Raw genomic sequence first — 57,671 nt, 5'->3', positions numbered from 1 at the left:
CGGGTTCTGGTAAATCGTATGCCGTCGTTAACAATTATATCAAGCAACAAATTGAAAAAGGTTTTTCGATGTATATCTACGATTTCAAGTTTGACGACCTTTCTACTATTGCTTATAATCATTTATTGAAACATCAGAATAAGTACGAAATAAAACCAAAGTTCTACGTCATCAACTTTGACGATCCACGCAAGAGCCATCGTTGCAATCCGCTCAATCCAGATTTTATGACTGACATATCCGATGCTTACGAAGCCGCTTACACGATTATGTTGAACCTCAACAGAAGCTGGATACAAAAACAAGGAGATTTCTTTGTCGAATCTCCAATTATTCTTTTAGCGGCTATCATCTGGTTTTTAAAAATTTACGAGAATGGTAAGTATTGCACCTTTCCACACGCCATTGAATTGCTGAATAAAAAGTATTCGGATGTATTTACCATTTTAACTTCGTATCCTGATTTGGAAAACTATCTTTCACCATTTATGGATGCTTGGCAAGGCGGAGCACAAGACCAGTTGCAGGGACAAATTGCATCGGCTAAAATCCCTTTGTCACGAATGATATCACCGCAGTTGTATTGGGTTATGACAGGCGATGATTTTTCATTGGACATCAACAACCCGAACGAGCCGAAGATTTTGTGCGTGGGTAACAATCCCGACCGTCAAAATATCTACTCCGCAGCTTTGGGCTTGTACAACTCCCGAATTGTCAAGCTCATCAATAAGAAAGGACAATTAAAGAGTTCGGTTATTATAGATGAGTTGCCCACGATTTATTTTAGAGGGTTGGACAATCTTATCGCAACGGCGAGAAGTAATAAGGTGGCTGTGTGCTTGGGCTTTCAGGACTTTTCGCAGTTGATACGTGATTACGGCGATAAAGAAGCTAAAGTTATTCAAAACACCGTAGGTAATGTATTCAGTGGACAGGTTGTAGGAGAAACGGCAAAAAGCCTTTCGGAACGTTTTGGAAAAGTATTACAGAAACGTCAAAGTATGACGATAAACCGTAATGATAAATCAACTTCTATTTCTACACAATTAGACAGCCTTATTCCGGCTTCCAAAATTTCAACCTTAACGCAGGGTATGTTTGTCGGTTCTGTATCGGATAATTTTGACGAGCGTATCGAACAAAAGATATTTCACGCAGAAATCGTGGTCGATAATGAAAAGGTAGCCGCCGAAACAAAAGCCTATCAAAAGATACCGCAAATCCTATCCTTTGTAGATGAGCAAGGCGAGGATAAAATGAAGCAGGAAATTGAAAGCAATTACCGTCAGATAAAATCAGATATTCTGCATATCGTCGAAAGTGAAATGGAACGGATTAAGAATGACCCGAACTTACAGCATTTGATACAGCAAGAGTAATAAAGGTACAAGTGGAAATTTTTAGTATAGACTAAAAAATATTGGCGATACTTCTTCTTAAATTTAGTATGGAGTGTCGCCAATATTGTTTTGAACAGTATGTAAAACAAATATTCAGAATGAAAAAGGATATTATATAAAATAGTAATTATTCAAAACAATGCAATGCCATTGCATTACTTTTTTACTAACTTTGCAAAAGAATATGAAAGTCTTTTTTTCCATATTGGCAATTTATATGATGGCGGTATTTTTAATGCCTTGTACCGATATGTATGAAAAGGAGAGTTTTCAAAACCATAACCATTCAGAAGAATTAGCCCATAAAGCAAGCCACGACCATCAGGAAAAACCTGATATGTGCAGTCCGTTTTGTTTATGCGGTTGTTGTGGAATGGTGTCGGGCATAGTGCTTCAATGGAATGTATATAACTTAGTTAAGAAGACCTTTGACTTGTCTAAGGCCAAAGTTTACTATAAATCTATCTTTATATCCCTCTATCTGGGAGAAATTTGGCAACCGCCAAAGATTAATGCATAATTTTTAATGTTTTAATGATTACAGCTTAATGCTAACAGCGTTAGCTTGGTTTTTAGGGTATTTATATTCCCTAAAAACATAATCATTATGATTTTATCATTATTTATCCATCATTAATCATCACAAAAAGTGTTAAATAACATTATAAAATTCTCTATAAAGAATAAGTTCATTATAGGATTAATGACCTTATTACTCATCATTTGGGGGGTATGGAGTGCCACGAAAATCCCCATTGATGCCCAACCTGACATTACAAACAATCAGGTTCAGATTATTACCCTGTCACCAACATTAGCAGGACAGGAGGTGGAGCAACTGGTTACATTTCCTGTAGAGCAAAGTATCGTCAATCTTCCCAAAGTAGAAGAAATAAGAAGTGTTTCGAGGTTTGGACTATCTGTTGTAACCGTAGTGTTTCAAGACAATGTCGATATTTATTTTGCAAGACAGTTGGTAAGCCAACAGCTGAAAGAAGCACAAGACCAGATACCTGATGGAGTTGGAACGCCTGAACTTGCTCCTGTCAGTACAGGTCTTGGCGAAGTGTACCAATACATTCTCCATCCCAAACAAGGAAGCGAAGATAAATATTCTGCAATGGATTTACGGACAATGCAGGATTGGATTGTCGCCAGACAACTTTACGGTACTCCGGGAATTGCAGAAGTTAATAGTTTCGGCGGTCTGCTCAAACAATACGAGGTATCCGTTGACCCTAACCGCATCAAAGCGATGGACGTCAGTATCTCCGATATTTTTACTGCACTCGAAAACAACAACCAAAATACCGGAGGCGCTTATATTGATAAGAAACCCAATGCATACTTCATTCGGGGAATTGGTTTAGTCACTTCACTGGAAGATGTAGGTAATATTGTTGTTAAAAATACGGAAAGTGTTCCGGTATTCATCAAAGATGTAGCAAAAGTACAATTTGGTCACGCTACCCGATACGGAGCAATGACCTATAACGGCGAAGTAGATGCTGTGGGAGGTATTGTAATGATGCTCAAGGGAGAAAACACTGCTACGGTCGTAAAAAACATCAAAGAAAAAATACCGGTTATCCAACAATCTCTACCCGATGATGTGGTCATAGAACCTTATTTGGATAGAATGAACCTGGTAGATAGAGCGATAAGTACTGTCGAAAAAAACCTAATTGAAGGTGCATTAATCGTAATATTTGTATTGATTATCTTCTTAGGGAATTTCAGGGCAGGTTTAATCGTCGCATCAGCTATACCGTTATCAATGCTTTTTGCATTGGGAATGATGAGGTTATTTGGCGTAAGTGCCAACCTGATGAGTTTGGGAGCTATTGATTTCGGATTGATAGTGGACGGTTCGCTGATCGTTGTTGAAGCCACAATGCACCATTTGGGCTTACGGAAATCCACTCAAAAACTTACGCAGGCAGAAATGGACGAGGAGGTGTATGAATCTGCAAGAAAAATCCGTACGAGTGCAGCATTTGGAGAAATCATTATCCTCATTGTTTATATTCCTATCCTTACTTTGGTCGGCATAGAAGGAAAAATGTTTACGCCAATGGCGCAGACCGTAAGTTTCGCCATTTTGGGAGCTTTGATTTTGTCCTTTACCTATATCCCGATGATGAGTGCCTTGTGTCTGTCTAAAAAACCGATTACCAAAAGGAATTTTTCAGACAAAATGATGGACTATCTTCAAGGGGTTTATAAGCCTTTGTTAGAAAAAGCCATTCGGATAAAATATGTGATTATTGCGGTTGCCGTCGGACTTTTTACCATTAGTATATTCCTTTTTTCACGGATGGGCGGAGAGTTCCTGCCAACATTGGGCGAGGGCGATTTTGCTTTCCATTGTATTTTGCCGCAAGGAACATCCTTAAGCCAAAGTCTGGAAACCTCAATGCAGGCATCTAAGATAATCAAGGAGTTTGACGAAGTAAAAATGGTTGTAGGAAAAACGGGGGCTGCCGAAGTACCGACAGACCCGATGCCGCCCGAAGCGACCGACCTGATGATTATTCTTAAACCACAGGACGAATGGAAAACAAAGAAATCGTATGACGAACTTTCCAATGAAATGATGGAGAAACTCGAAGTTATTCCCGGTGTATTCTTTGAAGCCAACCAGCCGATACAGATGAGGTTTAATGAACTGATGACGGGTATCAGGCAAGATGTAGCTGTGAAAATATTCGGAGAGAACCTCGACAGTTTGTTGATTTATGCCAATAAAGCCAATGCCATTATTCAAACGGTAGAGGGTGCAACCGCTCCGCAGGTAGAACGGATAGCAGGTCTTCCACAGATTAATATCGAATACGACCGTACCCGAATAGCCAACTATGGCTTGAATGTACAGGAGATAAACGATATTGTCAGTACTGCGTTTGCAGGTAAATCAGCAGGCGTGGTTTATGAAAATGAGCGTAGATTTGATTTGGTGGTACGGCTTGATGAAGAACACCGCAGTTCTATTGAGGATGTGAGCAATCTGTTTATTCCACTTCCAAACGGAGAGCAGGTTCCACTTTCGCAGGTTGCCAACATTGACTATAAATTAGGTCCTGCACAAATCAGCCGTGAAGGAGGAAAACGAAGGATATATGTCGGATTTAATGTACAAGGGCGGGATGTAGCAAGTGTTGTAGAAGAAATTCAGGATAAGTTGGCTGAACAGGTTAAGCTACCGACAGGATATTATTTTACCTATGGCGGTCAGTTTGAGAACCTCCAAAAAGCTACTGACAGATTACTGATTGCAGTACCTATCGCCCTGCTTTTGATTTTTATCTTATTGTACTTCACGTTTCATTCGTTCAAGGAAGCCGTTTTGGTCTATACAGCTATCCCGATGAGTGCCATTGGAGGTGTGTTTGCCCTATTGTTGAGGGATATGCCATTCAGCATATCAGCAGGTGTAGGGTTTATCGCTTTGTTTGGTGTTGCTGTTCTGAACGGGATTGTACTGATTTCCACATTCAACAGATTGGAAAAAGAGGGTTGGAACGAGATTATCCCGAGAATTATCGAGGGGGCTAAAACAAGACTAAGACCCGTATTAATGACAGCGTCGGTAGCAAGTTTAGGTTTCTTACCGATGGCATTGAGTACAAGTGCGGGTGCAGAAGTACAAAAACCGTTGGCAACGGTCGTTATCGGCGGATTGATGTCAGCAACGGCATTGACGTTATTCGTACTGCCTTTACTATACCTCGTATTTATGAGAAATCATAAGCCTACAAAAAATAATAAAATGAAAGCCATAACACCTATATTGTTACTGTTTACGTTCTTAGGCTTTTCTCAAACCAGTAATGCACAAAATCCTGTAAACGTAGATAGAGCTATCGAAATAGCTATGGAAAATAACCCTCAGCTCCGTTCCAAAAAATTGGAGATTCAATCTACCCAAAGTTTGAGTAAGACAGCATATGAGCTACCGAAAACCGATTTAAATTTCCAATATGGGAATACAGATGGATTTGAGTACAATGACGGTTTCCAAATTTCGCAGACTATACCCTTTCCAACACTTTTTGGGGTAAAGAAAAACCTTGTCAAAGAGCAAGTCAAAGGGCAGGAATGGTCAAAGGCTCTGACAGAAAATGAGCTAAGAAAGCAGGTAAGAACATATTATTATCAGTTAGCGTATCTGGAACATAATGCTTCGGTATTGAAGTATTTGGATAGTATTTATGCAGACTTTATCCGTGTGGCGGAGCTGCGTTATAAAACAGGAGATATAGGGCGGATAGAAGTCAGTACGGCTGTTACCAAAAAGGGGGAAATCAATATATTGCTCCAGCAAAATGAGGTCTTCAGGCAAAATGCCTATCAGAATCTTAAAAACCTGATGCAGACAAAGGAAGATTTTGCCATTGAACCCAAATCAGACTATGAACCATTACTTTTGACTTCTTTCATAGACAGTTCAGCTATTGAAAACCACCCAAGCATCCAGCTATTGTATCAGGAGGCTAAAATCGCTGAACAGAACAAGAAGTTGGAACGGGCAAACAGCCTGCCTGATTTTACGTTCGGTTATAATAATATATCGCTGATAGGAATGCATAGTAGAAACGGCGTGGAACAATTTTACGGCAGAGGACAGCGGTTCAGTTTTGTTGATGTAGGCATAACCATTCCACTCTTTACTACGACCAGAGCGAAAATCCGTTCCCTTGATTATCAAAAACAATCATTGGAACTGAATGCCCAATGGCAACAACAGCAGCTAAAAACGGAGTTGGCAAATGCCCTGAAACAATATGAACAGAATGTTTCACAGTTTACCTATTTCAAGGAGCAGGCACTTCCGAATGCTGATGAAATCATCAATGCGGCAAAGTTAGGGTACAGTACCGGAGATATTTCTTATGTGGAGTACCTCTTTGCCTTGCAGACAACAACCGATATTCAGCTTAATTATCTAAAGAGCATACAGCAAATCAATGAGGCTGTAACGCTTATTCATTCATTAATCAGCAAATAATACAAAATATGAAACGTATCATCAATAATATAGTTTTCAGCGTTTTTCTCCTCGTAGCAATCTTTGCTTTGAACGCCTGTACAAATAAACATACGGAGGACGACGGACATAATCACGGTAGCGAAGCAGCAGCAACAACGGACGAACACGAAGAAGAAAACGTTGCGGTACTGACCGATGAACAGATAAAAGCTGTAGGTATCGAAATCGGGATGATTGAACAGAAACAATTGTCCGCAACATTGAAAGCCAACGGTGGATTGAGAGTACCCAACAGCAACAAGGCAAATGCAACTTCAATGTTTGGCGGCGTTATCAAATCCCTCAATGTGGAGATAGGCGATTTCGTAAAAAAAGGTCAGGTCATCGCCACTATTTCCAATCCGGAATTCATACAATTACAGGAAGAATACCTAAGCATCAATAGCAGGATAGAATTTGCAGAGCAGGAAGTTGCAAGACAAAGAGAGCTGAACGAGGGAAATGCAGGTGCAAAGAAAAACCTGCAAAGTGCCACATCTGAATTGAACACGTTGAGAACACGAAAAGCATCGTTACAACAACAAATCCAAATGATGGGCATTAATCCGGCTTCCCTGTCAAATTCCAGCCTTAAATCCTCGTTGGTCGTTACAAGTCCGATAGGCGGTACGGTAAGTAACGTTTTTGCCAAAATCGGAAGCTATGTAGATGTGTCTTCGCCTATTGCCGAAATAATAGAGAACACAGCATTGCACTTGGACTTACAGGTTTATGAAAAAGATATTCCCCTAATCAAAATAGGTCAGAAAATAGATTTTGTCGTAACCAACAACCCCAATAAGACCCATTCTGCCGAAGTTTATAGTATAGGTTCATCTTTTAGCGGAGAGAGCAAAACCATTGCCGTTCACAGCAGAATTACCGGAGATAAAACAGGATTGATTGACGGAATGAGCATAACCGGAAATGTAAGTTTAGATGATGTATTAAGTACGGCTGTACCCAACGAAGCGGTTGTCAATGCAGACGGGAAATATTACATCTTTTTGGTCAAGGAGCAGGAAGAAGAACCGCACGACCATAAAGAAGATGAGGCTCACGACCACGGTTCGGAAAATGGAACTCAATTTACAAGAATGGAGGTCGTTAAAGGTGCTTCTCAATTGGGTTACACGGCGATAACGCCTGTAAATGAAATTCCACACGGTACACATATCGTGATAAAAGGTGCGTTTTTTGTGAATGCAAAAATGAATGATACCGGAGAACACGGTCACGCTCACTAAAATGGTATATAATGAAAAAAAGCATTGAACAAAAGCTGTTGTCAAAGAACACCAATCCGACCAGTATGCGGATATTGGTATATGATTTCTTGGAGCAACAGCAGACAGCGATGTCCTTATCTGAAATCGAAAGTCATTTCTATAAAGCAGACAGGGTTACGATTTACAGGACTTTGAAAACTTTCGAGGAAAAAGGCATTGTACACAGTATTCAGGAGAACACTACCGTTAAGTATATTTTGTGTCACGATGGGTGTGATGAAGAAACACACAAAGATTGGCACTTACATTTCTATTGTAAAATCTGTAAACAGACAACCTGTAAGGAGGATTTTATAATACCGCAGAATGGAAACCAAAATTACCGTATTGACGAAATAAAACTATTTGGTAAAGGTATTTGCGAGAACTGTTTAAAGGAGAGTTTGCAATAGCATTGCAGGCTCTTCCTGTGTATCTTTGTCATAAATATAAATGTGTTATGGATAACTATCTTAAAGAAACAAAAATCCTTGACTACTCAAACGTTTCTATACAAGAGCTATTGGAACAAAGAGGGTGGAAAGATTTGGGCAATGTTTCAAGAGTTAAAGCCATTTACAATTTTGTCAGGGATGAAATAAAATTTGGCTACAATGTTTCGGACGATATACCTGCATCAGAAATATTGCAGGATGGCTATGGACAGTGCAATACCAAAGCGACTTTGCTAATGACGTTATTAAGAGCAACGGGAATACCTAACCGCATTCACGGTTTTACCATTGACAAAGCCTTGCAAAAAGGAGCTATTACGGGTATTTGGTACAAACTTTCGCCTCAAAACATCTTACATAGCTGGGTAGAAGTATGGGTAAATGAACAGTGGTATTTTTTAGAAGGTGTGATTTTGGATAAACCCTATCTCACCAAATTGCAGGAGCAGAACAGCGATTGCAAAACCACATTTTGTGGTTTCGGGGTTTATACCGATAATTTTGAGAACCCACCGATTGAATGGAACCTCAACAATACGTTTATTCAGGGTAAGGGCATCAATCAGGACTTTGGCGTTTTTGATACACCCGATGAATTTTATTCTAAGCATCAGCAAAAGCTAAATGCGTTAAAGCGATTTGTTTTTCAGTATATCGTGAGGTATATAATGAATAATAACGTAGAAATAATAAGAAATAAAAGTGTAACGAACCTAAAAAATTAAAGGCTATGACAAATACAGACAAAAATCATAAGCATACGTATGATGCACAAGGCAAAATGACTTGTTGCACGCTGGAAGAAAAAATTTACACCGAAGCAGGTGCAAAAGAGCTGGTAAATGAAAAGCATCAACACGACCACGGCGATGATGAAGGACACGACCACAGTCATAGTGAGAGTAGTCCAATTAAAATGTTTTTGCCGAGTATAATATCATTGGTATTGTTGCTTGCTGCCATAGCATTTGATCATTGGCTTCCACAGCAATGGTTTACGGGTTGGGTAAGGATTATTTGGTATGTGGTTGCGTATGCTCCCGTTGGGTTTCCTGTATTGACAGATGCCGTGAAAAGCATCAGAAAAGGGGAAATCTTTTCAGAGTTCTTTTTAATGGGCATTGCCACCATCGGGGCATTTGCCATTGGCGAATATCCCGAGGGCGTTGCCGTGATGTTGTTTTATGCTGTTGGAGAAGTTTTTCAGACAATGGCGGTTTCCAGAGCCAAAGCAAATATCAAATCATTGCTCGACCAAAGACCTGATGAGGTAACGGTTTTAAGAAACGACCAACCCCTAACTGTAAAGGCGGAAACCGTGAATATCGGCGAAATAATACAGTTGAAACCGGGAGAAAAATTAGGTTTGGACGGAGAATTATTGTCTGAAACGGCATCGTTCAACACCTCAGCACTCACAGGCGAAAGCAAACCCGACACCAAAGCCAAAGGCGAAACGGTTTTGGCAGGTATGATAAACCTTAATACCGTTGCACAAGTGCAGGTCACAACCGCATATATGGATAGTAAGTTGAGTAAAATTTTGGAATTGGTACAAAATGCTACTTCACAAAAAGCACCAACGGAATTATTTATCCGCAAGTTTGCGAAAATATATACCCCTATAGTGGTACTGTTAGCGGTCGCTATCTGTGTGCTGCCTTACTTTTTCGTAGCTGATTATGAGTTTAGGGATTGGTTGTACAGGGCTTTGGTATTCTTAGTTATTTCTTGTCCTTGTGCCTTAGTAATCAGTATTCCATTGGGTTATTTCGGTGGCATTGGAGCAGCGAGCAAAAACGGAATACTGTTCAAAGGAAGTAACTTTTTAGATAGCCTTTCCAATATCCAAAATGTGGTAATGGATAAAACGGGTACAATGACAGAGGGTGTTTTCAAGGTTCAAGAAGTGGTATTTGACAAAGCGTTCATTCAAGATGAAATTTTGCAATTGGTCAATGTATTGGAAAGCCACAGTACGCACCCCGTAGCGACAGCTATTCACGAATACGTGGGGGAACTGGATAATACAATCCGCTTAGAAAATACAGAGGAAATTGCTGGACACGGGCTGAAATCAACCGTAAATGGTAAAGACTTGTTGGTTGGAAATTTCAAGCTGATGAACAAGTTTGGAATACAATACGACTTAGATCCGAACAGCATCGTTTATACGACCATTGCCGTTGCTTACGATAACAAATTTGTCGGTTACATTACGATTGCCGACAGTATCAAAGAAGATGCAGAGAAAACCATCCGTTTATTGCATAAACTCAATGTGAAAGCAACTATGCTTAGCGGAGATAAAAGTACAGTGGTAAAGTATGTAGCGGAGCAGTTGGGGATAGATAATGCTTTTGGGGATTTATTGCCCGAAGATAAAGTAAACAGGGTTAAAGAAATTAAAGCCAAAGACGAAAGCGTTGCTTTCGTCGGCGACGGCGTGAACGATGCTCCCGTTGTGGCGTTGAGCGACGTAGGTATCGCAATGGGCGGTTTGGGAAGCGATGCCACTATTGAAACGGCAGATGTGGTCATACAAGACGATAAGCCGAGCAAAATCCCAATGGCAATCAATATTGGAAAAAAGACAAAGAAAATCGTTTGGCAAAATATCACATTGGCATTTGTGGTAAAAGGAATTGTATTGGTGCTTGGTGCAGGTGGATTGGCTACAATGTGGGAAGCCGTTTTTGCTGATGTGGGCGTGGCGTTATTGGCTATTCTTAATGCGGTACGAATACAGCGGATGAAATTTTAAAGGACGTCAATTTATAAGTATTGAAAAGAAAACAGAAAATACGCAAAAAGAAATATATAAAGGTATTCAACCGAAGCGACTTAATGTCTTTGGACATCAGTGACGACAACCTTGTTGATGTAAGAACCATTTATATAGGTTGAAGCATGCTTCTGAAAACCCCGTAACCGGGCGTATGGGTGTATTCGATATTATTGAGTGAAAGATTTAAAAGAACACTAGCAGGAAATGTAACTGACACTATAATGCTCATGGAATAAAAATAAATGGCGGATAAGAGAAACTTATCTGCCATTTATTTCAAAAAAAACGAACCGGTTTGAAAAATATCATTATCTTTGCAATAGTTTTTTTGTTTTTTACATGTTAAAAAGGATAAACATATTAATGATTATATGCTTATTGGGCTTTTTTATAATCCCAATGCAATCCTATGCGTGTAAATCGCATTCCAAAGAAATTGTTATCAAGGAGAAGTCATGTTGCAGTGCCAACAAGCAGCATCATTCAGAAGATCAATGTGAGAAAGACTGCTGTAAGTCTAAGGATGACACGAGCAATGAATGCTCTGGAAATTGTGGACCTACGTCCTGCCACAGCTCTTCTAATAGTTTTTCTGCAACACCCCCATTTTTTAGGAACGTTCAAAATCCTGTTTTTTCTAAAAGTAAAAAATCATACCCTTTATACAAAGAACCCTTTTATTCTACAGGGGAATCTTCCATTTGGCAACCGCCTAAAATAAGTTAAATTAGTACTGTATAGCCATAGGTGTGCGAAATCGGTTGATTTTGCACCTATCCGCAATACATGTTTTATTAAAAGCCAGATCTGGCTTTTGATTATTTACCATTTTTAATACTTAATAAGGTTCCAAATGAAATCAATATCAAAAATATTGATGGTAATCACCGTATTACTATCCGCAGCAAACAGCTTTGCGCAAAACCAGAACGAGCAACATCACAACCATGGTGGAACAGCTCAAGCAAAGAATATTCCGTCACAAAATTTATCACAATTACATGCCGTATTTGACAAGTATTTTTCCATAAAAGATGCTTTGATAAACGCAGATGTAAATATAGCATCTTCAAATGCTACTGAATTAGCCACAGTTATTAAAACAGTGGATATGGGTGAACTTTCTCCCAAAGAGCATACCGTATGGATGAAGGTCATGAAGGAACTGTCTTTAAACACAGAAAACATCTCGAAATCGAAAGACGTCGTAAAGCAACGGAGGGCATTTGCCCTACTTTCTAAGAATGTCTATGAATTGGCAAACGCATCAAAGCAAAAAACAACTATGTACTACCAAAACTGCCCGATGTACAACGATGGCAAAGGTGCAACTTGGTTAAGTAAAAGTACGGATATCAAAAACCCGTATTACGGTTCAAAAATGCTGACCTGCGGTAGTACTATTGAAAAATTAAATTAGTCAGCCATTATGAGATGTCTATTGATTGGGATCGTTACTTCTATTGTAGTCATATTTAGTTCATGCAACAATAACCCTACACTAAAGGTGCAAGACAATACATATACTTCAAAAAGCTCAAATACAAATACCCGTGACCACAATGCCTTTGAAATGGGCGATGTAGTTCCGTCGGAAGAGGTATGCATGGTCAACAATGCATACATGGGCAAAAAACAATTTGAGGTAAATTTTGAAGGAAAAATATATTACGGATGTTGCCAGATGTGTAAAGAACGTATTCCAAAAGATCCTTCTACACGCGTTGCCATAGATCCATTTTCCAAAAAGCAGATAGATAAAGCGACTGCTATAATAGCAATTACGGGCAACAACGGGGAAGTATCATATTTTGAAAATAATACTACATATACAAATTACATAAATCAATTTTAATTATTAAAAACAGAAATCATGACAATGAAACATTTATTTGTAGGCTTACTAGCCTCATCCGTATTGACCTTGGCAGCATGCAATGGCGCTTCTGAAAAAAAATCAGAAAGCGACGTCCATACTGAAACAACGGTATCCAACGAAAGCAACGCTGCAAGCGACCAGGGAACTTTTTCGGAACTTTTTTCCCATTACCAGCACCTGACTTTTGCTTTGTCTTCCGATAATGATAAAGAAGCCGCAAATGCAGCTAAAGGCATGCTGGAAGCACTCCCCAAGATTAATACCGAGGGCTTTAGTGCAGAACAGAAAAGCACCTTCGATGACATCGCTGCTGATATTCAGGAACATTCGGAGCACATAGGTGATAACATAGGCAATATCGCTCATCAAAGAGAACATTTAGTGATCTTGAGCAAGGATTTTTATGATATAACAAAAGAATTCGGCACCGAAAAGCCCATGTACAAGATTTTTTGCTCGATGTACGATGACAACAAAGGAGCATATTGGTTAAGCGATAGCAAAGAGGTCAAAAACCCTTACTATGGTGAAGATATGCTAACATGTGGTGAAGTTCAGGAAGAACTGAAGTAAAAACGCTGATTAAGATTTGAAATTCAAATATCAGGTACCGGTCGATTTCTGTAGGCTGGTATCTGATATTAAAATGTAAACAATGTATATGTTATGCTTAAAAAAATTATCAAATATTTTTTGGAGAACCGAGTAATAACACTGTTATTACTTGTGGTTGTCCTTATATGGGGGCTGATTACAGCGCCCTTTAATTGGCATCAAAATGCGTTGCCGAGCGATCCTGTGCCGGTCGATGCGATTCCGAACATTGGGGAGAACCAGCAAATTGTGGCGACCGAATGGATGGGGAGGTCTCCCAAAGATATACAGGAACAGATTACCTATCCACTCACGACCTCCTTACTGGGCATCCCCGGCGTAAAAACAATCCGGAGCAGTTCGATGTTCGGCATGTCCTTCCTCTATGTCATTTTTGAAGAGGATGTTGAGTTTTATTGGAGCCGTTCCCGTATTCTGGAAAAACTGAATTCATTGCCTGCCGGCACATTACCATCCGATGTAACGCCCACGCTCGGGCCGGATGCCACTGCTTTGGGGCAGGTCTTTTGGTATACACTGGAGGGACGCAATCCCGAAACCGGAAAACCTACAGGAGGCTGGGACCCCGATGAGCTGCGCACGATTCAGGATTTCTATGCCAAATATAATTTGGCAGCATCAGAGGGGGTTTCCGAAGTGGCTTCCATCGGAGGTTTCGTAAAAGAATACCAAGTCGATATCAATCCAGATGCGATGCGCGCATACAATGTATCCGTAATGGATATCATGTCGGCTATCCAAAACAGCAACCTGGATATCGGTGCAGAGACGATCGAAATAAACAAAGCGGAATATCTGGTGCGTGGATTGGGCTACCTTAAAAGTGTCCAGGATCTGGAAGATGCCGTAGTGGCTGTGCGCAATAATGTTCCCGTAAAGATAAAAGACGTTGGGTTTGTCAATTTGGGACCCTCCACACGACGCGGTGGATTGGATAAGGAAGGCGTGGAAGCAGTTGGCGGTGTGGTAGTTGCCCGGCATGGAACCAACCCCATGGAAGTCATCAATAATGTCAAGGCGAAGATCAAAGACATGGAGGCGGGTTTCCCTCAAAAAACATTAGAGGATGGGACTATTTCAAAAGTCACCGTCGTTCCGTTTTACGACCGGTCGGGCTTGATTCAGGAAACCATCGGGACGCTGGAAAATGCTTTAGCACACGAAATCCTGATTTGTATTATCGTTGTGATCGTGCTGGTGATCAACCTGCGAGCATCGATTCTTATATCCAGTATCTTGCCCATTGGCGTATTGGCGACCTTCATCATCATGAAACAAATGGGGGTCGAGGCGAATATCGTTGCCCTTTCGGGAATTGCCATTGCCATCGGGGTTATGGTGGATGTGGGGATCGTCTTCATTGAAAGCATACTGCGCCATATGGATGAAGAAAAAGCCAAGGGTGTTGAGAGTCGGGGGAAAGCCTTTGTAAACCTGATTTCCCGTGCCGTGGCAGAAGTTTCAGGTGCTTTGTCAACGGCGATGCTCACCACCATCATCAGTTTTCTACCTGTTTTCATGATGGAAGCACAGGAAGGGAAACTGTTCGGTCCCTTGGCTTATACCAAAACCTTTGCTTTGGTTTCAGCGTTTGTGTTGGGCATTATTATCTTGCCAACACTGGCTTATTATATATTTTCAATCCGTATCAATGGGAGTAAAGTTCGCCGGATAGCCAACTACGTTTTGGTAGTTGCCGGTATCGCTCTTTGGATCTATACAGGTGTTTTTGTCGCGTTCGCATTGACTTTGATCGGAGTCAACAACCTGTTTACACCAAGATGGAAAGGAGAAAAAATTGCCAACTACGTTAATGTAGCTATCACACTTTTTGTAGCGATGTATTACCTGACGGTTGAGTGGCTGCCACTCGGCACGCAGGCAAGCACCACACTTAACTTTGTGTTCGTATTCTTTGCCATTGGTTCCATCCTGGGAATGTTATGGGCATTGGTGATCTATTATGAACAGATCCTGCGTTGGTCACTTTCCAACCGGTGGAAATTCATGGCCATCCCTATCATTACTTTATTATTCGGAATGTTAGCATGGATGGGCGTAGAGAAGAGTTTTGGTTTTGTTGCAAATGGCTTCGAAAAGACAGGTTGGAAATCATTTCGGGAGACTGCCTTCTGGCAAAAATCCACCGAAACATTTCCCGGTATCGGGGAGGAATTTATGCCAAGCCTCAATGAAGGTTCTTTCCTTTTGATGCCCACCAGTATGCCGCATACTGGGATTGAACAAAACCTGCAATTGATCAGAACACTTGATAAACGTATTCAAAACATACCGGAAGTCGAACTTATCGTAGGAAAATGGGGCCGTGTGAATTCTGCACTTGATCCGGCTCCTACACAGATGTTTGAAAATACGATCAATTATATCCCGGAATTTTATCTGGATGAAGACGGGCATCGTGAAAGGTTCAAGGTAAACAGTTCCGGAGAATTCGTGTTGAAAGGTGACAAGACCTATGCTGTTTCCGATGGTTTCCGTTCCATACCACGGGACAGTCTGATTGAAGATAAAAGCGGAAAATTTTTCCGCAGATGGCGTCCTGAAATTAAAAAGGCCGACGATATATGGCAAGAGATCGTCAATGTTTCTCATCTGCCCGGATTGACTTCCGCTCCTAAGTTGCAACCGATAGAAGCGAGAATGGTAATGCTTTCTACGGGAATGAGGGCTCCGATGGGGCTAAAGGTTTCGGGTCCGGATCTGGAGTCGATTGAAATCGGTGGCAAGGCCTTGGAAGCAGCCTTAAAGGATGTTCCATCTGTTATGCCATCGACCGTTTTCTACGACAGGGCTGTTGGCGCACCCTATATCGAAATCCATCTGAACCGGGATAGAATGGCCAGATACGGTATTACCGTTGCCGAGCTTCAGGAAGTAATCAGTGCGGCAGTCGGCGGTATGACGTTGACCACTACAGTCGAAGGCCGGGAACGATTTCCCGTTCGCCTGCGCTACCCACGAGAATTACGGGATGACCCGGATGCGTTGCGAAAAATAATCATTCCGACAGCTACAGGAGCTCAGATTCCATTGGGGGATGTGGTGGATGTTGAATATGCCAAGGGCGCTCAGATGATCCAAAGTGAAAATACCTTTTTGTTGGGTTATGTAATCTTTGATAAAAAAAGTGGCATAGCGGAAGTCGACGTAGTATACGAAGCGGATCAACTCCTAAAGGAAAAAATAGCGTCTGGAGAACTGGATTTACCCAACGGGGTGACGTATAAGTTTGCCGGAAATTATGAACAGCAAGAACGTGCCGCAAAAAGGCTAATGCTTATTATACCACTGAGTTTGTTAGCCATTTTAGTAATTCTCTACTTTCAGTTCCGAACGGTTACAGCATCGTTAATTCATTTTTCCGGTGTTTTTGTAGCTCTTGCAGGAGGTTTTATTTTGTTGTGGCTTTACGGACAGCCTTGGTTTATGGATTTCTCTGTCGGAGGGACAAATATGAGGGATCTGTTCCAGATGCACAGCATCAATCTCAGCATTGCCGTTTGGGTAGGATTTATCGCCCTATTCGGACTGGCGACGAGTGATGGTGTATTAATGGGAACATACATCCACGATACATTTGAAGCACGGAACCCCAGAACAAAAGATGAAATACGGGAAGCAGTCATATACGCAGGCTTAAAGCGTGTCAGACCGGCAGCGATGACCACTGCTACAGCACTGATCGCCTTACTGCCTGTCCTGACCTCTACCGGTAAAGGTGCGGAAATCATGATACCAATGGCCATCCCGACTTTCGGCGGCATGCTGATCCAATCCATGACCATGTTTGTGGTTCCAGTATTCCAGTGCTGGTGGAGGGAATCTGCCACTAAAAAAGAAAATAGAAAAAATAATAAAAATATAGCGAATGAAAACGAATAAGATAAATCGGTATATAACCGTGGCTGTATTAACAAGCTTAAGCATTTTTTCGCAAGCTTTAGCCCAAGACTACCCCACCGATTCGCTGTCCTATTATATACAAGTCGCAATCGAAAATAATCCGGGTGTAAAATCACAAAAGTATGCGCATGAGGCATACCTTGAAAAAATTCCGCAAGCCGGAGCATACCAAGACCCCGAATTGTCCATGAAAGCATATACGATGCCTATGGAAATTATAGGAGGGCGTTCTATTGGAAATGTGAGCTTGATGCAAATGTTTCCATGGTTCGGCACGAGAAAAGCAGCTCGCACAGAGGCTACACATATGGCCAATATGCAAGATCAACAGTATCGGGAAGCCATAAATAATCTAATCCTTCAGGTCAGCACACAGTGGTACACGATGCAAAAATTGAACGAGCAACTCAAGAATAATCAGGAAAACCAAGTGTTTCTAAAACAATTGGAACAATTGGCAATACGGAAATTCTCTGCGCCCTCAAGCACCTCACAATCAAGTGTAGCACCCGTCGTAAGCAGTAATACGCCTTCCTCACCAACCAGATCTAGTGCTTCATCGGGTATGGGAGGGATGAGTATGGGAGGAGGCAATTCAGCTCCTGCTACTAATCAGAATATGAGTATGCCGTCCGGTGGTGGCATGGGAGCAATGGAAGGTGGCTCCGGATCGGGTATGTCAGAGGTGCTTCGTATCCAATTGGAAATTGTCGAAATTGAAAATAACATTGAAAGTTTACATGCTCAGATTAAAGCCGAAAAAGCAAAATTCAATGCATTGTTGAATCGAGAAGCAACTGAAAAGGTCATGCTGGGACAAGAGATCCACAAGCTGAATTTTTTATATAGCGAGGAAGAGGCACTAAGGGTTATTGAGACAAACAACCCCATGCTTGAAATGATTGCCGAAGAAGGCTTGGCATTTAAGGCAAAAGCGGAAATGGATCGGAAAATGAGTTATCCCATGATTGGTATCGGTGTGGAATACATGGTTGTGGGAAGGACGAATAATTCAATGCTGGCCATGGACGGGATGAACGGTAAGGATATGGTTATGCCTATGGTTTCAGTGAGCCTGCCGCTCTTCCGTAAAAAATACAATGCCCAGCAAAACGAAAGCAGGCTATGGCGAAAATCAAGCGAAGAGAACTTTAAAAACACCTTCAACACTTTGAAAAGCGAGTTTTACAGTCTCAAAAGCCAACTGGATGATGCTCAGCGTGCCATCAAGCTGTACGAAGAACAAACTACGCTCGCCCAAACGACATATAACCTGATCGTAAAAGAGTTCGTTACAGGCAAAAGTGACTTGACCAACGTTATTCAGGTGCAGCGGCAATTATTGGATTATCAGCTTAGGAAAGCTGAGGCCCTTGCCAACTATAATACGATGGTTGTGTCGATAAAAAAATTATTAGCAGACCATAAATAATGAAATTATTTTAAAATTCTTAGCAATGAATAAACTGAAAAATATTTTTAGAAATAAGGCGGTAACTTACGGGCTTATATTATTGTCCGGACTACTGCTTGGCTGGGCGATATTTGGCGGGAACTCGTCCCATGATCACAGTCATGACCTTGAAATGGAAGTGACCGAGGACGGAGAAACCGTATGGACTTGCTCCATGCACCCCCAGATCAGAATGGATAAACCGGGAAAATGCCCGATATGTGCAATGGATCTAATTCCCTTGAAATCATCCGGAGGAGGTGATGGCGTAATTGACGATGACGCCATCCAGATGTCAGAAGAAGCCATAGCATTGGCGAATATCCAGACTTCGGTTGTCGGCCACCAAGACGCTGTTAAAGATGTCCAACTGTATGGGACTATTCAGGTGGACGAACGTTTACAACAATCCCAAACATCGCATGTCAATGGTCGTATTGAAAATCTTTATGTAACCTTTACCGGCGAATCTGTAAGGGAAGGTCAGCTGATAGCCAAAATCTATTCGCCTGATTTATTGACGGCCCAGCAAGAATTGCTCGAAGCTGCAAAATTGCAGAATATGCAGCCCCTCCTGTTGGATGCCGCGAAAGAGAAACTAAGTTTATGGAAGGTGTCAGAGGATCAGATAAGCAAAATATTGGCATCCAACGAAGTTTCACCCTACGTCAATATATATGCGAATACGAGTGGTGTTGTCATAGCAAAAAATGTAAATCCGGGCGATTATATCGGTCAAGGTAGCGTCTTGTACACCATTTCAAACCTATCCAAGTTATGGGCAGTTTTTGATGCGTATGAAACAGATTTGCCATTTCTAAAGGTGGGAGATCAGCTGGAATATACATTACGGAGTTTGCCCGGAAAAGTCTATAAAGGGCGGATTGCCTTTATTAACCCTATCCTTGATGCCAATTCAAGAACGGCAAAAATCAGGGTCGAAGCCGATAACCGGGATCGCAATCTCAAACCTGAAATGTATGCAACAGCAAGGATCACTGCTCCTTTAAAGGGCTACAACGATGAGTTGGTCATTCCCAAGTCGGCGGTTTTATGGACAGGGAAGCGCTCCATAGTTTACGTAAAACAGCCAAATACATCCACGCCTGCTTTTAAACTTCGGGAGATCGTCTTGGGCCCCTCATTGGGCGACCAATATGTTGTTATGTCGGGGCTGGAAAATGGCGAGGAAATCGTGACCAAGGGAGCTTTCACCGTTGATGCAAGTGCCCAGCTGGAAGGTAAAATCAGTATGATGAATAACGATGGCGCAGCATCGGCTGCCGGACATCAGCATGGCGATGCTCAAACCAATGTCAATAAGACCCATGATATGTTGAAAGTATCAGGAAATTGTGAAATGTGCAAAAGCCGGATTGAGAAAGCGGCGAAAAGTGTCAAGGGAGTGATTTCCGCAAACTGGGATGTTAATGCCAAAGTTATCCATTTGGATTTCGATTCAAAAGTAACCTCAAAAAGTGCCATAAGCAAAGCTATTGCTAATGTTGGTCACGATACAGAGCTGGACAAGGCTCCCAAGGCGGTTTATGACGACTTACCGAGTTGCTGTCTCTATGACCGGGGATAATGGTACTTGATTAATATTAGATCATGAAAAAAAACGGAAAACGAACGAAAGCATACAAAGTAATTTTAACAGTTCTGTTAAGTGTGTTTGTGTTAATGCAATTTATAACCCCCAAAAGGAACCTATCGCCGGTTCCTGCGGGTCAGGTTTTCGTTGATTCATTTAAGGTCGATGCAAAAGTTAATGCAATCCTGTCGGTATCATGCTATGACTGCCATAGCAACAATACCCAATACCCTTGGTACACCAATGTTCAGCCTTTGGGTTGGTTCATGGCAGATCATATAACCGAAGGAAAAGAGAAATTGAACTTTGATGATTTGCCAAATTATAGCCCGAGAAGGATAAACTCAAAGTTCGCGCAGATTGTTGAGCAGATCGAGAAAGGTAAAATGCCGTTGAGGTCATATATGTGGATGCACAATGGTGCACGATTAAACAAAGAGGAGCAACAACTGTTGATTAATTACTTTGATAAGCAATTAAATATAAAATAGTTATGAAAACGCCATCACACCAGCCGGAGAATCATGAGAGCATGAACAACGGATCAACAACTCCAAAAATAGAACATAAGAATTCACATCATTCAGGGAGCTATAAAAAACTTTTATGGATGATGCTTATTTCTTTTGTACTCATGTTTTTCCTTATGTACGCGATGATAGATCAGTTGACAAACATGGTTTTTAATATCAATCAATTTTACATGGCAGGACTAATGGCTTCTCCGATGCTTATTGTGGAGTTGGTTTTGATGGCTAAGATGTATCCTGACAAGAAGCTTAATTCAATTCTAATTTTAGTAGGATTCGGCACCGCATTAGCATTCTTTGTCAGTATAAGAAAACAAACCGCTGTGGGGGATATACAGTTTCTTAAATCAATGATCCCACATCATGCTGGAGCTATTTTAATGGTCGAAGAAAGCAAACTGGAAGATCCGGAAGTAAAAAAACTGGCAGAAGAAATAATTTCTGCTCAAAATCGAGAGATTGAATTCATGAAAGCTAAAATTAAACAGCTGGAAAACAACGAATATCAAAAAGATGGAGCTTTGAAATAAAGCAATCGATATCCATTATAATCAAAAATTTTCAGCAATTTAAAATACTAACTCAAAAGAGAAGAGAAATGAAGAAAATAGCAGTAATAGGATATGGAGTCATCGGCAAAAGGATAGCCGATGCTATAGTAAAACAAAATGATATGACCTTAGTAGGGGTATGCGATGTCGTTAGTGATTGGCGAATTCAAAATGCTGTAAACAAAGGCTATGCTATTTATGCATCGACACCAGAAGCCGAAAAAGAAATGAACGCCTGCGGAATTTCAGTAAAAGGTAGAATTGCTGAACTTCTCACCAAAGTAGATTTGGTGGTAGATTGCACCCCTAAAAAGGTGGCAGCCAAAAATGTGCAGGCCTATAAGGAAAGAGGAATAAAGTTTATCGTTCAGGGTGGTGAAAAGCATGAAGTAACCCGACATTCTTTCAGTGCCGAAAATAATTACCAATCGGCATTAAATTTAGATGCTACGAGGGTGGTTTCCTGTAATACCACCTCGATCTTAAGAACACTCACCGCCTTAAAGAAAGCGGGTTTACTTGATTATGCCAGAGGAACACTCTTAAGACGAGCCACCGATCCTTGGGAAAGTCATTTGGGCGGTATCATGAACACTATGGTACCCGAAAGAGAAATTCCTAGTCATCAGGGACCGGATGCACAAAGTGTAGATCCTGACCTGAATGTTATTACCTCAGCTATAAAGGTTCCGCAAACCCTTAGCCATCTGCACTACTGGAACATAAAAATGACCAAAGCAGCTTGCAAAGAAGAGGTTTTGGAAGCTTTTAGAACATCATCTCGAATTAGACTGATTCAATACGATCAGGGATTGGTTTCAAACAACACGATAAAAGAGATGTTCCTGGATATGGGAAGACCTTGGGGCGATATGTATGAGGTCGCCCTCTGGGAAGATATGCTGAAGGTGCAGGGTGATGAACTTTTTTATGCCTATGTGGTAGATAATCAGGCTATCGTAATTCCTGAAACCATTGATGCGATAAGAGCACTGACAGGGATTGAACCCAGTGCTGAACAGTCGATTATCAGGACAAACAAAAGCCTTGGAATTAATTAAAGAACAGGTATTATGGACATGTATAAAAATATTGTTGGTCATTTAGGCGACAACGCCTCTTATTATTTAGATCATATTAGTAAAAAGATTACGAAGGATAAATTGCATTTACCTGATAATAGTTCCATTGATAAGGTATTTGTGAATAGTAACCGTAACTTACAGGTATTACGAAGTCTCTCTCAACTTTATAACCACGGAAATCTTGGCGGAACTGGATACCTGAGTATCCTTCCTGTTGATCAAGGTATTGAACATAGCGCAGCTTTTTCGTTTCATAAAAACCCCGATTATTTTGATCCTGAAAATATCATCAGGCTCGCCGTTGAATCAGGATGCAATGCCGTAGCATCAACCTTCGGTGGACTTGGTCTTTACGCCAGAAAGTACGCACATAAAATCCCTTTTATTGTCAAGATCAATCATAACGAGCTCTTGACCTATCCGAACACTTATAATCAGACCTTGTTTGGAACGGTTAAGGAAGCGTGGGATATGGGTGTCGTGGCGATTGGCGCTACAATTTATTTTGGCTCTCATGAAAGTGATCGGCAAATAAAGGAAATAGCAGAAACCTTTGCGGAAGCACATGGTTTAGGAATGGCAACTATCCTTTGGTGTTATACCCGCAACGAAGCATTCGAAACCGATGAAAATGATTATCACAGTTCAGCGGATCTGACCGGGCAGGCCAACCATTTAGGGGTAACAATACAAGCAGATATCATAAAACAAAAATTACCGGACGCTAATTATGGTTTTAAGAACCTGCAATTTGGCAAATATAACGATGAGATGTACGATATTCTTACAACGGATCACCCTATTGATCTTTGCAGATTTCAGGTTGCCAACTGTTATATGGGAAAAATTGGACTCGTCAATTCCGGGGGTGGTTCAAAAGGAGCATCAGATATCGTTGACGCTGTCACGACAGCAGTAATTAACAAACGTGCAGGAGGTTCCGGATTGATATTGGGAAGAAAAGCTTTTCAAAGACCTTTTAGTCAGGGGGTCGAACTATTACAAACTGTCCAGCAAGTATATTTGGAAGATAAGATTACGGTTGCATAAGTTTTGACCCAAATGCTCATCTTCATCCAGAAAACCTAAACAGGAATGATGAAAACAGTAAAAATAAAAAAATACTCAGGGGAATTGCAGGATTTCGATATGAACAAGCTTATTAATTCTCTTCGGCGATCGCAAGCAGATGAGAATCTCGTCCAGCATGTGGCTCGTAATATCGTTGATCAAGTTGAAGAAGGGATGACCACCAAAAAGATCTATCAGATGGCTTTTAATATGCTGAAAAGCAGATCCCGGATAAGTGCTTCAAAATATAATCTGAAGAAGTCCCTGATGGAATTAGGTTCAACGGGCTTTCCTTTTGAAAAATTGGTAGGTAAACTGATGGAATTCGAAGGTTTTAATACTCAGGTTGGTGTTATTGTTCAGGGGGACTGTGTTTCACACGAAATAGATGTGATCGCAGAAAAGGAGAACAACCATTATATGATTGAATGTAAATATCACAATAGTCAAGGACGATTCTGTAATGTAAAGACCCCGCTATATGTTCAATCGAGGTTCGTGGACGTAAAGCAACGATGGAAGAGTCAAGTTGGACATGACACTAAACTCCACCGGGGAGGGCTTTATACCAATACCCGTTTCACCACCGATGCAATTCAGTATGGAACCTGCGTTGATTTAATGCTTGTTAGCTGGGATTATCCCCCGCAAAATTCATTGAAGGCGAGAATTGATAAAGCTGGTCTGTATCCTCTAACAGCATTGGCTACTCTCACTAAAACTGAAAAAAGACAGCTGTTGGACAAAGGAATCGTACTTTGCAAAGAAGTATACGAAAATCCAATCTTGTTAGAGCAATTGGGGATAAATGAGTCAAGGCAGAGGAAAATCTTAGATGATTCCCTAAAATTATGTAGCGCCATTAACACTTTAATATAATGTACAACTGTTATTTTAAACTCTAAATCATATAATATGAAAAGATACACATGTCCCATGCACCCGCAGGTGATGAAGGACGAACCAGGGAAATGTCCGCTTTGCGGAATGGATTTAGTTCCGATGGGAGGAGCAAAAAAAGAAGCTCACAGCCATCACGGACACCACCAACATCACGACCACAAAGAACATTCGCATCATAGTGAAAACCATAATCATCATTCCGATAGTGGCTACGACAAACACGAAGGACATCACACCCACGATTTCCTCAAACGTTTTTGGGTAAGTTTAATCATTACCGTTCCCGTTTTACTCTTATCGGAAATGATACAGCATTGGTTCGGTTTTACGATTGCTTTTCCGGGAGATAAATATGTACTGCTGACATTGGGAACTATCATTTACATCTATGGCGGAATGCCTTTCCTGAAAGGAATGGTAGGCGAAATCAAAGCCAAAGCCATCGGTATGATGACCTTGGTAGCCATCGCTATTTCGGTTGCTTACATCTATTCAGTTGCCGTTGTTTTTGGATTGCCCGGTATGGATTTCTTTTGGGAATTGGCAACCCTTATCGTGATTATGCTTTTGGGGCATTGGTTAGAAATGCGTTCTACAATGGCGGCTTCAAAAGCCTTACAGTCTTTGGTCGCTCTATTACCAAACGATGTTACGGTGGAACGACACGGAGAAGCTTTGAAAATAAAACTCGAAGACCTAAAAAACGGTGAAACCATTATCATCAAACCCGGTGAAAAAATTCCTGCCGATGGAACCATTGTCGATGGAGTTTCTTATGTGAACGAAAGTATGCTCACAGGCGAAAGTGTTCCGGTGAAGAAAGAAAAGGACGGAAAAGTAATTGCAGGTTCTATCAATGGTGAAGGTGCTTTGCGGGTTACGGCAACCGGAGTGGGCAAAGACAGTTACCTCAATAAGGTAATCAATTTAGTTCAGGATGCACAAGCAGCAAAATCGAATACGCAAAACCTTGCCGATAAAGTAGCCAAATGGCTCACTTATATCGCTATTGCGGTTGGGGTTATCACCTTTATTTATTGGTTTGGCAGTAGCGGAGATATTGCGTTTGCATTGGAAAGAATGGTTACGGTAATGGTTACGGCTTGTCCCCACGCCTTGGGTGTGGCTATTCCGCTGGTGGTTGCCATTTCTACAACGCTTTCGGCAACCAATGGTTTACTTATTCGCAACCGCACCGCATTTGAGACCACACGCAACTTATCCACCATTATTTTTGACAAAACAGGAACGCTTACCAAAGGTTCTCACGCAGTGGAAAAAGTTATCCCATTAACCGATAAATATGCTGCCGATGAAATGATACAATATGCAGCAGCCGTTCAGCAATATTCCGAACACCACATTGCAAAAGGTATTTTAAAAACGTTGAAAGAAAGAAACCTTGAACTATGGAAGTCGGAAAACTTCAGCTATATGGCAGGTATAGGTGTAAAAGCAGTTGTAAACGGAAAAGAAGTTGTAGCGGCAGGACCTAATTATTTCAAGCAGAACAACCTTACAGAACCCGAAACTCCAAAAGAAATCAATCAAAGCATTGAAACAGTCAATTATGTTTTTATTGACGGTGAAGTCATCGGTATTATCACGTTGGCAGACAGTATTCGTGAGGGTTCGCAAGAAGCCATTGACCAGTTAAAAAAGATGAACATCAAATCCATTTTGCTTACAGGCGACAATGAGAAAATTGCAAAAGCGGTTTCTGAACAATTAGGAATGGACGGTTATATCGCCAATGTATTGCCTCACGAAAAACAGGAAAAAGTAAAGGAATATCAAGCCAAAGGTGAAGTGGTTGCGATGACCGGCGATGGCGTGAATGATGCACCTGCATTAGCACAGGCAGATGTAGGTATAGCAGTAGGTTCGGGTACGGATGTAGCAGCCGAAACAGCCGATATTATTCTGGTAAACAGCGACCCAAGAGATGTAGTAAAAATGATTGACTTCGGTAAACGGACATATAAAAAGATGGTGCAAAATCTGCTTTGGGCAGTTGGCTACAATGTGATAGCCATTCCGCTTGCAGCAGGTGTGCTTTATCCGGATTTCGTTCTAAGTCCTGCAATGGGTGCGGTTTTGATGAGTGTAAGTACAATTGTGGTTGCGATTAATGCAAGCCTCTTAAAATTAAAACCGCTAAAATGATGGAGGTAATCAATCTCTTGTCGAATATAACAAAAACAATATGTTATGAGATATAATTTAATAATGCTACTTATGCTTATTACGATAAGCAGTAGCGCGCAGTCAGCACATTCAACCCATAAGCATAAAATGGATAATCCACAAGTAAATGTAAATGAGGAGGAAAAGGAACAACAAAAGGTATACACCTGTCCAATGCATCCAGAAATACTCTCCGATAAACCGGGAAACTGTCCCAAATGCGGGATGAAACTTGTCCCTAAAAAAATGGAGGGTAACGAAAGCCACGGAGAGATGAATATGAACAAGCAAGCTCATGAAAATGTTCCAATGCTTCCATCGAAGATAATTGGTGGCGGGAAGGTTGTAAAATACCACTTATATGTAAAAGACACCATTGTTACCTATGGCGGAAAATCCAAAAGAGCTATTGCAGTTAATGGACAGATACCGATGCCCACATTGACGTTTACTGAAGGGGACACGGCAGAGATTATGGTGCACAACCTGATGGACGAAGCCACATCCCTGCATTGGCATGGTGTAATGCTGCCCAACAAAGAAGATGGTGTTCCTTGGTTGACCCAAAAGCCCATTGAGCCAAATTCTACCTATACGTATCACTTTCCGATAATCCAACATGGTACGCATTGGTACCATTCGCATTCCGGCATGCAGGAACAGATAGGTATGTATGGTTCTTTCATAATGAATAAACGTGAGGATGATCCCACATTCAGGAAAGGTATTGATGATCTACCTACAGTTCCTTTGATTTTAAGTGAGTGGACCAATTTAAATCCAGATAACGTCCACCGGATGCTTCATAATGCCAATGACTGGTTTGCAATTAAGAAAGGGACAACCCAAAGTTATCTGGAAGCTATAAAAGAAGGACATTTTAAAACGAAAGTTACAAACGAGTGGAAACGTATGCTTGCGATGGATGTCAGTGATGTTTATTATGATAAATTTTTGATCAACGGCGCAGATGGGCAGCAACTCTCACAATTTAAGGCGGGAGACAAAGTTCGGTTGAGGATCGCTAATGGTGGTGCTTCATCCTATTTTTGGATCAATTACGCAGGTGGAAAGATTACCGTCGTTGCCAGTGACGGGAATGATGTCGAACCGGTTGAAGTGGATAGGCTAATCGTGGGTGTTTCGGAAACTTACGATATTATAGTTACCATTCCTGAGCTAAATAATTCCTATGAGCTATTGGTTACCCCTGAAGATCGCACCGAATCTGCATCGATTTATATCGGAGAAGGAACGAAAGTACCACATCCCCCACTTCCGAAACTTAAATACTTTGAGGGCATGAAGATGATGAATGACATGATGAAAATGAACGGGGACATGAAGGACATGGGGATGAAAATGAGTCTCCAAAAGATGGACATGAATTCGGTAATGTATCCCGAGATCACAGGTGATAAAAATGGTAATAAAGCGATGGATAAAATGGAAATGGACTCCTCAATGGATCACTCAGCTCATGATATGTCAAGTTCTGACATCGTTACCTTAAATTACGACATGCTTAAATCACCGTACAATACCGAACTGTCAAAAGATCAACCGGTAAAAGAAGTGACCTTTACGCTCACAGGGAACATGAATAGGTATGTCTGGAGCATGGATAACAAGGTTCTTTCCGAAGTGGATAAGATTCCTGTCAAGAAAGGAGAAATTCTCAGGATTAAACTGTTCAACAACTCCATGATGCGGCATCCAATGCATCTCCACGGATTTGATTTCCGTGTCCTAAATAGTAATGGAATACAGTCCCCGCTAAAGAATGTCATTGACATCATGCCTATGGAGACGAATATCATTGAATTTGCCGCCAATACCGAGGGTGACTGGTTCTTCCATTGTCATATTATGTATCATATGATGGCAGGTATGAACCGGGTTTTTGCAGTAGGTGATTATCAAAACCCAAATCTGCCTAACAAAGAAAAAGCATATAAAAAACTGCAAAAAGAGAGCAATGGATGGCATTTTATGGCTGAGAACGACTTTGCTACAAATGGTAACGACGGGCAGGCAATGCTTCAAAATACACGCTGGAAACTTAGTACCGAATGGAGATTAGGTTATAATAATCGCCATGGATATGAAACTGAAACGCACTTCGGTCGATATATCGGAAAAATGCAGTGGTTTATGCCTTTTGTAGGTTTCGATTGGAGATATCGGGAATTTGGCAGCCATGAGATTGAAAAGAATATGTTCGGACAGAAAAACACGAAAAATAAAAGAGCCAAACTAAGTGCAGGTTTCGTTTACACTTTACCTATGCTGGTCGATTTTCAAGCCGAGGTATATACAGATGGCATTGTTCGTCTCCAATTAGCAAGGGAGGATATCCCTTTGACTGCAAGATTGAGAGGGGCATTTATGGTAAATACAGACAAAGAGTATATGGGTGGTCTAAAATACATTTTGACCAGAAACATTGCCGCTACTACCCATTATGACAGCGATATGGGCTGGGGGTTCGGATTGAATTTGTCCTATTAAGTTTGACTTTCTATGAGGTCGGATTTAGAATCCGACCTCTTTTGATGAATTAAAAATGTTACTTAATGAGCAATTATTACGAGGAAATAATAAAGAAACTAGAAGATGAAATAAAAGAGGTGTCTCTTGAACTGGATGGTTCCATAGCTTTGTATGAAGTTATTATCGAGTTGATATTATCGAGACTTTCCGAAATAAAGGAATATACACTAAAAAATGGCTTTGATAGTATAAATGAAGAGATCCACTTTTTCAAATATCAAAAACCAGTCATTGTTGCAAAACTCATTTACTATAACGCTATCTATAAAATAGAGACAAAAAAACCTAATGATATAAAAGCTATTAGGAAATACATTAATGGTGAGCTAAGGAAACTCAAACGGTATTTTGAGAGTAACCTTGAATTCTATAAATATTACCGAACAGGCAGTTCATTTGTAGATGAAAAGTTATTTGTTCGGGGCAAACACGATATAAAGTTAAGTTTGGACACGGTTTATTTTGAAACCGACCACCGGTTTTCTACATCCCACGATTATAAGGCGGCAAAAATAATTGCCAATGACCTGATTCAAGTTTATCTTGAAGACCAACTTCACAACATAATCTATAAAGATAAATCAATAGACCTACCAACATTAAGTTGGACGGGAAGCAAAGCGGCTTTAACGGAATTGATTTACGGACTGCATTCTCAAGCCGTCTTCAATAATGGGAATACAGATATTATAACCATAGTCAGATTTTTTGAAAACAGTTTTAATGTTGATTTGGGCGATTTTTACCATACATTTTTGGAACTCAAAGCAAGAAAGCTGAACCGAACGAAATTCCTTGACAGCTTACGTGATGCTTTGATTAAAAAAATGGAAGAACAGGACGAAATATAAAATCAAAAGACGATTTTGTCGATCATTATTCGGCGAAGGAGCCAGTCCATTTTCCTCTTTCCCTAACTATCGTTTACAAATGGAAACGGTCCTGAAATTCTTTACCCAGTTTGAATTCATTGGAGGTTTTTAGACTTCTACCAATAATGAGATTATACCGCCGTTGCCATTTGCTCACAAGCTTCTGCGCATTTGTAGCAAGCATCCGCACACTCTTTGCAATGTTGCATATCATGCTTAGCACATTCATCTCCACACGCTCTACAAATCTCCGCACATAGCTTGCAAAGGTGACGGCTATATTGGCTTCCCAAACTCATGAGTTCGGCTGCGGCTCTACATATGGCTGCACATTCCAGATCAAGCTGGATACATCGAGCCATCATTTTTACATTGTCCTCTTGCAAGCAAGAAGCTGCACAATGGTTACAAGCTACAGCACAGGCGTAGCATTCGTCAATACATTTTTGAAATTGTTGATGTGACATAATTTTATTGTTTAAAGTGAGAAATTATTTATCTATTCTTATTAGCTAATAACCAGGTTTGAATCTCCGAGATTTCCTGATCCTGTTTTTCAATAATATTTTTTGCCATTGTCTGCATAGCACTTTCGTGTCCGTAAATAAGTTCCAATCTTGCGTTTTCAATTGCATTTTGATGATGCTGAATCATCAACATGGCAAAATCGTGATCCGTGTCTCCATTAATGATTTGGAGATCTGTCACTCTGCCTGAGCGTTCCATATTTTTCATCTGCTCTGTAACAAATTCGGGAACATTTAGATGCGGTACGTGACCATTGAGAAATGTGGTTAATTCTTGAATCTCAGCCTTCTGGTCTTTAATTATTTTCTGGGCCATCTCCCTCATTTGCGCATCATCGCCGGATTGCAGTTCCTTATTTGCCATGTCGATCGCTCCCTGATGATGGATTCGCATCATCAGAGCAAAAGCATTATCAGGGTCGGGGGGCATTTGCATGGCCATCATCTCATCCATCATGTTGTGCATGATAGTCATCATTTCATTGTCATCGTGATTCTGGATTTTGATTTTGTGGATATCGTCCTTATCGCACGCTTGGATAAATAACAGTATTCCTGCCATTGCCATTATTTTTATCGCTAATTTCATAGATGTATATTATTATTATCAATTTCCTTTTCTCTTTTAATAATGAAATGTTAAAGACTTTTTTTGATAGAACATATAGACAGAACAACATACAATTCAATTTGTTTAATTTTTTGGATTCAAAACGAGCTACAGATAAGATATGTGGGTGTAAGATTATTTCTGTAATGTAGTGGTTTATGCTACTATTTATTCATCAATTTTGAAATGAATCACAGTCCAGAAATAAATTGAACGAACCTGAGATGTTGTGATTAGGAAAATGTATGAATGGGTAATTGTTTTTACAATACTCCCCGTGACATATAAATACTTTTTGTCGGTACTACGCTTTCCATAGCCTTTGGATTTTCTTGCTGCTTTTCGACTTGTTCTGTAGACTTTTCTATTGGTTCCGGAGTGATAGATAACTGTATTTTCCGCTCAATTGCCGCCAACTCCGTTTTGAGTTCGCTAAGTCGGTTTTCTTTTGTCCACGTACCATTGATTACTTCCTTAAGTATTGGAATGTTTTTTTGGAAATCTGCCATATTCTCCTGTTCTTTTCTGATATAGGTGGGCAGCTTTTCCAATGCTTTAATAAAATTTAGTGAAGCTGTTTCGGGATCTTTTGCCATTACACCATTGTTGAATGTATATTTGATAGTACCCTCACCTTGAATAAAAAAACGGTTTACACGAATATCCACCCCCTCTTTTTGCGACATTTCCGTTTTTACCAAAAGTTGAAAGCCGTACAGATTACCGATTTCTTCATAATCCCCGCCCGTTCGGGATTTGTCGGCAAGCTGATTGAGCTTTGCACCGATTTGTTTTATATCCGCATTGGGCGATAAACCGTCTAATTTAATAAGGTTGGCAACGGAACCGTCAGTGTTTTTTTGGATACGTCCCTGCAAATTATTCCAATCAAGGCTCATACGGTCATAGCGGGATTGGGCTTTTCCAAGTTCTGCCTCATAATCTTCCAGTTTGTACTTGGCACTTGATTTTGAACGGTTGAACGATTGCCTTTCGCTTTCCAATCCGGCAATCTGTTTCTCTATTTTAGCTTTGTCCAAAAGGTCGGCATTGCCCATAAGGATAGCTACATATTCCGAGAAATTCATACCCGACTTTTCATCCATACCACCTTCGTCAATCGTCCGTTTACCAAGATTGTTGGATTTTAATTGGTCAATAAATAGCTGTTTGTTGTGCAGCAGGTTGAACTTATAACTATCCAGCGATTTTTCAACGGCATAGATGATTACATCCACTTTATTGTCGTTAAAATGCTTGGCAATCTCATTGCCTTTGCGGATAGCCCTACCGTCCCTTTGCGCAAGGTCGGACGGTCGCCACGGCGTATCTAAATGATGTACGGCAACGGCTCTTTTCTGTGCGTTAACACCTGTACCCAGCATACTCGTAGAACCGAAAAGGACACGGATTTTGCCCTCGTTCATTCCTTTGATTAGCTCTTTTCGTTGCTTGTCATTCTTCGCTTCCTGTATAAAGCGGATTTCGTGTGCAGGTATGTCGTGGTCTTCCACGAGCTTACGTTTGATTTCGGAGTAGATATTCCACTGATTTGGCTTGTATGTTCCCAAATCCGAGAAGATGAACTGCGTGCCTTTCTGTGCATTGAATTTATTGTAATATTTAGCAATATTATCTGCACAATGGGAAGCTTTGTTATCGGCGTGGTCTTGGTAATGGGGGTTTACCATTCGCATATCCAAAGACATCTTTCGGGCGTAGTCCGTAGCGATAAGCATTTTTGCTTTTTCTTCTTTTTTAGATAGCGGTTCTCTGCCAAGTAATTCCCCTTTGCCTGATTTGGCAAACTCCATCAGCTTTTCAATAAACTTCTCCTGGTCTGGAGTTGGAGGTATGTTGTAAAATATCTCGTTCTTTTCGGGACGGTCTATTCCAATCATTTCGGCGGTACGGTAATCCGTGATTTCGGAGTAGAATTGAGCGAGTTCCGGCACTTTGATAAAGTAGCGGAAACGCTCTTTTGCCACGATATTATTGGCGACCGAAAACTCATAATCGGTTGTTTTCTTTGCGTAGATTGCCGCCCACGCATCAAAGGAATTAATTTCTTGTTTTTCCAATGCTCGAGGTCGCAGGTATTTGAACAACAGGTACAGTTCCGTCAATGAATTGCTAATGGTGGTACCCGAAAGAAAAGTTGCACCCATATCCGCATTGGTTCGTTCTTGAATGGTGTGGATAGCAAAAAGCAGGTTCATTGCCTTTTGGCTTCCCTGTTGATTGCCCAATCCCGCAACTCTCGAATGCCGTGTGTTGAACATCAGATTTTTGAATTGGTGGCTTTCGTCCACAAACAAGTGGTCAATACCCATCATCTTGAAATCCACTATGTCATCTTTGCGGTTTTCAATATCGTGCGCGAGGGTTTTAAGCTTTACTTCGAGGTTTTCTTTTTGTTTTTCCGCTCCGGCAAGCATCCCCCTGGTTATTTCATTGCCTTGGCTCCGTAGGAAGTCAAGGTTTTGTTCTACACTGTCCAGTTCGATTTGGAGAATTTCCTTTTGTATTTCGGGCGATTGGGGTATCATTCCGAATTGATCATGTGTGAGTATTACGCAATCCCAATCGTTGTTTTTAATATCACCGAAAATCCGTAACCGCTTTTGGGGGGTAAAATCATCAATGCCCGGATAAAGTATTTTGGCGTGAGGATAGGCGGTGCGGTAGGCTTCGGCAATTTCAGGTATATTCGCTTTCAGCCCGATAATCATCGGTTTGTGGACCAGTCCCAAACGCTTCATTTCCTGTGCACCCGTGCACATTATCAACGTCTTTCCGGCACCTACTTCATGGTCGCAGATAGCACCGTTGTTGAGCTTTATCATCCAGACTGCATCCTTTTGGCTTGAATACAGTTCTTCAATACCCAATGCTTTTCGGTCCAATCCCGGAAACTCCTGATGGGAGCCGTCGTAGTTCGGTCGGACAAAACAGTTGAACGTGTCGTTGTATTGGTCAGTCAGCCTTGTCTTGAACTCATCGCTTTGGGCGTGGAGCCAATCGGTAAAGGAGGTTCGAATTTCGTCAATCTTGCTATTCGCCATCTGTATGGCTTCCATATCCCGTACCTTGACATCCTTTCCGTCAACCTGTACCGTTTTGGAAACATCAGGCGTGGTATTGACAAGGGCGTGTTTGAGCAGGGCAATCCCGTCATACGTCCGGCTTTGGCCTTTGACCGCATATTTATCCCATATATGGACGTTTTTCTGTTTGCAGGTAACGGAAAAATCATCGGCACTGTCCGAATAGTGGATTTTTACATCTGCATCGAACAGGTGCGAAGCAAATCGGGCGTAGATGCCTGTGGGTATCCAGCGTTCGCCCAGATTAAAATCGAGTTCCTCAAATTCAATACGTCTTGGTCGGGCTTCTTCCAAAACGGCAAGGCTTTCTTTGGCTTCTGTATCAGCGGAATTGTTTTCGATGTAGGTTCTGACCTCTTGGGCTTTCTCCACCACGTTGCCCGCAATCCAGCGTTCGGCTATTTCGTATTCCCTTTGGAGTGGATTGTAATAAATACGACCTCGGAGGGCTTCTTTCAGGGTATCGGCAGGCATACCACTGGTTTTGGACATATAGTCCAAATCCACGCTACCGTATTGGTTCAGCGAAGCCGCTAACGCTTCATCGGGATTGTCCGTTGCTATGGTTACGGTAGAAAAACTTACAGGACGACTGAATATATCTGCCTTGTGTACGACGCCACCGACAACACGCTCCAAATAGGGCATTTCTTTGCCTACACTGTCTGTTTTGATGAGCTTGATATTGTCCGCACTGTTGAGATTTCCGTACCTTTTGACAAAAGCATCGTATAAGCGGTTAAGGTTTTCCCTTTCTTCCTTGTGTTCTGAATGTTTCTCGGCTTCTTTTTGGTAGAGGTCGATATAGGTATCACGAACTTGGATATATGCTTCGGCTCTTGCTTTTTGCAAAGACGGTAACTGCAACGGGTGGAATATTGCCCTTGCATCACTTTTATCCACTTCCTGCAAATAGCCGACCCAACCGTTATCTACGACAAGGCAATCGTTACGGTGAAACTGTTGGAGTTCGTCACTGTACGGAGCAGGTTCGGGAATGGTGTTAATGGCAATGTTGGGAACGGCTGGCGTGTCCGCTTGGCCATTCCCATTTACCTGTGAAAACAAATCGCCAATGACTTCCTGTTTTTTGCCGTTTATTTGAGTTGTTCCGTTCGTAGTTCCGTTAGGTTTTGGCGGTGTATAAGATTGTCGCATTGCACCACCGAACAGGTCGGTTTGGCGACCTATTGTACCTCGTCTTTTTTTAGCGGTCTGTCTTTTGGCTTGCGAGGTTCTTTTGGGTGGAGCAACCACCATTACAGGTTCGCCCGGATTTTCAAACAGGTCAAAAATGCTCAACTGTTTCAGTTCCTGTGGGCTTTCCAGACGGATTTCGGATTGTGGCTTTTGGGGAATGATTACAGGGGCTACATCTACGACCGGAGGTGTAACCTTTGGTGTTCGTGTAACAGGAATTTGTACCAATGGCTCATCGTTCCGTTCGCCTTTGTATAAGTTCAAGTCCAAACGGTTTCCAAAATCTTCAGAAAGCATTTGCTTCAAATCTTTGGCAATGCCCTCAGCTCCGTCTTTATGTGTATAAATGATCGCAGGTTGTCCGAAGGGGTCGGTATCAATTTTACGGTCGGTATGTATGACCCTCGTACCATTCTGAAAGAAAGCATTGCTTGGCGTACCGTATTTGGTCTGTTTACTTTGGCAAAACAGTTCTTCCGTTTCGGTCAGATTTTGTTTTGCTGTATTTTTTTGCAGGATTATCAAATCGCTTCCGACCTCCGTACCTGCATATTCCGTAAACAGGTTGTTGGGCAACCGGACAACCGAAACCAAATTGTTGTTTTCCATTAACGCCCTGCGTATCGGTTCATTCTTTGGGCTGTTTAAAACGCCTTGCGAAGTAATGAAAGCCTGTAAACCACCCTCACGGAGCATATCATTTCCTTTCAGAAAGAAGTAATTGTGTATGCTTCGTGAAGCCTGTACTTTTGCATTGTCCTTGCTTCGAGAAAAGGATAAATCGAATACGGAAGTATCGCCAAACGGGATATTGCTTGCAACTACATCATAGCTGTTTTGTTCCTTTTCGGGAATTTCCTCAAAACCGCTTACACGGATATTACTTTCGGGATAAAGATGCTTTAATATTTTGCCCGTCAGCAAGTCCTTTTCATAGGCGGTAATTTTTTTTGGCTGTTGATTTTCTGAAAAGGATTGTATAAACGAGCCGATACCTGCGGACGGTTCTAAAAATTTCTGAATATTTACACCACTTTCACGTAAGGTTTCAGAAATCGCATCAATGACCTGTAGAGGCGTATAAAAAGCCGTCAGTACGGAGCTTTTCATACTGTTCACATATCGGCGGTACTGTTTTTCGTCTTCGGAATTTTCTTTGAGCAGTTGGTGGAGTTCCTGCATAATGGGGAATAAATCGTGTTCGGTTTTCCGCCAATTATTGATGTCTGTTTCGCTGGCTATGGGGTTCAACACGAATTTAAGACCGCCAAATCCGCTGTATTGCATCATTGACAGTCTTTCGCCTGCGGTGGCTTGTCGTTTCTCCTTTTCCAATGTAAAAGCAATCCGCAGGGCATCTATATTCTGCCTAAGATGTTGCTTTTTACTGAAACCCATTTTCCTCTATCCATATTGCGATTGCTCCGGTCAGCTCGGTGTAGAGCAGGTCAAACTCATAACCGTAGGCAAAATCATCGGTTAGCTCATATCTTGCAAAAACAGGGGCACAGACAGGGAACATTTTAAGGGCGAACGGTCGCAGTTCTTCGTCTGCCATCAGGGTATCAAACTCATTGCACACCACTTGAAAAATGGTATCGAACTTGGAGAAATGCAGACCTTCAAAGAGGATGTAATTGGCTATTTCATCACATTGCTCAATAGCGTTGCCGGATCGGAATGCTCCCTCATAGGCATTGGCAGCCCACGAGGAACGTTGCTCAATAAATTTTTGGTCGTGTGCCTTTTCGGGAAAGCTACTGTTTAGTAGTTCCTGCAACCGTAATCTGAAATAAGATAGGTCTTTTTGCTGTGTATTCATACTATAATTTTGTTTAGAATTTTACTGAAAGCCTAAAATTATAGCGGTAGATAAGAGCCTTTGCAGATGTGGCAGGGTTTGACGTTGAGTGGCGGGATTTGGCTATTTGTGAGAGGTAATTGAAGTGAAGATTTGAAAAAAAATAAAGTATGAACAGTTGTTTTTTAAAAATTTCTTGTGGGATTAAAATCTATATCGTAATATTGCGATATTAAATAACGGAATAATGGGCGCAAGCAAAACAGACCATTTCACAGAAGAACAAAACCAAATTGCGATAGTCGCAAAAGCGTTGGGGCATCCTGCAAGAATTGCTATTATAGAATATCTATTAAAAGTAAATGCGTGTATATGTAATGATATAGTGGATGAATTACCATTGGCGCAATCTACTATTTCACAGCATTTAAAAGAATTGAAAAATGCAGGGTTGATAAAGGGAGAGATTGAGGGTAATTCTATTTGTTACTGTATTAATGAAACGACTTTTAATGTCTTGAAAGAGTATTTTTCAAGAATTATCTTTACTGTAACCAATCAAAAATGTTGTTAATCGTATGGAAATAGCTTTTATAATTTCAATAGTATTACTCATAGCCTATTCATTATTGGCATTGTTTGACGGTGTATTTCTACATTTATACAAATACCGTTTGTATGAGCATAAGGAAAGCAAATTTGAACATCTTACGCATACCGTCAGAGCCGTTCTGTTTACAGGCATTCTCATAGCACTGTTTATAAACATAGAAGATAACAGGTGGTTTTTATTGGGTATTGCACTGGTAGTCGCCGATATTATCACATTGGTTATTGATGCTTATGTAGAGAAAGACAGCCGTTCATTTATGGGAGGCTTACCACGTTGGGAATATATTATACACCTATTGGTAAACGGTTTTCATTTCGCAAGTATAGCAGTATTCTTAGTGGTTAAAATAAACCTTGACAGTAATGGAATTACATTAGCCAACAACTTTCAGCAGGTAGAGAGCTTTCATACCTTTAGAGCCATAGCTGTAAACCTGTTGTTCGGAGCGGTTTTAATAAGCCTGTTACATATCTTGGTTTACTTTCCAAAATTCAACTTCTATTTCAATAAGTTGAAACTTAAATGTTGCTAATTTTTTTGCTCAAAACAATCGTAATATTACGATACAATATACAATAATAAATATAAAAACAATGAAACTATCAGAAATCAAAAACATCTTACCAACATTAGACAATGTTGAATTTCAATTAGAAAATGGAACTTTTGTTCCTGAACACTTCCACGTTACAGAAGTAGGTGTAATTACCAAACACTTTATTGATTGTGGCGGAACAATTAGAAACGAGCAAGTAGTCAACTTCCAATTATGGAATGCCAATGATTTTGAACACAGATTAAAACCAACTAAGCTGTTAAACATCATCAAACTATCCGAAGAGAAATTAGGTATTGAAGATGCCGAAATAGAGGTAGAATATCAATCGGAAACAATAGGAAAATACGACTTGGATTTTAATGGAAAAACATTCGTGTTAAGCAATAAAACCACGGCATGTTTGGCTCAGGATGCTTGCGGTGTCCCTGTACAAAAGCAGAAAGTCAATGTGAGTGGAACGCAAACTTCTTCTTGTTGCTCTCCAAATAGTGGTGGTTGTTAATATCTTAAATTCCGAATATGAATGTTTTTATCGTCTATGCACATCCTGAACCGAAGTCCTTAAATGCGGAGCTTAAAAATATAGCAATCAGCTACCTACAAGGTTTAGGACATGATGTTATTGTCTCCGATTTGTATGATATGAAATGGAAAGCAGTTGCTGATAGTAACGATTTTCAAAATTATACTCATGGTGAGCGACTTTCTTATATGACTAACTCGCTTGAAGCATTTCAAGGTGGTACGCAATCACCGGATATTGCGGAAGAACAGGAAAAGCTACTTTGGGCTGACATTATAATATTCCAATTCCCCTTTTGGTGGTTCGGAATGCCAGCAATTCTTAAAGGATGGATTGACAGGGTTTATGCCTGTGGATTTGCTTATGGAACAGGGAAATATGGGGGGAAGCATTGGGGAAATCGCTATGGGGATGGTACACTTAAAGGAAAAAAAGCCATGTTGTCCATAACCATCGGTGGTAGAGAACCCCAGTATCAAGAAACGGGAATAAATGGGCATATTGATGATTTATTGTTCCCTATACATCATGGTATGTTATGGTATCTCGGAATTAGTGTACTCCCACCACATATAATCTATCAGGTTCATGGTTTAACAGAGGAACGATTTAATAAGGAAGTTACGGCTTTTGAACATACGCTCGCAACCTTGGAAAATACACCTGTATTACCATATAGATACCAAAACAGTGGAGATTATAATGATGAACAGCAACTAAAGAAGCATTTAATTAATGGTAAGTCTGGTCTTTCCATACATCTTAAATAATAAACAAAATGAGCAAAAACAGTATTTATTTAGAGATACAAAGTGTTATTAACGCTTTGGAGCCAAAGGATATTTCATATAAAAGAAAAGAGATACTTCAGCCTTTGGTCGACTTTATTCAAACCAAAGTCGCTAACCAACAATCAGTACAGATTAACTTTATTTGTACACATAACTCCCGAAGAAGCCATTTAGCCCAAATATGGGCACAGGTAGCAATTGCATACTTTAATATTCCGAATATACATTGTTATTCGGGTGGCACGGAAGAAACAGCTTTATTTCCTAAAGTAGCAGAAACACTATCAAATCAAGGGTTTAATATTTTCAAAATTTCCGAAAGCAATAACCCTATATATGCCATAAAGTATGATGATAATGCTTTGCCTGTAATCGGTTTTTCTAAAAAATATGATAGCCCATTCAATCCTGTATCAGAGTTCATAGCTATTATGACCTGTTCGCAGGCAGACGGTGGATGCCCTTTTATAGCAGGAGCGGAAAAAAGAATACCTATCACATTTGAAGACCCGAAAATTTCAGACGGCACAACAGAGCAATCAAAGGTATATGCAGAAAGAAGTTTGCAGATAGCTACCGAAATGTTCTATGTTTTTTCAATGATTAAAAAATAACCGATGCAACCAAAATTAAAATTTCTTGACCGCTATCTTACCTTATGGATATTCCTTGCAATGGCGTTAGGTGTGGGCTTGGGCTATTTCTTCCCCAATATTTCCAATGTAACAGACAGCTTGTCCATAGGTACTACCAATATTCCGTTGGCAATCGGACTGATTTTAATGATGTATCCGCCATTGGCAAAAGTTGATTATTCGCTACTGCCCAAAGCATTTAAGGATAAAAAGGTAATCGGAATATCCTTATTGTTGAATTGGGTAATTGGTACAGTGCTGATGTTCGGGTTAGCCGTTCTGTTTTTAAGGAACGAACCCGATTATATGGCAGGGTTGATTTTGATAGGATTGGCAAGATGTATCGCAATGGTTATCGTATGGAGTGATTTGGCAAAAGCCAACAGAGAATATACGGCATTATTGGTAGCGTTAAACAGTATTTTTCAGATATTGAGTTATAGTTTTTTGGTTTGGCTTTTCATCAACGTATTACCAAATAAATTAGGATTAGCCAATTTTAATGTAAGCGTTTCGATGAAAGATGTAACCGAAAGCGTTTTGATATATTTAGGAATTCCTTTTTTGGCAGGTTTCGTGAGCCGATACGTTCTTATAAAATCAAAAGGCATAGAATGGTATAACAGAACATTCGTACCCAAAATATCGCCCATTACTTTGTATGCTTTATTGTTTACCATTGTGCTGATGTTCAGTCTGAAAGGCGACAAGATATTGGAGTTGCCAATGGATGTGATAAAGATAGCAATACCGCTAATCATATATTTTGTACTGATGTTTTTCGTGAGCTTCTTTATAAGTAAATCATTGAACGTCCCTTACGACAAAAACTTATCAATCGCATTTACAGCCACAGGAAACAATTTTGAATTGGCAATAGCCGTAGCAATAGCTGTTTTCGGTATTCATTCGCCACAAGCATTTGTGGGCGTTATCGGACCATTGGTTGAAGTTCCTGTATTGATACTGTTGGTAAGAGCAAGTTTGTGGTTAAAGAAGAAATATTACTAAAGACTAAAAGAAAAGCCTCTGAAAATTCAGAGGCTTAATTGTTATTGAGGAGTTGGAGCATTCTGCCGATTTCTATATCCATTCGGGAAAAGGCAAACCATTTTTTACCCAAATCTTTAAGCGAAGCCCCGATATGGTACAATTCCGTTCGGTCGATTATCAAAAATCGGTCGTGGGCATCGGGAAAAGTTTCAATTTCAATCGGGGGATATTGGCTGTTGTAGCGTTGCAAGTCCAGCAGTAGCTGATTGCTGATAGCTTTGGTGTAGATTTTTGCAGTTACATTATCCTTACGTTTGCCCAGCAAGGTCAGCACCGTATCATCAGCATAATTGTCCAGCAGGATAATGGAGCTTTCGGCACTTCGGATAATATCGGAAACAAAAGTATAGGCATCAAAAATTTGTCCGTTGTAGAAGATACCCTTTTCGCTGTGGAGCTTATCGCTTTCCAAAGCCTTAAAGATTTCCTCAATCTTTTGGTCGGTTTCTAATTGCCTTATCTCAATCTTATCCAGCCTATGAAACAGAGAGGCATTACTGATTAGCATTCTCCGCATTTCTACAAATGCGTCCATTATCTCGATACTAACCCTAACAGCGACATCTGAACGAAGTACAGCCGATAGCATCGCTATTCCTTGTTCGGTAAAAACGTAGGGCAGATAACGTCTTCCGCCTCGCCCTACGTTTGAGGTTCCAATTTGGAACCTCAAAAAATCGCTTTCCTCATCGGTCAGTTGAAAGCAGAATTTATCGGGAAACCGCTCAATATTCCGTTTTACGGCTTTGTTCAGAATTTTGGTTTCAACGTGGTATAACGTAGCAAGGTCACTGTCTAACATAACCTGTTTGCCTCGTATGGTATAAATCAGATTTCTGATTTCTTTGGGTACAATAGTAGGTTTATTTTCCATTGCGTTTATTGCTTTTCTTCTTCTCAAATTCAAAGGAGCTTTCAGCATTCTCTTTCAGTATGATATAAGCATCGAATTTCTTTCCGGCTTTGCTTGTCATTCCTTTAATCAGAGAAGTTTTACCCTTATTGACAAGGTTGGTAATATCAGCTATGCTGATATGCACTCCGCACACGTTACGGAACTGTACCCAATTACAATGTTCATCAGGGCATTTGACAATCTTATCACGGATAATAAGTTGCTGGCTTTTGCATTTCGGGCAAACCAATTTTGGCAGGTTGTTTTGGGCTATGGAAGTTTGTAATAGTTCATCGGTAATGGATTTAGCATAGGTTTCCATTTCTCTTTGAAATACCCTTGCATCAATCTCGTTATTCTCGATTTTCTGTAAAGCCAATTCCCATTCGGCAGTCATAGCCACGTCTGCAATTTTGCGTTCTTTTACCAATCCATATACCTGCAATCCTTTCTCCGTTGGGATTAAGGATTTCTTTTCCCGTTGGATATAATTACGAGTAAATAGGGTTTCGATTATCGCAGCTCTTGTCGCAGGCGTACCGATACCGATATTTTGCAGGGCTTTCCGTTCGTCCTCGTTTTGGATTTCCTTTCCGGCATTTTCCATTGCCGACAATAGTCCGGCTTCGGTAAACAGTACAGGAGGCTTGGTTTTCTTTTCTAAAACGGAGGCTTCCTGAATTTTCAGCTCATCGCCCATTTTCAATTCAGGCAAATCCTGTATTGGTTCGGTATCTTCGTCCGAGAAATTGCCTTTTATGGAACGCCAGCCAGCCTCTAATATCTTACAGCCTTTCAGCGTAAAATCGTAGTGTGATACTTCCAATGCTATATCGGTTACTTCTTTTACACAGGCTTGTGAAATGGCTTCGAGCAGTCGAAAGGCAATCATATTATAAACTTTTGTTTCGTCCGCATTAAGGGCAGACGGTATCTTGTCGGTAATCAGCAATCCGTGGTGGTCTGTTACACGCAAATCGTTTACAATTCGCTTATTGAACCGACCCCACTTCAATTTGGATAGGGCTTGCTTGAAACTATCGTTGTCCTGCAATGCTCTCACAAGGTTGGGGATTTCTGTCCACATATCTTCGGGTATGTATTTACTTCCGGTACGTGGGTAGGTAATAAATTTCTTTTCGTACAAACTTTGAGCGATATTGAGCGTTTGTTCGGCGGATAGGTTCAGCTTTTTATTGGCTTCTTTCTGTAAGCCCGTAAGGTCAAAAAGCAAGGGCGGTTGTTCCGTTACATTCTTGCTTTCCACAGATGCCACCGTAGCAGTACCGTGTCTTTGAATGGAACGCAATGTATCTTCTGCGAGCTTTTGTTCGTCCCATTTCTTTTTGGATATGCTTTTGAAATCAATATCCTCTTTGCGGTGCAATAGCTGAATTTGCCAATATTTCTTGACCGAGAAATTTTTGTTGTCCAAATAGCGTTTGCAAATCAAAGCCAATGTAGGCGTTTGCACTCTGCCCAGCGAATAAATACCGTTGCCTGCGGCTATGCTCAACGCTTGTGTGGCGTTGATGCCCACGAGCCAATCGGCACGGCTTCTGCCTTGTGCAGCCTGAAATAAGCCGTCAAATTCTTTACCGTCTTTCAGGCTGTCAAACCCTTGCTTGATTGCTTTTTCAGTAAGCGAGCTTATCCAAAGCCGCTGAAAGGGCTTACGGCATTTCAGATATTCATAAATGTACCGAAAGATAAGTTCACCCTCACGACCTGCATCGGTAGCTACGATAATACTGTTGCTTTTATGGAATAGCTCCTTGATGACTTTCAGTTGCTTTAATGCTCCAGTATCGGCTGTATAACCTTTGTCTTTTTTGACCTTACGAACAGTCAAAATAAACGGATTCGGGAGTATCGGCAAGGAAGCCTTGTCAAATCCCGAAATCCCATAATCTTCGGGCATTCCCAAACCGATAAGGTGTCCGAATGCCCACGTAACGAAATAGCCATTGCCCATTAGATAACCGTCCTTTTTTTCGGAAGCACCCAACAAGCCGGCTATTTCCCTTGCTACGCTTGGTTTTTCTGCGATAATTGTTTTCATACCTAACTCACTTTCCTACCCTTTGATTTTGCAGGCGCTTTGGGTTTGTTCTGTTGCTCCTGTTGCTTTTCGTTTTTTGGTCTTTGCTGCCCTTTTTGTAGAGGCTCTTTGATATTCTTGGTCGCTTCGTTGGTCTTGCCCTCGGAATTGACGGCAGTCTGCGTTTTATGGGCTTCTGTAGGTTTTATCCGTTCCTTGTATTGGTTGGGAAACTCAAAGTTGGTTTTTCCTGTTTCCTTGTTGAATGTGATATAGCCGTTATAAGTTTGCCCTTTCTTATCGACCAAATTCGGAATGTAAACCGTTTGACCGTCTTTGAACTTGTTGTATTGTTCATCCTCCAGTTCCTTTCCCCTAAAGGTTTTCGGGGCTTCCTGCGACCTGCTTTGCTGATTGTCCTGTTGGCTGTTTTGGGTTTGCCTGTTATTGTTGCTTCGGTCAAACAGAAATTCCACATACCGTTTATCCGCATTGAACTGTACGTTTGCATCAAAGGGAGTACCTTTTGTAGAAATCATTCCCTCAATGAACAGGGCTTTGCCCTCCATTAAGGTTTGTTTTTGTTCGTCATTTAGTTTTATACCTTTAACCTCATCGGGGATTTTGATGAAATCTGTTTTCAAAGCAATCAGCTCATTGGTAAGCCGGTCCACACTGATGATGGACGGCATCAATTCGCCTGTTTTGGAGTTTATCAGATCGACCACACGCCCCATATTGCCTGTTTGACGTAAGTTCTGTTTGTCCTCGTCCGAGAACTTGTGTCCGAAAAACTCAAAGTTTAAGTTGGGTTCACGCCTGATACCGTGTACCGCTGCCACAACGTCCCCCTCCGGGGTGGACTGTAAAGACAAGCGGGCATCTGTACGGACGACCGCACCGCCAAGATTAACGCTTATAGGTACAAGCTCATTGGTCTTGTAACCCCTCAATAGTGGGTCAAGGAGGTTCTTTTTCTCAAGGTATTCCTTGCTTAATCCGAGATTGTTCATTGTTTCCCAATCAATCTGTTCCGGCTGGAAGCGGTACTCGCTTGTTTCCGGGGTTGTCTCTGTTTTTGCCATATCATTTTTATTTTCTTGTTTTTGCTCTTGTTCGGGTTCATTTTTCACTTCATGCTTTTCCATTTTCTTTTTGCCTTCGGCAGTTGGATTGTTTATCTGATTCTGAAATTCTTTTGCTTTCTCTACGGCTTCGTCAGCCGAAACTTTGAAAAGAGCAAATTTGGTAGGGTCTTTTAACTGCCTCCAAAAATTGGAAAGGAAATTGGTCACGAAATCACCGTGTTTATCCACCCGCATGAACTCGCTTTGGTTCTTCTTCGTAGGGTCAACCGTTTCCATTTTTCCGCTTTTGTCAATACTTTTTACAGCTTGGATTTTCATTTTTTCTTTATCCAGCACTAAAAGTATATCCGATAACTGTTCGGAAGCAACCTGTTGGTTTTCTGTTTCTTTTTCTTCACTCATAATCTGAAAAGTTTAAAGTTTTATTGCCGAAAGTAAATGAAGCAGTTACTGCATCGCCCGAAGTGGCAGTCAAAGGCAGTATTTGGCACGCATTGGCGTTTTACTTGTTAAAACTCTCCCTGATAAACTGGTGCACATCGGATAGCTTGTAATACAGTTTTCCGCTAATGGTATAGTAAGGTAGTTTACCTATGGAGCGGTAGCGTTGCAGGGAACGGTTACTGATTTTCAACATTTGCAGCAGGTCCTGGTTATCGAGCAGTTCTTCTCCGTCTATGCTATTGCGTTTCTTTTTTAAATCGTCAATATTGTCGCCCAACATATCAAACCTGTCCATGATGCGTTCCATCCACGCTATAAATTCCATTCTGTCAATATTCATAGTCGATAAGTTTTAATGTTCACCATGCAAAATTGGGAAGCGTGGCAGTGTTTATCAGCCAAGCCCTGCCAATTGGTTTGGCTGTTTTTTGAAAATTTTTGCAATTGGGAGAAACCCTTGTTTGGTAGGGCTTAAAAAGAATTTCGAGTATTTAGGAGATGGTTTATACCATCATTTGCCAATTGACATACATTGGCTTATGGTATAAACAAAAAAGCAGTACACAACAATGCACTGCCCTGAACAAAAGACCTGCATTGGGTTAAAGGTCTTTATCCATATATTCTTCCAATGAAGTTTTAAGCTGGTCCAAGAATGCCGTTCGGGAACCGCTTCGGGTTTTCATTCTGTGGAATGCGTGGTGCAGGTCACCGAGCGTAATGCCAAAAAGTATCTGGAACATCAAACTGATTTTTCGGACACCGGTTTTACCGTGCGAAACTGCTGCCGAAGCATACAGGGCATATATCAATTCGACAAGTGCGTTTTTGCTTTCTGTCCAAAAAATATCTTTGGCGTTTTCCGGCTTTTGTAAAATAGCATCGGGATTTTCATCTGGATTGATTTTCGTCAGCAGATAGGTATAAAGCAATTCGTTGGCGATAATCCTTGCGGTCTTGTAATCGTAGAAAGTAGAAAATTCGGGATCAATTTCAAAGACGATACTGTTCAGACCGTCGTGGTAATTTATGTTGCCTCTTTTGAAATAGGTGTCGTCACGGTCCGTACGCCCCGAACGATAGTACCTATAAAAATCTGAATTGCAGATATGCTCAATGTACTCTCTTTTAAGATTGGCTAATTGAGTCGAAAAGTAACTGTAATACATTTTGCCGTTGCTGACCGGACAGGTCGTTTCAATCCGGTAAATTTTATTGTAGTAGATGAGTTTTCCAAGTATTTGGGGTTTGATGGTTCGGAAGAATTTTATTTCTTCCCCATCATTTTGAAAGCCCTTTTTAGCAATATATTTCTTGACCTCAAATAACAGGTCTTGTAGATACAAGGTCATTTCATAAGCCTCATCAATCAACCTTTTGCTCTGTGATAAAATCTTATCTTCCTTATTGTGTATCTCTAAAATAATGGTGTGTAAAGAATGCTGCATAGCCCATAATTTTTGTGATCAATACCGAATTTCAAATTCAGTTTATCCCTAATTAATACACAAACATCATTATATTAAGTGATACCTTTACCCAAGTTCACCCCACCTGTGGGAAGATTTTTGCCATAAATCTCACCCAACTGTGGAGATTATTTTATAAATATTCAGTATGAATGACTTTGAAAAGCCCCTTTAGTAAACGCAAATTTAACGGATACAAAGAGACTTTAAGTCTGATTGCTTTATTATATAACTTTGAACCTTGTTAATCTTTTTATTTGAAAAAATGAGCCAGAAAAATCGCTTTAGTGATTTTGAGGTTTAAATCAAAAATCACCAAATTGTATTGCTCAATCAAATTAAATGATTAAATTTGCAACATCGAATCACAAATTATATGTGAGTTAAACGGTGAGTAGTTCTTTTTAAAGAAAGTCAACATATTGACATATAGATATTTGAGTGTGCGCAGATTCGTCCTGCCACCCCGACAAAAAAGCTCGACAGTAGTCGGGCTTTTTTTGTTCGTGGCAGGTTCGAGCCGTGGTTCGATCCGCAGGAGCTTTAGGGATGAGTTTGGGGTAGTGGGGCTAAAGCAATCCTGCCACCCCGACAAAAGCCACTGATAATCAGTGGCTTTTTCTATTTTCGGACATATTTCGGACATTTTTCCGTCAATTTAGCTTAAACTTTACTATCAGTTCTGATGTTTAATCATTGGTAACATATGTTACAAAAGAATGAGTGATAAATCAGTAACTTCGTAAACAAATTATAAATTTATGGAAGAATTATTTTACAAAACATATGGTGGTATTTTTGAAGAAGAGCTTTTGGAAGAGATTATTCAAGTATCTAAAGCTATCGATTTCAAAGAAGGGGATGTATTGATTGATTATAATCAATACATCAAGATGATGCCACTTTTATTGTCAGGTGCAGTCAAAGTTATGCGTGAGGATTATGATAGTGGTGAATTATTACTTTATTACTTAGAGCGAGGGGATACCTGTGCGATGTCTATGACCTGTTGTTTAGGGGAGAAGCAAAGTGAAATACGTGCTATAGGTGAAGTTCCAGGTGTTATATTAATGATTCCTGTTCAGAAGATGTCAGAATGGATCGGAAAATATAAGAGTTGGATGTCCTTCGTTTTTGAAAGTTATAATAACCGATTTAATGAATTATTAAATGCTGTAGATACAATAGCGTTTATGGATATGAATGACCGTTTGTTAAATTATCTTTTCGAAAAAAGTAAAATTGAAAATAATACAATTGTGTATAAAACCCATCAAGATATAGCGAAAGAATTGAATACTTCGCGCGTAGTAGTATCTAGATTGCTAAAAGCTCTAGAGACAGAAGGGCGTATCAAGCTCAACCGAAATAGTATTGAGATACTTGTCAAATAAATAGAAGGCTTTACAAATAACGTAAAGCCTTTTCTAATGTAACAAATGTAACTGATAGGGTAAAAATACTTCAGGATTTTTGTAGAAAATTAATTCATTATGGAAATGATATTGTCACCATGGCCTTGGTATGTAAGTGGGCCACTTATAGCAATCACGATGTTTGTATTGCTTTATTTAGGTAAGAACTTTGGGATGTCATCCAACTTACGTACGATGTGTACGATGTGCGGAGCGGGTAAAACGTCATCATTCTTTAAATTCGATTGGCGTAGCCAAAAGTGGAATCTCCTGATGGTAGTAGGTGCTATGATTGGTGGCTTTATAGCTTCTAATTATTTGGGAGCGGGTCAATCTCCGGATTTGAATCCTAAAACAATTACACAGCTTGAAGCAATGGGCATTCAAAGTGCAGGTAAAGATTATGTCCCTATTGAGTTTTTTGGAAATGAAGCTTTTAGTGACCCTAAAGTGTTAGTGTTATTAATTGTGGGAGGTCTTCTTGTCGGTTTCGGTGCGCGTTATGCTGGAGGTTGTACTTCAGGTCACTCGATATCAGGAATTAGTAATTTGCAATTGCCTTCTTTGATAGCGACAATCGGTTTCTTCGTGGGTGGTATCATCATGATTCACCTTATTTTCCCACTTTTATTCTAATCTAACACATGAGAAATATAGTTTTTTTACTAGTAGGTGTATTCTTCGGGATACTGATGTTTAAGTCTGAAGCTGCTTCTTGGTTCAGAATCTACGAAATGTTCAATTTTCAATCTTTACACATGTTTGGTCTAATGGGAACAGCCTTGGCGACTGGCGTGATTTTGGTTCAAATCATTAAAAGAAAGAAAGTAACGGATATAGATAATAAAGCAATTGTAATTGCAGATAAGGACAAATCGATTACTCGCTATTTAGTAGGCGGTACGATATTTGGATTAGGCTGGGCTTTAGCAGGCGCATGTCCAGGACCTATTTTTGTATTAACAGGAGCAGGTTATTTACCAATGTTAGTTGTATTGGGGAGTGCTTTGGTGGGAACATGGATTTATGGTTTGTTAAAGGATAAACTTCCTCATTAATAGTTTTATTAGTAGCATTTAATACAAGCGAATTATGAAAATAATTCGCTTTTTTGTTTAATTTAATTTTTACAAAACGTGGTAGATTTGAATAATGTGTGGTCATTTTCACAATCTGATAATCTCTTATTTTTCAATAAACTATATTTGAGCTTAATCTAAAACAACCGTGAAAAAAGCTCATTTATTATTTTTCTTTCTATTCAGTTTTATTTATGCTTCAGCTCAAGATATTACCTTGGTAGGAACGATCAAAGAATCTGTTTCAAAAGAACGTATTGCACATACTAGTATTTCATTATTTGATGAAAACAGAAAATTAATCGCTGGAGCGATGAGTAATACTACTGGTGAATTTGAAATAAAGAAATTAAAAGTGGGTACTTATTCTTTAAACATTAAGTTCATTGGTTTCGCGCAAAAGGATACATTAATTCACCTGTTAAAAAATGGTAAACATAATTTGGGTGATATATATATCGTTGCAGGACCCCAAGAAATTGGTGAGGTAAATGTAACAGCATCCAATTCGGTACAACAACATCAAAGTGATCGACAAGTTTATCAAGCGAACCAATACAAAACTGCCGTAGGAGGCACGGCATTGGATATCGTTAAAAATTTACCTTCCATTACGCTAGATGGAAACGGCGAAATTTTGGTTAGAGGTAATAAAGGCTTGATTGTGCTGATCAATGGCACGCCGACACTCCTAGATGCGCAGACTATCTTGACTCAAATAGCTGCTAATGATGTAAAAGAGGTAGAATTTATAAGCAGTCCTCGTGCGCAATATGACCCTGAGGGTAAAGGAGGTATGATTAATATTAAAACAAGTAAACCTTCGAGTGATGGTTTTGCTTGGTTGATGAATCTTCAATATGGTTTGCCGAGTGTCGACGATTATGATAATGTAGAAAGACAGAAGCGCTTTGGTTCGGACGTATCCTTCCAATACAAAATGAATAAACTAGATATTCAAGGTTCACTTAATTATTTGCGCAATGATAATGCGGGTTTTCGTGATGGCGATGTGTATACAATTATAGGTGATAAAAAGACCATGTTTCCCTCCCAAGGTGAACGTAGTTTTAATAAATATAACTATGGTGCTCGTCTCAATACGGCGTACCAACTGACCGAAAATCAAAAGATACAATTTGGTCTTTTGGCGTCTAAGAAATTTCAAGACCGCGTGGCAGACATTTATTACGATAATCAATCTATCTCCACAGTGGATGGTTCTACCATTCATAGACTGCAATACTTCAATCCAAATTTGCAGAACAAACAGGGGAAGTTTTATTTAATGGATTTGAGTTATCAATTGGCCTTGAATAAAAAACACAGCCTAGACTTTGGTGTGGTGTATGAGCATGCAGATATTTATGGATCGACCAATAATGGTAACATCGAAAATGGAAATGATACCATTCAATGGACTCGTAATACTTACACCAATCCACTAAATGGTGTAAGAGCTTCAGCACAACATCAAGTGAAGTTAACTGATAATTCTGAATTAATTTCAGGCTATCAGATTCGCAAGGATGGGCAGAATGGCGATTTTAAATATAATAATAAAGAATTTGGACAGGGAGATTTTGCAGTCATACCAGAGTTTTCTGGGAAAATGAATGCCAATAATTTAGTTCATGCGTTATTTTCACAGTACAACCGTGCATACACGAATACCAATATTGCTTTTGGACTGCGATACGAATTCTACAAGCGTGATGTGTTGCTGGTTGATACCAAAGAAGAATATCCGTATCAAACGCATCAACTCTATCCGAGTGTCGATATAAAACATAAATTGGATAAAGGTTGGGAAATGAAAATGTCGGCTTCGCGGAGAGTGCAGCGTAATAATAATTTTGAGTTGAATCCTATTCCAGAGCGCGAACACTCGGAAACACTGGAGCGAGGGGACGCTGAATTATTGCCTGAATTTGTGACAAACTTTGAAGCTGGAGTGATCAAAAAGTTTACGCAAGGTTTATTCTTTTCGAATGTGTATTATCAACATACAAAAAACCCGATTCAACGTGTTAATTCAGTGTATGCAGATACCATTTTGCATCGAGTATTTACCAATGCAGATTATGCTAGGCGTTATGGTCTTGAAGTGGGGGGAGAGTGGAAACCTACACCATCCTTAAAACTACTATTTGGCGCAAATACGTATAATTACAAGATAGAAGGTGACGTGTTGGATTATGTAAATACATACAAAAATTCAGATTGGGTGTATTCTTTCAATGCTTCGGGTATTTTGAACTTGCCTCTCCAATGGACTGCTGCGGTAGATGTAAATTATTTGGGTGAAAGACCGACATTACAAGGTGTAGATAGTCGTTTCATCACACCGAATTTTAGTTTGTCAAAATCCTTTTATCAAGGAGCAGTAACAGCACAGGTACAATGGAAAAATATTGAATTGGGTAATTGGGGGGTGAATGAACAACGTATAACGACCTATGCCAATGATTTTTTCACAACAACAAATTATATATACGAAAAGAATATCATTCTGCTGAATTTGAATTTTAATATCAAAAAATTGAATAACATCCTTCGATTACCGAAAAGTGAATTCGGTGAAAAGGAGTTTTAGTTAATAGTTTGTTTAAAAGCTTTGGGAGTATGTCCGGTGTGCTTTTTGAAGTATTTGGAAAAATTTGATTTATCCGAAAATCCAAGTTCATGCGCAATTTCGGTCATACTTTTTTGGGTGTAATAGATAAGTCTTTTCGCTTCTTTGATAAGGTGATTTGCGATGATCTCTGAGGCAGACAGATCAGTGTATTTCTTGCAGGATGCATTCAGATTTTGTGGAGAAGTATTCAGTAAATTGGCGTAGTGCGCCACACTATTAATGATTTTATGTTCATTTATGAGCAAATCCATAAAACTATCGTACAAAGAAAAATTAACACGCAGCTTACTTTCTGTTGGAGAATCGCTTTCGACTGTTTTGGCTAATAAGCTTTTGAAAAGTCCTTCAATGACAATTGGATTCTCTTCTGTTGCAAGTATTTCTAAAATAGTCTTTAAGGTCGTGATATTCTGTAATTCTAGGTGATCAATCTTCGTGACTTTTTCGATTAGTTTTCCTATTTCTAGGTCAAGACTATTCGCAATAAATTCATTTTTTAGAAGGATAACAAACCCTTCGACTGGTGTCGTTAACGTCCATTTATGAACAGCGTTTTTTCGAATTACTAACAAGCAAGGATTTTGAATTTCCCCGATTTTTCCATCAATTTCGTGTGTTCCTGTAGTAGAAAAAAGATATACTAATTCAAGATAACCATTGTGTTTGTGCGCTTTCGTACTGTGTTTTGTGTTGTCAAACGGTAGTATTTTGATAAGCTTGCTAGGTGTAAGTTTGTCTTTAATAAGAATGCTTTTCTTCGCGGTCATTAGGAAATATCTTTCGGCCAAAATAGCAATTATTTAACTAATCAGAAACGTTACTATGTAACAAATGTAACTGTAGGCTTTCTCTCACTTGCTGACCTTTGTATCAACAAATTGAAAAAGTCGTGGAAATAATTGGATATATAGCATCCATCTTGATTGGAGTATTATTAGAGTTGATAGGTGGCGGAGGAAGTATTCTTACCGTACCGGTTTTGGTTTATCTATTTGCGGTATTGCCGGTGACAGCTACAGCTTATTCACTATTTATTGTAGGTGCGACTAGTGTTGTCGGGTCTATCACTTATTTCAAAAAGGGGTTAGTTAATATAAAGACAGCTATCGTATTTGGTATACCATCTATCTTTGCGGTCTTCTTGACACGTAAATATATCTTACCTGCGATTCCAGATAGTTTATTTACACTGGCTGGATTCGAAGTGACTAAAGATATTTTTCTGATGATCCTTTTTGCAGTATTGATGGTCGTGGCGGCTTATGCGATGCTGAAAGGTAAAAAGTCTGATGGTACATACGATGTACAACCACAAAAGTTTAATTACCCGATGATTTTGTTAGAAGGTTCATTTGTCGGGGTGTTAACAGGTCTTGTAGGTGCAGGTGGTGGTTTCTTAATTATCCCCGCTTTGGTCTTGTTTTCTAAGTTGCCGATGAAAGAAGCTGTGGGGACTTCTCTAGTTATTATCGCGGCAAAATCATTAATAGGATTTACAGGTGAATTGGGAAATGCATCATTGGATTGGACGTTTTTACTGACGTTAACCTCATTGTCTATTGTGGGAATATTTTTAGGTTCTTACCTAACAAGATTCATCAATAGTGATAAGTTAAAACCTGCTTTTGGTGTGTTTGTCTTGCTGATGGGTGTCTACATTCTTTTCAAAGAAATCTGGTTTTAACATCGTGTTCCTTGTGTAACAAAAGTTGCTGATAGGCACAGGTACATTATCGAAATTTGTATCAATAAGTAAATAAATAGTAAACAATTAAAATTTAAATATTATGTTTTTTCAACACGTATACGACAAGACATTAGCGCAAGCAAGTTATATTATTGGATGTCAAGCAAAAGGCGAAGCTATCGTCATTGACCCAAAACGCGATGTAGATACTTACTTAGAAATCGCGGCTCAAAATAATTTAAAAATCACTAAAGTAACAGAAACACATATTCATGCAGACTTCTTAAGTGGAGCGCGCGAGTTGGTAGCTTTAACAGGGGCTGAATTATTATTATCAGATGAAGGTGGTGCAGATTGGCAATATGAGTTTGCACACATAGGATTGAAACATGGAGATGTGATTACTTTGGGTAATTTGACATTAGAAGTGTTGCACACACCAGGTCACACACCTGAAAGTATTAGCTTCTTGTTGACAGATCATCCAGCGACAGCAGAACCTATTATGTTGTTCACGGGAGATTTTGTGTTCGTAGGGGATGTGGGCAGACCAGATTTGTTAGAAAAAGCAGCTGGTATGACAGGTACACAAGAAAAAGGTGCTAAACAATTGTTCGAGTCGATCAAACGCTTTATGAGTTTAGCAGATCACGTACAAGTATGGCCAGGTCACGGAGCAGGTTCGGCTTGTGGTAAAGCTTTAGGAGCTGTGCCAAGTACAACAGTAGGTTACGAAAAAATCAGAAATTGGGCGTTGCAATATGGTGATAACGAAGAATCTTTCACAAAAGATTTATTAGATGGTCAGCCCGAAGCGCCGAAGTATTTTGCGATGATGAAGAAGTTGAATAAAGTGGATAGACCTTTATTGACTACTGTACCTCAACATAAAAAATTATCAAAAGAAGAATTTTTGAAAGTGTATCAAGAAGGTATGTTGGTGATGGATACACGTAATAAAGTAGAATTTGCCAAAGGTTATTTGCCTAATTCATTAAATATCCAAGGCAACAATTCATTTGCTAACTGGATGGGTTGGGTGCTTAGCTACGATGTTCCATTTGTGCTTATTGCGGATGAATCAGCTATGGAAGATATCACACGCAAGTTGATGCGTATAGGATTGGATAATATATATGGTTTTATTGATTCTGTAACAGATTTGGGCATGGAGTTGCAAACAGCAAACGTGATTGATATGGATCAATTTGAGGCCGCTATTCAAGAAGATAATGTTCAAGTTGTAGATGTGCGGAATGAGAAAGAATTCGTTGCAGGACATATTGAAGGTGCTACACATGCTTTTGTAGGAACGCTAGTGTCGAACTTGGATAAGTTAGATAAATCAAAAGATATCGTGATTCACTGTCAGGCAGGTGACCGTTCAACCATAGCGTATTCAATTTTGAAGAAAAATGGTTTTGAGTCGGTGAGAAACTATGCTGGAGGCATGAAAGAATGGATGACTAATAATAAACCCTTAAAATAATATTTATGAGAAATTTAATTTTCGGAATGAGTTTGATTTTGTCGATGATAGGTTTTAACCTTCATGCGCAAGATCTTATCCTAAAGCGTCTATATGAAGATGGTCTTTCGCAAAGTGGTTACATCCTGATTGATAACCAATCAAAGGAAGCGATTGTGATCGATCCACGTAAAGATGTACAAGAGTTCATCGATACATTGAGTGCGTATGACGCTAATTTGAAATTCGTTACCGAAACACATATTCATGCCGATTATCTAAGTGGCGCGCGTGAATTAGCAAAATTGACTGCATCAACGTTAGCATTGTCTCAAGAGGGACCTGCGGAATGGCAATATAAATTTGATTATCTACCATTGAAACAAGGAGATAAGTTGGCATTTGGAGAATATTTTCTCCAAGTGCTACATACTCCGGGGCATACGCCAGAGAGTATTAGCTTTTTGCTGTATTCGAATGCCAATAAGCTTAATCCAATAAAAGCTTTTACAGGGGATTTTCTTTTTGTAGGTGATGTGGGGAGACCTGATTTATTAGAGAAATACGAAGAGGGTGATACAAATTCTACAGCTTCTGCTGCAGCGCTTTATCACAGTATCGAAAAGTTCAGAAAGCTACCTGATGATTTGGAAATATGGCCTGGTCATGGTGCAGGTTCATTCTGTGGAAAGACGTTGAGCAATATTCCATTTTCTACATTGAAGGCTGAAAAATTGACTAATCCTGCTCTACAATATTCAGGTAAAGAAGCTGAATTTATAAAATACATATTGGCAGATCAAGTTGTTCCTCCTCCATATTTCAAGTTGATGAAAGAGTGGAATCGTGATGGGACATATTGTAAGTTGGTGGATGACCGATATGCAGTAATTGATGCTTCGGAAATAAAAAATCTGATTGGTAAGGGGGTAAAAGTAATCGACACACGCGTTCGCAAAGAAGTAGGAAAGGGATTTCATCCGAATACTATCCATGTTGAGTTGAATAAAGGATTCAATAATTGGTTTGCACAATTAGTAAATCATAAGGACCAAGTCGTATTTATAGTAGAAAAGGACAACGAGAAGGCATTAGCACATAAGTTGATGCGTGTAGGGTTTGACAATGTGTTAGGCGTGGTAAACGATATTTCGTCTGAGCACTTGAAGTCAATTAAATATATTAAAGCTGAAGACTTGACAAAAGCTGTGCAGAGAAGAGGCATACAAGCTTGGGATATCCGTACAGCTAAAGAATACGCTGAAGGACATATTGCTGGTATAGCAAATTTGCCTTTGCTTGAAATAAAAGAGAAAGCGTCAAAACTAGATAAAAATCAACCGATCCTAATTCATTGTCAAAGTGGAGCTCGTGCAGCTATTGGTTATTCACTTTTTGAAAGTTTGGGTTTTACAGACATTACTGTTTATGATGGAGGTATCAATGAATGGAAAAAGTTGGGGAATAAACTGGTTAGCGAATAGTAGTGTCATTTTAATAATAATAGTTATGTTATCAATATTTAAAGGAATATTTTCAAATGATGATACAGCTTTAAAAGAGGTATTAGTGAAAAATAATCCACAACTAATAGATGTACGCACGCCTTTAGAATTTAATGGTGGTACGGTAAAAGGCGCAAAGAACATTCCATTGAGCGAGTTAGAAAGCAAATTGGGTTCACTGGATAAATCAAAGAATATTGTAGTCTTCTGTCAAAGTGGTAATAGAAGTGGCCAAGCGATGCGTATACTACAAAATAAAGGTTTTGAAAAGGTACATAATGGTGGTGGCTGGCGTGCATTGAAATCGCTTGTGGAAAGCATCTAGTTTGCTTTATGTTAAAGGGTATTTTAACAGGAATAGTT

General features: G+C 40.0%; 46 protein-coding genes (2 of these 46 only partly in view). 36 read left to right on the top strand and 10 right to left on the bottom strand.

The window, feature by feature from the left end:
* The 21 genes from mobC to LKO28_RS08140 form a co-directional block, all read left to right on the top strand.
* Window positions 1–1,382, top strand: the 3' portion of a protein-coding gene (gene mobC, locus LKO28_RS08240) for a conjugal transfer protein MobC (RefSeq protein WP_227694365.1). It extends 622 nt beyond the left edge of the window; 1,382 of the gene's 2,004 nt are visible here — the last part of the coding sequence; its start codon lies beyond the left edge, outside the window; it ends in the stop codon at window positions 1,380–1,382.
* A gap of 205 nt (window positions 1,383–1,587) precedes the next feature.
* A complete protein-coding gene (locus tag LKO28_RS08235) occupies window positions 1,588–1,923 on the top strand; it encodes a DUF6660 family protein (protein WP_209023052.1) in 336 nt (111 codons plus the stop codon).
* A 183-nt stretch (window positions 1,924–2,106) separates the two neighbouring features.
* Complete coding sequence (locus tag LKO28_RS08230) at window positions 2,107–6,411, top strand: CusA/CzcA family heavy metal efflux RND transporter (protein ID WP_237235625.1); 4,305 nt, start codon at window positions 2,107–2,109, stop codon at window positions 6,409–6,411.
* Window positions 6,412–6,419: 8 nt separating this feature from the next.
* Complete coding sequence (locus LKO28_RS08225; RefSeq protein ID WP_227694345.1) at window positions 6,420–7,679, top strand: efflux RND transporter periplasmic adaptor subunit; 1,260 nt, start codon at window positions 6,420–6,422, stop codon at window positions 7,677–7,679.
* Window positions 7,680–7,690: 11 nt separating this feature from the next.
* Window positions 7,691–8,113, top strand: a complete 423-nt coding sequence (locus LKO28_RS08220; protein WP_094258248.1) for a Fur family transcriptional regulator — start codon at window positions 7,691–7,693, stop codon at window positions 8,111–8,113.
* 47 nt (window positions 8,114–8,160) lie between these two features.
* Window positions 8,161–8,880 carry a transglutaminase-like domain-containing protein gene (locus tag LKO28_RS08215; protein WP_227694344.1) on the top strand — a complete coding sequence of 240 codons (720 nt, stop codon included), beginning with the start codon at window positions 8,161–8,163 and terminating at the stop codon, window positions 8,878–8,880.
* Between the two features lie 5 nt (window positions 8,881–8,885).
* Window positions 8,886–10,919, top strand: a complete 2,034-nt coding sequence (locus LKO28_RS08210) for a heavy metal translocating P-type ATPase (RefSeq protein ID WP_227694343.1) — start codon at window positions 8,886–8,888, stop codon at window positions 10,917–10,919.
* Between the two features lie 877 nt (window positions 10,920–11,796).
* Window positions 11,797–12,363: a DUF3347 domain-containing protein gene (locus LKO28_RS08205; RefSeq protein WP_227694342.1), complete on the top strand. Its 567-nt coding sequence runs from the start codon at window positions 11,797–11,799 to the stop codon at window positions 12,361–12,363.
* An 87-nt stretch (window positions 12,364–12,450) separates the two neighbouring features.
* Window positions 12,451–12,798: a hypothetical protein gene (locus LKO28_RS08200; RefSeq protein ID WP_227694341.1), complete on the top strand. Its 348-nt coding sequence runs from the start codon at window positions 12,451–12,453 to the stop codon at window positions 12,796–12,798.
* Between the two features lie 24 nt (window positions 12,799–12,822).
* The gene (locus LKO28_RS08195; RefSeq protein WP_227694340.1) at window positions 12,823–13,395 is read left to right on the top strand and encodes a DUF3347 domain-containing protein; all 573 of its coding nucleotides are present in this window, start codon (window positions 12,823–12,825) and stop codon (window positions 13,393–13,395) included.
* Window positions 13,396–13,488: 93 nt separating this feature from the next.
* The gene (locus tag LKO28_RS08190) at window positions 13,489–17,340 is read left to right on the top strand and encodes an efflux RND transporter permease subunit (protein ID WP_227694339.1); all 3,852 of its coding nucleotides are present in this window, start codon (window positions 13,489–13,491) and stop codon (window positions 17,338–17,340) included.
* Window positions 17,327–18,793, top strand: a complete 1,467-nt coding sequence (locus tag LKO28_RS08185; RefSeq protein WP_227694338.1) for a TolC family protein — start codon at window positions 17,327–17,329, stop codon at window positions 18,791–18,793. Before LKO28_RS08190 ends, LKO28_RS08185 begins: the two co-directional genes overlap by 14 nt.
* Window positions 18,794–18,818: 25 nt before the next feature.
* Entirely contained in the window at window positions 18,819–20,402 is a 1,584-nt protein-coding gene (locus tag LKO28_RS08180; RefSeq protein WP_227694337.1) for an efflux RND transporter periplasmic adaptor subunit, read from the top strand.
* A 23-nt stretch (window positions 20,403–20,425) separates the two neighbouring features.
* The gene (locus LKO28_RS08175; RefSeq protein ID WP_227694336.1) at window positions 20,426–20,899 is read left to right on the top strand and encodes a heme-binding domain-containing protein; all 474 of its coding nucleotides are present in this window, start codon (window positions 20,426–20,428) and stop codon (window positions 20,897–20,899) included.
* Window positions 20,900–20,901: 2 nt separating this feature from the next.
* On the top strand, window positions 20,902–21,468 hold the full coding sequence (locus LKO28_RS08170) for a DUF305 domain-containing protein (protein WP_214649527.1): 567 nt from the start codon (window positions 20,902–20,904) through the stop codon (window positions 21,466–21,468).
* A 68-nt stretch (window positions 21,469–21,536) separates the two neighbouring features.
* Window positions 21,537–22,550 (top strand): type II glyceraldehyde-3-phosphate dehydrogenase, encoded by a 1,014-nt coding sequence (locus tag LKO28_RS08165; RefSeq protein ID WP_091097028.1) that lies wholly within the window; start codon window positions 21,537–21,539, stop codon window positions 22,548–22,550.
* A 12-nt stretch (window positions 22,551–22,562) separates the two neighbouring features.
* Window positions 22,563–23,624: a class I fructose-bisphosphate aldolase gene (locus LKO28_RS08160; protein WP_227694335.1), complete on the top strand. Its 1,062-nt coding sequence runs from the start codon at window positions 22,563–22,565 to the stop codon at window positions 23,622–23,624.
* Between the two features lie 45 nt (window positions 23,625–23,669).
* The gene (locus LKO28_RS08155) at window positions 23,670–24,524 is read left to right on the top strand and encodes a restriction endonuclease (RefSeq protein ID WP_091097024.1); all 855 of its coding nucleotides are present in this window, start codon (window positions 23,670–23,672) and stop codon (window positions 24,522–24,524) included.
* Between the two features lie 36 nt (window positions 24,525–24,560).
* Window positions 24,561–26,714, top strand: a complete 2,154-nt coding sequence (locus tag LKO28_RS08150) for a heavy metal translocating P-type ATPase (protein WP_091097022.1) — start codon at window positions 24,561–24,563, stop codon at window positions 26,712–26,714.
* 45 nt (window positions 26,715–26,759) lie between these two features.
* Window positions 26,760–29,246, top strand: a complete 2,487-nt coding sequence (locus tag LKO28_RS08145) for a multicopper oxidase domain-containing protein (RefSeq protein ID WP_227694334.1) — start codon at window positions 26,760–26,762, stop codon at window positions 29,244–29,246.
* A gap of 65 nt (window positions 29,247–29,311) precedes the next feature.
* Window positions 29,312–30,139, top strand: a complete 828-nt coding sequence (locus LKO28_RS08140) for an RteC domain-containing protein (protein WP_002993221.1) — start codon at window positions 29,312–29,314, stop codon at window positions 30,137–30,139.
* Between the two features lie 152 nt (window positions 30,140–30,291).
* Here the strand turns inward: LKO28_RS08140 and LKO28_RS08135 are convergent, their stop codons facing one another.
* From LKO28_RS08135 to LKO28_RS08120, 4 genes are all read right to left on the bottom strand, one after another.
* Window positions 30,292–30,627 carry a four-helix bundle copper-binding protein gene (locus LKO28_RS08135; protein ID WP_002993225.1) on the bottom strand — a complete coding sequence of 112 codons (336 nt, stop codon included), beginning with the start codon at window positions 30,625–30,627 and terminating at the stop codon, window positions 30,292–30,294.
* A gap of 28 nt (window positions 30,628–30,655) precedes the next feature.
* On the bottom strand, window positions 30,656–31,276 hold the full coding sequence (locus tag LKO28_RS08130) for a DUF305 domain-containing protein (RefSeq protein WP_227694333.1): 621 nt from the start codon (window positions 31,274–31,276) through the stop codon (window positions 30,656–30,658).
* Window positions 31,277–31,560: 284 nt separating this feature from the next.
* Entirely contained in the window at window positions 31,561–37,002 is a 5,442-nt protein-coding gene (locus LKO28_RS08125) for an N-6 DNA methylase (protein WP_227694332.1), read from the bottom strand.
* On the bottom strand, window positions 36,989–37,426 hold the full coding sequence (locus tag LKO28_RS08120) for a DUF1896 domain-containing protein (protein ID WP_227694331.1): 438 nt from the start codon (window positions 37,424–37,426) through the stop codon (window positions 36,989–36,991). The genes LKO28_RS08125 and LKO28_RS08120 overlap by 14 nt, the downstream gene beginning before the upstream one ends.
* A gap of 226 nt (window positions 37,427–37,652) precedes the next feature.
* On the opposite strand from LKO28_RS08120, the gene LKO28_RS08115 reads away from it, so the two are divergent.
* From LKO28_RS08115 to arsB, 6 genes are all read left to right on the top strand, one after another.
* A complete protein-coding gene (locus tag LKO28_RS08115; protein WP_227694330.1) occupies window positions 37,653–37,979 on the top strand; it encodes an ArsR/SmtB family transcription factor in 327 nt (108 codons plus the stop codon).
* Between the two features lie 4 nt (window positions 37,980–37,983).
* Window positions 37,984–38,550: a hypothetical protein gene (locus LKO28_RS08110; RefSeq protein ID WP_227694329.1), complete on the top strand. Its 567-nt coding sequence runs from the start codon at window positions 37,984–37,986 to the stop codon at window positions 38,548–38,550.
* Between the two features lie 61 nt (window positions 38,551–38,611).
* Window positions 38,612–39,079, top strand: coding sequence for a DUF6428 family protein (locus tag LKO28_RS08105; RefSeq protein WP_227694328.1), 468 nt, complete (start codon window positions 38,612–38,614; stop codon window positions 39,077–39,079).
* Window positions 39,080–39,096: 17 nt separating this feature from the next.
* Complete coding sequence (locus LKO28_RS08100) at window positions 39,097–39,870, top strand: NAD(P)H-dependent oxidoreductase (protein WP_227694327.1); 774 nt, start codon at window positions 39,097–39,099, stop codon at window positions 39,868–39,870.
* 8 nt (window positions 39,871–39,878) lie between these two features.
* A complete protein-coding gene (locus tag LKO28_RS08095; protein WP_227694326.1) occupies window positions 39,879–40,505 on the top strand; it encodes a low molecular weight phosphatase family protein in 627 nt (208 codons plus the stop codon).
* 3 nt (window positions 40,506–40,508) lie between these two features.
* Window positions 40,509–41,537, top strand: a complete 1,029-nt coding sequence (gene arsB, locus LKO28_RS08090) for an ACR3 family arsenite efflux transporter (protein WP_227694325.1) — start codon at window positions 40,509–40,511, stop codon at window positions 41,535–41,537.
* 34 nt (window positions 41,538–41,571) lie between these two features.
* On the opposite strand, the gene LKO28_RS08085 is transcribed toward arsB, so the two are convergent.
* The 5 genes from LKO28_RS08085 to LKO28_RS08065 all read right to left on the bottom strand — a co-directional run bounded on the left by LKO28_RS08085 (window position 41,572) and on the right by LKO28_RS08065 (window position 47,495).
* The gene (locus tag LKO28_RS08085; RefSeq protein ID WP_227694324.1) at window positions 41,572–42,453 is read right to left on the bottom strand and encodes an ORF6N domain-containing protein; all 882 of its coding nucleotides are present in this window, start codon (window positions 42,451–42,453) and stop codon (window positions 41,572–41,574) included.
* Complete coding sequence (locus LKO28_RS08080; protein ID WP_227694323.1) at window positions 42,443–44,536, bottom strand: type IA DNA topoisomerase; 2,094 nt, start codon at window positions 44,534–44,536, stop codon at window positions 42,443–42,445. Before LKO28_RS08080 ends, LKO28_RS08085 begins: the two co-directional genes overlap by 11 nt.
* Before the next feature lie 2 nt (window positions 44,537–44,538).
* Window positions 44,539–46,005 (bottom strand): DUF3945 domain-containing protein, encoded by a 1,467-nt coding sequence (locus LKO28_RS08075; RefSeq protein ID WP_227694322.1) that lies wholly within the window; start codon window positions 46,003–46,005, stop codon window positions 44,539–44,541.
* Window positions 46,006–46,105: 100 nt separating this feature from the next.
* Entirely contained in the window at window positions 46,106–46,387 is a 282-nt protein-coding gene (locus tag LKO28_RS08070) for a helix-turn-helix domain-containing protein (RefSeq protein ID WP_002993296.1), read from the bottom strand.
* Window positions 46,388–46,649: 262 nt separating this feature from the next.
* Complete coding sequence (locus LKO28_RS08065; protein WP_002993297.1) at window positions 46,650–47,495, bottom strand: RteC domain-containing protein; 846 nt, start codon at window positions 47,493–47,495, stop codon at window positions 46,650–46,652.
* 782 nt (window positions 47,496–48,277) lie between these two features.
* Between LKO28_RS08065 and LKO28_RS08060 the strand changes: the two genes are divergently transcribed.
* The 4 genes from LKO28_RS08060 to LKO28_RS08045 all read left to right on the top strand — a co-directional run bounded on the left by LKO28_RS08060 (window position 48,278) and on the right by LKO28_RS08045 (window position 52,606).
* On the top strand, window positions 48,278–48,910 hold the full coding sequence (locus LKO28_RS08060; RefSeq protein WP_159637752.1) for a Crp/Fnr family transcriptional regulator: 633 nt from the start codon (window positions 48,278–48,280) through the stop codon (window positions 48,908–48,910).
* Window positions 48,911–49,009: 99 nt separating this feature from the next.
* Window positions 49,010–49,567 carry a YeeE/YedE family protein gene (locus LKO28_RS08055; RefSeq protein ID WP_227694321.1) on the top strand — a complete coding sequence of 186 codons (558 nt, stop codon included), beginning with the start codon at window positions 49,010–49,012 and terminating at the stop codon, window positions 49,565–49,567.
* A gap of 8 nt (window positions 49,568–49,575) precedes the next feature.
* A complete protein-coding gene (locus tag LKO28_RS08050; protein ID WP_227694320.1) occupies window positions 49,576–49,989 on the top strand; it encodes a DUF6691 family protein in 414 nt (137 codons plus the stop codon).
* A gap of 169 nt (window positions 49,990–50,158) precedes the next feature.
* Window positions 50,159–52,606 (top strand): TonB-dependent receptor, encoded by a 2,448-nt coding sequence (locus LKO28_RS08045; protein WP_227694319.1) that lies wholly within the window; start codon window positions 50,159–50,161, stop codon window positions 52,604–52,606.
* Here LKO28_RS08045 and LKO28_RS08040 read toward each other — a convergent pair.
* Window positions 52,603–53,415 carry an AraC family transcriptional regulator gene (locus tag LKO28_RS08040; protein WP_227694318.1) on the bottom strand — a complete coding sequence of 271 codons (813 nt, stop codon included), beginning with the start codon at window positions 53,413–53,415 and terminating at the stop codon, window positions 52,603–52,605. The genes LKO28_RS08045 and LKO28_RS08040 overlap by 4 nt on opposite strands.
* A gap of 122 nt (window positions 53,416–53,537) precedes the next feature.
* On the opposite strand from LKO28_RS08040, the gene LKO28_RS08035 reads away from it, so the two are divergent.
* The 5 genes from LKO28_RS08035 to LKO28_RS08015 form a co-directional block, all read left to right on the top strand.
* Window positions 53,538–54,332, top strand: coding sequence for a sulfite exporter TauE/SafE family protein (locus LKO28_RS08035; RefSeq protein ID WP_227694317.1), 795 nt, complete (start codon window positions 53,538–53,540; stop codon window positions 54,330–54,332).
* 103 nt (window positions 54,333–54,435) lie between these two features.
* Window positions 54,436–55,824, top strand: a complete 1,389-nt coding sequence (locus LKO28_RS08030; protein ID WP_227694316.1) for an MBL fold metallo-hydrolase — start codon at window positions 54,436–54,438, stop codon at window positions 55,822–55,824.
* A 5-nt stretch (window positions 55,825–55,829) separates the two neighbouring features.
* Window positions 55,830–57,287, top strand: a complete 1,458-nt coding sequence (locus LKO28_RS08025; protein ID WP_227694315.1) for an MBL fold metallo-hydrolase — start codon at window positions 55,830–55,832, stop codon at window positions 57,285–57,287.
* Window positions 57,232–57,633, top strand: a complete 402-nt coding sequence (locus LKO28_RS08020; RefSeq protein WP_227694313.1) for a rhodanese-like domain-containing protein — start codon at window positions 57,232–57,234, stop codon at window positions 57,631–57,633. The genes LKO28_RS08025 and LKO28_RS08020 overlap by 56 nt, the downstream gene beginning before the upstream one ends.
* 8 nt (window positions 57,634–57,641) lie before the next feature.
* On the top strand, window positions 57,642–57,671 hold the beginning of the coding sequence (locus LKO28_RS08015) for a DUF2490 domain-containing protein (RefSeq protein ID WP_227694311.1). The gene runs 675 nt beyond the window's last position; only the first 30 of its 705 coding nucleotides appear in the window; its start codon is at window positions 57,642–57,644; its stop codon lies off the right edge, out of view.

It is taken from the genome of Sphingobacterium sp. FBM7-1, from assembly GCF_020687765.1.
Lineage (GTDB): Bacteria > Bacteroidota > Bacteroidia > Sphingobacteriales > Sphingobacteriaceae > Sphingobacterium.
The sequence above is the reverse complement of the archived record's forward strand: the minus strand, read 5'-3'. Positions and strand labels throughout refer to the sequence as shown.

Excerpts from the sequence above, each read along its gene's own strand:
- LKO28_RS08070 (WP_002993296.1), bottom strand. The coding sequence starts at position 46,387 with ATGAATATTGACAGAATGGAATTTATAGCGTGGATGGAACGCATCATG.
- LKO28_RS08050 (WP_227694320.1), top strand. The coding sequence starts at position 49,576 with ATGAGAAATATAGTTTTTTTACTAGTAGGTGTATTCTTCGGGATACTG.
- LKO28_RS08025 (WP_227694315.1), top strand. The coding sequence starts at position 55,830 with ATGAGAAATTTAATTTTCGGAATGAGTTTGATTTTGTCGATGATAGGT.
- LKO28_RS08040 (WP_227694318.1), bottom strand. The coding sequence starts at position 53,415 with ATGACCGCGAAGAAAAGCATTCTTATTAAAGACAAACTTACACCTAGC.
- LKO28_RS08095 (WP_227694326.1), top strand. The coding sequence starts at position 39,879 with ATGAGCAAAAACAGTATTTATTTAGAGATACAAAGTGTTATTAACGCT.
- LKO28_RS08220 (WP_094258248.1), top strand. The coding sequence starts at position 7,691 with ATGAAAAAAAGCATTGAACAAAAGCTGTTGTCAAAGAACACCAATCCG.
- LKO28_RS08170 (WP_214649527.1), top strand. The coding sequence starts at position 20,902 with ATGAAAACGCCATCACACCAGCCGGAGAATCATGAGAGCATGAACAAC.
- LKO28_RS08150 (WP_091097022.1), top strand. The coding sequence starts at position 24,561 with ATGAAAAGATACACATGTCCCATGCACCCGCAGGTGATGAAGGACGAA.
- LKO28_RS08180 (WP_227694337.1), top strand. The coding sequence starts at position 18,819 with ATGAATAAACTGAAAAATATTTTTAGAAATAAGGCGGTAACTTACGGG.
- LKO28_RS08215 (WP_227694344.1), top strand. The coding sequence starts at position 8,161 with ATGGATAACTATCTTAAAGAAACAAAAATCCTTGACTACTCAAACGTT.
- LKO28_RS08020 (WP_227694313.1), top strand. The coding sequence starts at position 57,232 with ATGATGGAGGTATCAATGAATGGAAAAAGTTGGGGAATAAACTGGTTA.
- LKO28_RS08210 (WP_227694343.1), top strand. The coding sequence starts at position 8,886 with ATGACAAATACAGACAAAAATCATAAGCATACGTATGATGCACAAGGC.
- LKO28_RS08075 (WP_227694322.1), bottom strand. The coding sequence starts at position 46,005 with ATGAGTGAAGAAAAAGAAACAGAAAACCAACAGGTTGCTTCCGAACAG.
- LKO28_RS08195 (WP_227694340.1), top strand. The coding sequence starts at position 12,823 with ATGAAACATTTATTTGTAGGCTTACTAGCCTCATCCGTATTGACCTTG.
- LKO28_RS08205 (WP_227694342.1), top strand. The coding sequence starts at position 11,797 with ATGAAATCAATATCAAAAATATTGATGGTAATCACCGTATTACTATCC.
- LKO28_RS08190 (WP_227694339.1), top strand. The coding sequence starts at position 13,489 with ATGCTTAAAAAAATTATCAAATATTTTTTGGAGAACCGAGTAATAACA.
- LKO28_RS08120 (WP_227694331.1), bottom strand. The coding sequence starts at position 37,426 with ATGAATACACAGCAAAAAGACCTATCTTATTTCAGATTACGGTTGCAG.
- LKO28_RS08235 (WP_209023052.1), top strand. The coding sequence starts at position 1,588 with ATGAAAGTCTTTTTTTCCATATTGGCAATTTATATGATGGCGGTATTT.
- LKO28_RS08125 (WP_227694332.1), bottom strand. The coding sequence starts at position 37,002 with ATGGGTTTCAGTAAAAAGCAACATCTTAGGCAGAATATAGATGCCCTG.
- LKO28_RS08105 (WP_227694328.1), top strand. The coding sequence starts at position 38,612 with ATGAAACTATCAGAAATCAAAAACATCTTACCAACATTAGACAATGTT.
- LKO28_RS08185 (WP_227694338.1), top strand. The coding sequence starts at position 17,327 with ATGAAAACGAATAAGATAAATCGGTATATAACCGTGGCTGTATTAACA.
- LKO28_RS08085 (WP_227694324.1), bottom strand. The coding sequence starts at position 42,453 with ATGGAAAATAAACCTACTATTGTACCCAAAGAAATCAGAAATCTGATT.
- LKO28_RS08155 (WP_091097024.1), top strand. The coding sequence starts at position 23,670 with ATGATGAAAACAGTAAAAATAAAAAAATACTCAGGGGAATTGCAGGAT.
- LKO28_RS08145 (WP_227694334.1), top strand. The coding sequence starts at position 26,760 with ATGAGATATAATTTAATAATGCTACTTATGCTTATTACGATAAGCAGT.
- LKO28_RS08225 (WP_227694345.1), top strand. The coding sequence starts at position 6,420 with ATGAAACGTATCATCAATAATATAGTTTTCAGCGTTTTTCTCCTCGTA.
- LKO28_RS08060 (WP_159637752.1), top strand. The coding sequence starts at position 48,278 with ATGGAAGAATTATTTTACAAAACATATGGTGGTATTTTTGAAGAAGAG.
- LKO28_RS08130 (WP_227694333.1), bottom strand. The coding sequence starts at position 31,276 with ATGAAATTAGCGATAAAAATAATGGCAATGGCAGGAATACTGTTATTT.
- LKO28_RS08110 (WP_227694329.1), top strand. The coding sequence starts at position 37,984 with ATGGAAATAGCTTTTATAATTTCAATAGTATTACTCATAGCCTATTCA.
- LKO28_RS08115 (WP_227694330.1), top strand. The coding sequence starts at position 37,653 with ATGGGCGCAAGCAAAACAGACCATTTCACAGAAGAACAAAACCAAATT.
- LKO28_RS08030 (WP_227694316.1), top strand. The coding sequence starts at position 54,436 with ATGTTTTTTCAACACGTATACGACAAGACATTAGCGCAAGCAAGTTAT.
- LKO28_RS08135 (WP_002993225.1), bottom strand. The coding sequence starts at position 30,627 with ATGTCACATCAACAATTTCAAAAATGTATTGACGAATGCTACGCCTGT.
- LKO28_RS08065 (WP_002993297.1), bottom strand. The coding sequence starts at position 47,495 with ATGCAGCATTCTTTACACACCATTATTTTAGAGATACACAATAAGGAA.
- LKO28_RS08160 (WP_227694335.1), top strand. The coding sequence starts at position 22,563 with ATGGACATGTATAAAAATATTGTTGGTCATTTAGGCGACAACGCCTCT.
- LKO28_RS08100 (WP_227694327.1), top strand. The coding sequence starts at position 39,097 with ATGAATGTTTTTATCGTCTATGCACATCCTGAACCGAAGTCCTTAAAT.
- LKO28_RS08230 (WP_237235625.1), top strand. The coding sequence starts at position 2,107 with ATGACCTTATTACTCATCATTTGGGGGGTATGGAGTGCCACGAAAATC.
- LKO28_RS08140 (WP_002993221.1), top strand. The coding sequence starts at position 29,312 with ATGAGCAATTATTACGAGGAAATAATAAAGAAACTAGAAGATGAAATA.
- LKO28_RS08080 (WP_227694323.1), bottom strand. The coding sequence starts at position 44,536 with ATGAAAACAATTATCGCAGAAAAACCAAGCGTAGCAAGGGAAATAGCC.
- LKO28_RS08165 (WP_091097028.1), top strand. The coding sequence starts at position 21,537 with ATGAAGAAAATAGCAGTAATAGGATATGGAGTCATCGGCAAAAGGATA.
- arsB (WP_227694325.1), top strand. The coding sequence starts at position 40,509 with ATGCAACCAAAATTAAAATTTCTTGACCGCTATCTTACCTTATGGATA.
- LKO28_RS08055 (WP_227694321.1), top strand. The coding sequence starts at position 49,010 with ATGGAAATGATATTGTCACCATGGCCTTGGTATGTAAGTGGGCCACTT.
- LKO28_RS08175 (WP_227694336.1), top strand. The coding sequence starts at position 20,426 with ATGAAAAAAAACGGAAAACGAACGAAAGCATACAAAGTAATTTTAACA.